Consider the following 55,103-nt stretch of genomic DNA (forward strand, 5'->3'; position numbering starts at 1 on the left):
GTCGCGCCCGGTCGACCCGCGCGATCCTGGACGCCGAAGCTGGGCTGGCCACGGCGGTCATGACGGGCCGTAGCGCCGGATCGCGTGGAGCCGCTGGACCATCGCGCCGATCGCCTCGGGTGGGTGGTGGCGGGTCCGCGGGGGCGTGGCCGTGGCGATCGTCAGGCCGGGCCGGTTCTGGCTTCGTGCAGGGCCCGGACCACGCTCGCGGTCGTGACGTTGCCGTTGTCGGGCAGGACGACGTCCGTGCCGTGGAAGCCGCCCGGCGCCACCATCTCCGCGCCGGCCGGGGCGCCCGTGTCCGCGCTCATCACGTCGATGAGGTACGACACCGACGCGGCCGGGGGCGGGCCGGTCAGCAGCAGCGTCCGCAGCGCCAACGCCGTGGTGAAGGGGTTGCCGGGCGTTCCGGCCAGGCGGGCGAGCACGGCGCGACGGGCGGCGGTGAACCGGTGTTCGTGCCGCCGGCGGCCCTGCGTCGCCAGGGCGGTGAGTGCGAGATGGGTCGGGTAGCCGAAGCCGTTCCACCAGTACGACTCCCAGAGGTCGTCGCGGGCGCTGCGGCCGATGTAGCGGCAGGCCTCGCCCGCGGCCCGGCCGTGCGCGGCCAGGGCCAGCACCGCGGACGAGGTCACGGACACCTCCGGCTCGAACCAGCCGGCCTGGTCGGCCGGGGTCAGCGCCGCCTTCGCCGCCGGCCCGTAGGTGACGAACCCGCCGCCGTCGCGCTGATGCCCGGCGATGTACGCCAGGCTGCGCTCGGCGAGGCCGGGTGGCAGGCCACACCCGGTCGCGGCCGCGCCCAGCAGCACCCACGCGGTCGAGTCGCAGTCCTCCGGCACATCCTCGCGGTAACCCCACCCGCCGGTGGGCCGCGCCTGCGCCACCAGGCGTTCGACGACCTGCCGGGCCAGGCCCCGGCCCTCCGGCACCGGCCCGAGCTGGGCCGCGATGAACGCGGACACGCACTCCGTCGAGCCGGTGCTCACCGGCGGCAGCGCGAAGTCCCGCCACAGCCCGGCCGCTTCAGTACCCAGTCGGTGCCGCAGGAACCGCACCCCGGCGGTGATGGCGGCGTCCAGCCCGGTCATGTCGTCGCCCGGCTGCGGGCTTCGACGTCGGCCAGTTCGGTGGTGGTGTCGCGCAGTTGGAGGTCGAGGGCGGTGCGCGGCACCTCGGCGGCGATGGCGGCGTCCAGTGCGGTCATGTCGTTGCCCGGCTGCGGGCTACGACGTCGGCCAGTTCGGCGGTGGTATCGCGCAGTTGGAGGTCGAGGGCAGTGCGCAGCAGATGCGGGCGGAGCCGCCGGATGCTCGCCCCGGCGCCGCGGACGAGGGGCGTGATGACGGCGAGGGTGTCGCGGAGCGGCTCGTGCACCCACATGTTCCAGTGCGCCCGGGCCAGGTCCTCCTCCCGGTCGTGCCAGTCGTCGATGATCTGCAGACACGAGTGCACGAGCACGATCGCCGCCAGGGCCGCGTCGTAGTCGGCCCGCCGGTCGGTCTCCGCCAGGATCGCCTCGGTGCCCGTGGCGAGCAGCACGGTCCACGGCCGGCACTTCGCGGCGAACCGGGCGTCGAACGGCGTCGCGGGGCCGGCCCCGAGGCGGCACCCGTCGTAGGCGCCGGCGAGGGGGCCGGGTTCGGCGTCGAAGGGCCGCTCGGGGTCGAGCAGGTGGTGGCGCAGCACGCAGCCGCCGACGAACGCCTCGGTGTCGAGCAGCACGGCCCGGCGCGACGCGCCCAGGTAGCCGCCCACCAGGACCGGCACGCACCAGTACGACGGGTATCGCCGGGGATCGTAGACCGTCGCGTCGAAGGATGGCCGCACCCGCAGCCGCGCCGCGACGGACCGCTGGATCGCGGCCCAGTCGACGGCGTAGTGCTCCTCGGCGAAGTCGATGAACCGGTCCGCCAGCGTCATGACCGCACGCCCGGTGCGGCCGGCGATCCGAGCCGGCGCAGGTCGTGGAAGACCGCGTCGGTCGTGGCGTCGGCGTAGTCGGGCGAGCGGCACACGAACACGAAGCCGACCTCCGCCCGGCACATGATCCGTCGCACCGCCGACCGCCCCTCGACACAGTGGATCCGCGGCAGCAGTGACTGGCGGCCGGCGGCGAACGCCGACGAGTACGCCAGCGCGGCCGCGCGGCGACGCCCCGGCGGGTGGGCCCAGACGTACCGCTCGGTCAGCCCGTCGGCCAGCAGCGTCTCGAACACCGACGCGTTGACCGGGGGCCTTCTCGCCGGCGCGCCGTGCAGGAACTCGAGGCGCAGGTCCATGTGATGGTCGAGGTTGACGATGAAGTCCACCGGCCGCGTCACGAGTTCCACGAGGTCGACGTGATCGTCGCGAAACACGACGCGGGCCCCGTCGCGAACCGCCCGGGCGAACCACTCCCGCAGCGGCGCCACGAGGTGCGGGTCGCCGCCGTGCATGAAGTAGTCGACGTCGATGGAGACCAGGCCGGTCCGGCCGCGGACCCAGTCGTCCACGCCTGTGTGGCCGGGCGGTGCCGGCGTCACCACCGGGTCAGGCCGGGCTCGGGCGGCGTCGGCGGGTGGCTGGTCCCGGCGTCCCCGGTGCCCCCGTCGGTGGTCACAGTGCCCGCGTCGCCCACACCGGCGTCCCCGGCGCCGGCGTCGGCGGCCAACTCCTTGAACGTCTCGTGGTTGCCGGCGTCGCGAAGCACGGCGACCAGCGCATCGGCGTCGAGCGGCCCGCCGTCGGCCAGGCCCTCGCGCAACAACCGCCGCTGGTCGTCGCTCAGTGTGTAGGCCAGCTCCCGAAGCTTGTCCGGATTCACCGTCATCGCCATCACCTCTCTGTGGGTTACCAGACAGATCGAGGCGGGCGCGGTTTGATACAACCGAAGTCCGGGTTTCTTCGCGGTGCCGTAGGTCGACTTCGGTGGAGTCGCTCGAACGAGCCGCCGCACCCACGGGCCGTGCCGGGCCGATGTCCCTGCGGGTGGTGCCGTGCCGCCGCATCCACGGGCGGTGCCGGGCCGACGTCCCTGTGGATGGTGCCGCGGCGCCGCATCCACGGGTGGTGCCGGGCCGCCGCACCTGCGGGTGGTGTCATGCTGACGTTCCCGCGGGCGGTGCCGGGCTGACGTCCCCGCCGGAGGTCAGACGTGGCGAGACTCGGCGTCGAGACCCCGGCCGGGCCAGGGCGTCGCCGAGCCGACGGAGGTGCAGAGCAAGGCCCCGGGCGCGAGACGTGGGTGACCGGCCGGTGCCGAACGTCGTCCCTCGAGACCCCTGGCCCGGGCCAGGGCGTCGCCGAGCCGACGGAGCGCATACCAAGGCCCCGAGCGCGAGACGTGAGTGATCGGCCGGGGCCGGATGTCGTCCTGGTGTCAGGCGACGCCGGCGGGGCGGAACTGGACTGAGACTCGGGGGCCTACGGGGCGGGCGGTTTTCGGGATGCTGTGTTCCCACGTGCGCTGGCAGGAGCCGCCCATCACGATCAGGTCGCCGTGGCCCAGGGGGAAGCGGACGCTGTCGCCGCCGCGGGGGCGTAGGAGCAGGGCTCGGGGGGAGCCGAAGGAGACGATGGCGACCATGGTGTCGAAGCGGGCGCCGCGGCCGATGGTGTCGCCGTGCCAGGCCACACTGTCGCGGCCGTCGCGGTAGAGGCACATGCCGGCGGTCATGAAGGGCTCGCGCAGCTCTTCGATGTAGTGGGCGGTGAGGCGGCGCCTCGCTTCGGTGAGCAGCGGGTGGGGGAGGGTCTCCTCAGCCGGGTACCACCGCAGTAGTCTCGGCACGTCGACCACGTCGTCGTACATCTTGCGGCGTTCGGCCCGCCACTCGACGTCCTGCAGCAGCGTCTGCAGCACGGCGTCGGAGCCGAGGACCCAGCCGGGCAGGTGATCGACCCACGCGCCCCGGGTGAGGTGGTGCCGGGTGATCTGCCCGGTGAGCGAGCCGAGCGAGGGGCCGGCGACGTCGAACATCGACGGCTGATACGCGAGGTCAATCATGCCCCCAAGCCTACCCGATTTCGAACACCCGTACGAGCGCAACCCGCCGGTTCAGCCGAGAGCGTGAGACCCCGGAAGTCGGAAGCGTGAGGCCCGGGAAGCCCAGGGGTTTAGGCCCGGGAGGCCGAGAGCGTGAGGCCGGGAAGTCGAGAGCGTGAGGCCCGGGAAGCCCAGGGCGTGAGGCTCGGGAGGCCGAGAGTGCGCGGGCCGGGAAGCCGAGAGTGTGCGGGCCGAGAAGCTCGGCGAATCCCTCGTTCGGGTGCGAACGAATCGGTCGAGATCGCTCGCCGGGATGACGTGGGCAGCGATTGGCCGTATCGTGAGACCGGCTCGGAGTTTGGAAGGTGTTGAGCCACATGAGTCCCGCCGATCGTTTCGCCGTGTTCCCCGAATTCAACGTCACTGTCGAGCCGCTCCCCGGCCAGGCGCTGCGCGTCCGCGTCGCCGGCGAGGTCACCATGGAGAACGTCAGCGAGCTGCGCAGCGTGCTGTTCCGGGCCATCGACGACGTGCGGGCCCGCGCGGTCGAGGTCGACCTGAGTCTCGTGACGTTCATCGACTCGACCGGCATCGGCAAGCTCGTCTCGGCCCGTGCGCACGCCATCACCAACGGCAGTGACCTGTGGATCGTCAACCCCAGCCCGGGCGTCCGCCGCGTCCTGAGCCTCCTCGGCCTGCTGGAGATCCTCAGCACACCGACCGGCAACAGTGGCTGGGCGCCGCCCAAGTCGGCGTGACCGTCAACCGGCAACAGCGGCTGGGCGCCGCCAAGAGGCGGCGTGACCGTCAACCGAGCCGCGCCTCGATGAGCCGGGCGACGGTCCGTAGTGCGTGCGCGGCCTTCGGCACGCCGACCGGCAACAGTGGCTGGGCGCCGCCCAAGTCGGCGTGACCGTCAACCGAGCCGCGCCTCGATGAGCCGGGCGACGGTCCGTAGTGCGTGCGCGGCCTTCGGCACGTCGAGCGCCTCGGTGGGGCCGGCCAGGGTGATCGCGGCCAGCGGCCGCCCGGAGCCCCGCACCGGCGCCGCGACGCCCGTCATCCCCGTCTGGAACTCGGCCCGGTCGACGGCGTAGCCCCGGCGCCGGGTCGCGCGCAGGTCGGCCAGGAGCCGCGCCCGGTCGGTGATCGTCGCGGCCGTGCGGGCGGCCAGCGGCGAACGGTCCAGCACGGCGTCGGCGACCTCCGGCGACCCGAACGCCAGCAGCGCCTTGCCGGCCCCGGTGCAGTGCGCCGGGAACCGCCCCGCCACCCGCGTCTCCAGGCGCCGCTGCCGCTGCGAGCCGACCTTCAACAGGTACACCACCGACGCCCCGTCCAGCACCGCCAGCTGCGCCGTGCAGCCGAACGCCGCGTGCAGATCCACGAGGTACGGCCCGGCGACATCCAGCAATGTGACGCCCGCCTGCCCGGCCGTGGTGCCGAGCTCGAACAGCCGCAGGCCCAGGCGCAGGCCGTCCGGGTCCTCGGCCAGGAGGCGTTCGGCGAGCAGTGAAGCGACGATCCGGTTGACGGTCGCCGCCGGCAGACCCGTCGTGGCGGCCAGGTCGCGGCGGCCGACCGGGCCGGCGGCGGCGACCGCGTCCAGCAGTGCCAGCACGCGGCCGAGCATCGAGACGGGAGCAGTCTGACTCACTCAATGATTCTGCCCCTCGCCGCGGCGGCCCGGCGTCGGGAAAGATCAAGGGCATGCGGAGCAGCGAAGGCGTGTACGTCATCACCGGTGGCACCCGGGGCATCGGGGCCGGCGTGGCCCGCCGCCTGGCCGGGGTGCCGGGCCGGGCCCTGGTCCTCGGATACCGCGGCGACCACGACCGCGCCCGCGCGCTCGTCGAGGAGCTCGACCGGCCGGACAGTCCGGTGCGCGCGGTCGCGTGCGACGTCGGCGACCCCGACCGGATCCCGGACCTGTTCGCGGCGGCCGACGCGCTCGGGCCGCTCGCCGGTCTCGTCAACAGCGCCGGGGTGCTCGAACGGCAGAGCACCTTCGACGGCATCGACGCCGCCCGCTGGACCCGGATCCTCGCCGTCAACGTCGTCGGGCTGGCCGGCTGCTGCCGGGAGGCGGTCGCGCGGATGCGCGGCAGTGACCGGCCGGACCGGGTCATCGTCAACCTGTCGTCGAAGGCCGCGGACCTGGGCGCGCCCGGCGAGTACGTCGACTACGCCGCGAGCAAGGCCGCCGTCGACACGTTGACGCGAGGGCTGGCGCTCGAGGTCGCGCAGTACAACATCCGGGTCGTCAGCGTGCGCCCCGGGATCATCGACACGGAGATCCACGGCACCGGCGGCGACCCGGACCGCGCCCACCGCCTCGGCCCGCAGCAGCCGCTCGGCCGGGCCGGCACCGTCGACGACGTCGCCGCCACCGTCACGTGGCTGCTGTCACCGGACGCCGCCTTCATCACCGGCACCACCATCGATGTCACGGGCGGCCGCTGACACGCCCTCGATGCGTGCGGTCCAAAGGGCAACCGCATGTGCAAGAGCGGTTTCGCCGGTACCGTCAAGCTCGAGCACCAGCCGCGCGCCGTGCCCGGTCCCGGGGCGAAACGTCAGCCGCTCGGCATCGGCGTCGAGGAGCTTGCGGGCCGTGTCGGCCGGGCACGTCAGCTGCCGCTCGAACCGCACCCGCCAGCCGTCGCCGTCGCGGGTCACCCGTGGCCGGTCCAGCCCGAACCGGCGCACCAGTTCCTCGTGCCGCGCGACACCGCGGTCCGGTGCCGGCGGTGGCGTGCCGTCCAGCGCCGCCGTGAGCGCGCGCAGGCACGACTCCCAGCCGGTAGCGAAGCTCGCGGCGCCCGGGCGGTCGTCGAAGTGGTGCACCAGTGTGAACGCGGTGGCAGTACCCCCGATGGAACTCAAATGAAACTCGAAACGCTGGTCGCCCCAGAGGAAGTCGAGGCGGTGCGGTGGGTCGACCGCGAGGACCTCGCCCTCGGAGCCGCCGTCGCCCAGGTCGCCGAAGCGGATCCGGCCGCCGGGGACCAGGTCCAGCTCGACGCCGGTGGGGAACCACTGGGCCAGGTGCTCGGGCGTGGTCACCGCCCGCCAGACCCGCTCGATCGGATGGTCGTAGGTCCGCACGACCCTGATCGCGGGCCGCGGGCCGTCGATGAACTCCGGATCGGTCATGGCGTCGAGTCCTTCCCCATGGTGTCGAGGTGATCGCCGAGGAGGTCGAGGCGGCTTTCCCACATCCAGCGGTACGGCTCCAGCCACCGCGCGACGGCGACGAGCGGTTCGGGGCGCAGCTCGTACCAGCGCCGTTGCGCGTCCGCGCGCACGCTGACGAACCCGGCGTCGCGCAGCACCCGCAGGTGCTTCGACATGATCGGCTGGCTGACCCCGAGCGCCTCGGCCAGCTCGCTCACCGCCTTCGGCCCGCCGCGCAGCAGCTCGATGACGTCGCGCCGGGCGGGCAGCGCGAGCACCTCGAAGATCGTCAGCACGGCTCTGAACATACCCTGTGCGGTATATACCGTCAACGGCAGGTAGCGCTATCCGCGCGCGCATCAACGACGGCCGCGGCCGCGCGGTCGAGACCCGCTAGAGTGCATCCGTGCTTTGGCGCCGCGCGGCCGTCCTCGGGCTGGCCATCCTGGTATTGACGCTCGGTGGCAGCGGTGTGGCGTCGCCACCGCGGACGACGGCGGTCGTATCGGTGCCGTTGACGGCGGTCCGGCAGGAGACACCGGCGACATCTCCGGCGACCTCTTCGGGGCCGAGCGCCAGTCCGTCGGCTTCGGCCCCGGCGCCGGTCGTGACCACCGGCACCGGCCCGGCCGGGTCGCTGCGCACCACCGGGTCCGACGCGGTCGCGCTGACCTTCGACGACGGCCCGTGGGACGACACTCCCGCGGTGCTGGATCTGCTCGCGCAGTACCACGTGAAGGCGACGTTCTGCATGGTCGGCCATCAGGTCGCCGCGCACGCCGCGCTGGTGCGGCGGATGGTCGCCGAGGGGCACACGCTGTGCAACCACACGTGGAGCCACGACGAGCAGCTGCCGTCCCGCGCCGCCGACCGGATGCGGTCCGAGCTGCAACGCACCAACGACGCGATCCACGCGGTCGTCCCTGGCGCGGCGATCCCCTACTACCGGGCCCCGGGCGGCAACTTCGCGCCGAACGTCGTGACGATGGCCGCGGGCATGGGCATGACCTCGATCTACTGGACCGTCGACCCGCAGGACTGGCGCGGCCCCGGCGTCCAGTCGATCATCCACAATGTCCTGACGCACACGCACCCGGGCTCGATCGTGCTCCTGCACGACGGCGCCGGCCCGCAGACCGTCACCGCGCTGCGCACGATCCTGCCCGACCTGGCCGGCCGGTTCACGCTGATCGCCCTGCCGGTCCCCGACTCCCACGGCACCGCCTGACAGCGCCCGGCGGGGCACGCCGCTCGCATCGCAGATGTGGGGCCCGAGATCAAGGCGGCGCCGGGACTGTTAGCGCTCTCCTGCTGAGCTACGCCCCGATGAGTCGGGACGGCGGGAGTTGCACCCGCGACCTCTCTATCCCAAATAGAAGTATCCGATGCCTGCGCACCGGGCACCCAGCTGCACCGACGACGGTACCAGCGCCCGGATCGGCCGTCGCCCGAATATCCGTGCCCCATCGGGCAGACTGGACGGCGTGGACGATCAGGGCCGGCCGACGTTCGTGCTCCACGAGCACCACAAACCCCGCCACCACTTCGACCTGCGCCTCGAAGAGGACGGCGTCCTGCGCTCGTGGGCGGTGCCGCGCGGCCTGCCGGACGACCCGAAACGCAACCGCCTGGCCGTCGCCGTCCCGGACCACGCCCTGGAGCACCTGACCTACACCGACGCCGACAAGGCGATCGCCGACACCGGCTGGTGGCACGAGGTGGACCGCAACGAGAAGCGCATCGTCTTCACCCTCCACGGCCGCGGCACTCCCCGCACCTACGCGCTGATCCGGACCGACTCGGACTGGCTGCTGCACCTGATGCAGGAGTAGCCCCGCGGTGTTCCGTTATACCTTCGCAGCCGATATATTGGCCGCGTGGAGACGCCCCTGCGGGAACCAACGTTCTTGATGCTCACCGCCCTGGCCGGCGAGCCGATGCACGGCTACGGCCTGATCGCCGAGGTGGCCCGGCTGTCCGACGGCCGGATCTCGCTGCGGCCCGGCACGCTCTACGGCGCATTGGACCGGCTCGTCGACGCGGGCCTGGTCGACGTCGATCACGAGGAGATCGTCGACGGCCGGCTACGCCGCTACTACCGGCTCACCGAGCCGGGCGTCGAGGTCCTCGCGGCCGAGACCGAACGCATGCGCCGCAACGTCCGAGCCGCGACCGCCCGGCTGCGCGCCGCCAAGGCCGCGCCCCGCCTGAGCCGAGGACTCGCATGACTTCACCGCCGAACCGTCCGGACGGGCACGCCCATGAGCGCCCGGCGCCGACCGACCTCGAACGGCGCTACACGCGCTGGATGAGGCTGTTCTACCCGGCCGACGACCGGCGCGAGCGGGGCTCGGAACTGGTCGACACCTACCTGGCCCTGGCCGCGCCCGGTCGCCGCCGCCCCTCGCCCGCCGACATCGCCGACCTCGCGGCCGGTGGGCTGCGCCGGCGCCTGCGGACCGCGCCCGGCGCCGGCTTCCGGCTCGCCGGCCTGCTCGCGCTGATCACCACCAGCGCGTTCGCGAGCTGGTGGGCGGTCCTCGAGGTGCTGGCCCCCAGAGCGCCCTGGTACACCCAGTCCGGGCCGTTCCTGTCCCTCGGGGTGGCGGCGTGGGCACTGTGGCTGCTGGCCGCCGTCGTGCACGCCGCCGCACCCGGCCGGTGGCCCCGCCGCGCGGCACTCGTCGCCGTGCTGGTCACCGCGGGCCTCCCGCCGGCCGCGACGCTGACCGGCGGCTTCCGCCCGCCGCTGAGCGTGCTGGTGCCCCAGATCGTGCTCGGCCTCGTCGCGCTCGGCGCCCCCGCACACTCCCGCCGGTGGGCCCGCCTCACACCGCTCGTCGCCGCGGCGCTGACCGTGCCGGTCGCCCTGGCCATCGAACCGCGCCTGGGCTTCAACGGCGACTACTACCCATCCGCTGTAGTGGCATTGCCGGCCGCCGCGGTGACGCTGCTCATCGGCGCGACCCTGCTCGCGCTCGGCTGGGCCGCCCGCCACGACTCCCGCGGCGCCTGGGCGCTGCTGATCCTGCTCACGCCGATCGGCCTCCTGGCCCTCAACCCGATCGGCGCGATGCTCGATACCAACCTGGGCCGCCCGATCGTCCCGGCCTGGTCATCCATGGCCGCCGCGGGCGTGCTGGTCGCCGTCACCGGACCGGCACTGCTCCTCCTGGCCCTCGCCGCGACGGGCCGGCGCCGGGCTCGCGGCGCCCCGTCGAACCCCGCCGGGGGTTGAGAGCAGTGCCCGCCGCGGCCCGGCTGGTCGTCAGGCCGGCCGGGTGCCGAGCCAGTCCAGGTCCACGTTCTCGTTTTCGACGACACCGTCGAAGATGCGCTCGAGGTCGGCCCGGGGCAGCACCTCGGGGCCAGGGCCGGTGACGCTCCAGACCACCGGGCCCACCACGGCGCGCTGCGTGAGGGTCTGGCCGTCGGCGGTGCGGAGGTAGGTCGCCGGCCGGGCCTGGCGGGCGGTCACCTCGCCGCCGTCCGGGATCGTGGCGCCGGCGACCGCGGCGACGCGCACCGTGCGCTGCGGGTCCGCTGGGTCCGTGGCGGTCAGGACGCCCATCCAGGCCCGGAAGGGCTCGCCGACCGGGATGCGCGAGTCGCCGGCGGTGTAGGTGATGACGGTCAGCCCGGCCGGTAGCCAATCGGTGGTGAAGGCCGGCCGCAGCGTCGCCGGGTCCGACCGCACCGACTCCGCGATCCGCCGGGCCGTGCTCGCCGGTGGCTTGCTCACCCGGGCGGTCAGCACGATGCGGTGGCCGTCGACCCGCCACTCGAGGCGGCCCGGGTCGCCGGCGGCCGACGGCCAGTCCAGCCGGGCCGGACCACCGAGGACTTCAGCATTGGGCCCGGTCACCGCGCCCGCGTCGCCCACCAGGTCGACGGCGATCTCGAGCTCCTGGCCCGCACCGCGCCACGTGCGCACCGCCCGGACGATCTGAGCGTCGCGCAGTTCGAAGGAGCGCGAATCCTCACCCAGGCCCGGCGGCATCCAGGTCGGCCCGTAGTGCATCGGCTGCGAGCCGGTCGGGACGGGCACCGGCTTCGGCGCCTGTGACTGTGCCGGTGTCGGCGGCGGTTCGTCGGCGGGCCGGGGCGGAGCCTGTCCCGCGCGCACCGCGATCCCCACCGATACGGCGACGGCCAGCACGACCGCCGCTGCGATCGTCACCGCGCGCCACCGGGTGGTCGGGGCGGCCGGGCGCGTGACCCGATGCCGTAGCCCCTCCAGCGGCACCGTGTTGGCCCCGCGCCATTCCTGCGCCTGCCGCACGAGGTCTTCCAGCTGATCACTCATGCCCGCTCCTCCAACTCGAGCGCCCGGCGCGACGGCAGCGCGACCCGCAGCGCCGCCATCGCCCGCATCAGGTGGGTGCGCACGGTCACCGGTCGGCACTGCATCAGCTCGGCGATCTCGGCGATCTCGAGCTCTTCGTAGAACCGCAGCGCCACGACCGCCCGCTGCCGGCGCGGCAACGCCCCGATCAGCCGGATCATCGTGTCCCGTTCGTCGAACCGGCCGCTCGGGTCGGGCTCGGGCGCCATCAGCGGGTCCAGCACCTCGGTCGGCCGGCTGACCTGCCGCGAGGACGGGCGCCGCCGCCAGGACAGGAACTCGTTGACCACCATGCGCCGCACATAGCGCTCCGGCGCTTCCAGCCCACCGATGTGCCCCCACCTCGACTGCAACCGCAGCAGCACGTTCTGGACCACGTCCTCAGCGAGGTACGGGTCCCAGCACACCACGGTGGCGTAGCGCACCAGGGCGCCGAGCCGAGCGGAGACGAACTCCTCGAACGTCACACCAGAGCAACGCGGCCCGGTACCCCACCCGTTGACAATCAGCTGGAGACTCTGTGGGCGGCGGTGGCGACGGTCGTGTACTTGACGGTGAAGGTCGCCGGGACGGCGGCCCGGATGTCGGCCATGACCTGGTTGAGGGTGGGCGGTGGGAGGCGGTTGACGAAGCCGGACGTGGAGATCTGCTCCGCCCACTCGTCGCGGGTGTACGGGCGCTCCCACGGGAACATCCACAGCTCCGGCTCGCTGAACGCGCCCGTCGGTCGCAGGGCCGCGGCGGCCTTCTCGGCCAGCGGAGCGTAGGCGGTGCCGCCGAACGAGAACGACTTCCGGCCGGGCAGGTCGGGGAACACGTGCCGCAGCGCCTCGCCGGTGGCCGCACCGACCTCCGGTGGGGGCTCCACGCCGTTCCAGAACAGCGCCACCAGGCCTCCGGGGCGCACCAGGCGGGCGGCCGCGGCGGCGCCCAGTGCCGGGTCGACCCAGTGCCACGTCTGGCCGGCGACCAGGGCGTCGAAGGCGCGGCCGGCCGGGTCCCACTCCTCGATCTTCGCCACCTCGACGTCCAGGCCGTGGCGGCGGGCCACCTCGGCCATCCGCGGGTCCGGGTCCAGGCCCAGCACCGTCGCGCCCGCGGCCCGCAGCCGGCGGCCGACGATGCCGGTGCCGCAGCCGACGTCGAGCACGTCCCGGCCCGGGCTGGCCGCGAGGATGCGCTCGATCAGGGCATCCGGATAGCTGGGGCGGGCGCGGTCGTAGCGCTCCGCGTCGGCGCCGAAGGACTCCGCCACCGTCCGTGCCTCGTGGGACTCGCCTGATACAGTGGGCATGCGCCCACTCTAGTGGGCAGTTGCCCACTCGGCAATCACGGCTGCCCGCCCGGAAGCAGGGAATGGGTCGCGCGCGCCGGAAACGAGAGGGTGCCGCGTGCCTACTGGGGTTGCCATTCGCGATGTCCGCGAGCAGTTGTTCGACGCCGCGGATCGGATCCTGCTGCGCGACGGGCCCGGCGGGCTGACCAGCCGGGCCGTCACCACCGAGGCCGGGGTCGCGAAAGGCGTGCTGCACAAGCATTTCGCCGACTTCGACGACTTCCTGGCCGCGTTCGTGCTCGATCGGGCCGAAAGGATGGCACCGCAGGCACTGGCGCTGCGGGAGGCGGCGGGTCACGGTACCGTCGCCGGCAATGTGACCGAAGCACTCGTCGCCGTCTTCGGGTCCGTCGCCGTGGCCATCGTCGCGCTTGTCACCTTCCGTGACGAACTGCGGGCGCGGCTGCGTGACACCTGGCCGGCCGGAGTGCCGGTGCTGACCGAGGCCGCGCGGATGCTTGGCGCCTACCTGGCCGCCGAGCGCGGACTGGGACGGGTCACCGGCGGGGCCGACCCGGACTCGCTGGGGGCCATGCTCATCGGCACCGCGCACCTGCTCTTCGCCGACCGGACCGGGCCGCCGCCGACCCGTGAGGCCGTCGAACGAGCCGTCGCCAACGTGCTCCGGCCCGTGGTGCGGCAATAGCGCGACGGGTTAGGTCCGGGCGCGTAGGCGGCGGAGCATGCGGGCGTCCTCGAAGCCGGCGGCGTGGGCGGCGGCCTCGACCGTGGCGCCGTGGCCGATCAGGTGCTCGGCCCGCTCCAGGCGGAGCAGCTGCTGGTATCGCAGCGGGGTCAGGCCGGTCGCCTCGCCGAACGCGCGGGTCAGGGTCCGTTCGCTCACCCCGCCGGCGACGGCGAGGTCGCGCAGGGGGAGGCGTTCGGCGAACCGGTCGTCGATGACGTCCTGGACGCGGTGGACGACGTCGCTGAGGTGGTCGCGGTGCCGGAGCATCGCGCTGTGCTGCGGTGCGTCGCCGTTGCGGCGGGCGTAGACGACCATCTCGCGGGCGACCTGGGCGGCGACGGCGGGGCCGTGCCGGGCGGCCACCAGGTGCAACGCGAGGTCGATGCCGCTGGCGATGCCCGCCGAGGTGACGACCCGCTCGTCGACGACGTAGAGGACGTCGCGGACCACCCGGGCCTGCGGGTATCTGCGGGCCAGATACTCCTGCAGGCCGTGGTGGGTGGTGCAGCGGCGGCCGTCGAGCAGGCCGGCCTGGCCGAGGGCGTCCGCGCCGGCGCAGACGCTGGCGACTGTCCCACCGGCGGCGTGGTGGGCGGCGATCCGGGCCCGGGTCGATCCGGTCAGCGTGCCGTGGCGCTCGCCGAAGGTCGACGAGCGCCAGCCGGGCACGAGGACGAGGTCGTCGCGGGTGAGCCGGGGCCAGGCCACCTCGGCCCGCAGCGGCAGGCCCTGCGCGGTGGGCACCTCCTCCTGCTCGGCCACGTAGTGCAGCTCATATCCCAGACTCCGGTCGCGCACGGTGGAGAACACCTGCGCGGGGCCGGCCAGGTCGAGCAGGTGCAACTGCGGGACGAGCAGGAAGACAACTTTCACCGGGCGAGGACCTCCTTGACGGTGGCGATGGTGGCGAAGCGGCCGGCCAGAGCATATTCCGTGCGCGCGATGACGTCGGCCGGCTGCAGGGTGCGCGGGCTGGCCAGGATCTCCTCGTAGGGGCGGTCGCGCTCGTCGCGGTGCGCGATCGGGAACGTGGCCGTCGCCTCGGTGACGTAGGTGACGTCGTAGCCGAGGTCGCCGGCCACCCGGGTGGTCGTCTCGCAGCACAGCTCGGTCTGGATGCCGGTGACGATGAGGTGCCGGATGCCCTCGGTGGTGAGCAGCTGCTGCAGGCCGGTGGTGGTGAAGCAGTTGGCGGAGGTCTTGACCAGCTGCGGCTCGCCGTCGCGCGGTTCGAGGCCCTCGATGTATCGCACAAAATCACAAGCCGCGGGGTCGAAGACGTTGCCGGTGCCGGGCTCGGTGTGCAGGACCCACACGATTAGGTCGCCGCGGGCCCGGGCGTCGTCGATGAGCGGGTTGACGGTCGCGACGATGTCCGGGTTGGAGACCGCGGCCCAGCTGGGACGCTGCCGGAACGACTCCTGGATGTCGATGATGAGCAGGGCGCTTCGCATGCTTCGATCGTGCGCGCCCGCCCGGTCGCGCACCAGGACCCGGCCAGCCACGGACCGGACCGATCCGGTCATACGCCATCTCATAATGCAGGAACAGCTTTCCGAACTATGAGACGAGAATACTACTGTCTGAGACATGCCGAAGAACGTGTACACCCACGGCCACCACGAATCCGTGCTGCGCTCCCACCGCTGGCGCACCGCCGAGAACTCCGCCGCCTACCTGCTGCCGGTGCTCACCGACAAGATGGTCGTCCTGGACGTGGGCGCCGGACCGGCGACCATCACCCGCGACCTCGCCGCCCGCGCCGCCAACGTCGTCGCCCTCGAGGTCACCGACGAGGCCGTCGCCGTCGCCCGCGAAGGCCTGGCCGGGGTGGCCAACGCCGCCGTCACCCGCGGCGACGTGCACGCCCTGCCCTTCCCCGACGACACGTTCTGCGTCGTACACGCCCACCAGGTGCTGCAGCACGTCGCCGACCCCGTCCTGGCCCTGCGCGAGATGCGCCGCGTCTGCAAACCCGGCGGCTACGTCGCCGCCCGCGACAGTGACTACACAGCCTTCACGTGGTACCCGCAGCTGCCCGAACTCGACGACTGGATGGCCCTGTACCAGCGCATGGCCCGGGCCAACGGCGGCGAACCGGACGCCGGCCGCCGCCTCCTCGCCTGGGCCAACGCGGCCGGGTTCAGCGCGGTGACCGCCACGTCGAGCACCTGGTGCTTCGCCGACGACGAGGACCGCGCCTGGTGGGGCGGCATGTGGGCGGACCGCGTCCGGGAGTCGGCGATGGCCCGTCAAGCGCTGGCTTCGGGGGTACCGCAGCAGGACCTCGACCGCATTTCGTCCGCCTGGCGCACGTGGGCCGCGGACGGTGACGGCTGGCTGTCCATCCTGCACGGCGAGATCCTGGCCCGGCCGTAACATGGCCGCGTGAGCCTCCCTGCGGACCTGCACGCGCACACCGAGTTCTCGTGGGACACCCGGACCGGGGACATGGAGGGCTCGTGCGCGCGGGCCGTGCAACTCGGCCTCCCGGCGATCGCGTTCACCGAGCACACCGACTTCGTGTCGTGGACCGTCGACGCGGCGTCGGTGCCCGAACGGTGGACGCCGCACATGAGCGACCCGGCGCACCTGACCCCGCCACCGCTGGACGTCGACGGCTACCTCGAGGCCATCGACCGGTGCCGGGCGAAGTACCCGTCGCTGCGCATCATCACCGGCGTCGAACTCGGCGAACCGCACTGGTACGCCGCCGAGGCGGCCGCGCTGCTCGCCAGTGCACCGTTCGAGCGCGTGATCGGTTCACTGCACTCGCTGCGCGTGGACGGGTTGAACCTGCTCGTCGAGGGCGAGTACACCCAAAGGCCCGTCCCGGAAGTCATGCGCGACTACTTCGCCGAGGTCGTCCGCATGGTCGAGGCGCCCGGCGAGTTCTCGACCCTCACGCACCTGGACTACCCGGCCCGCTACCTGCCGGCCGGACAGGTCTTCCGCATCGAGGACTACGAAGAAGAGGTACGGCAGGTGCTGCGCTCCCTCGCCGGGACGTCCCGCGCGCTGGAGCTCAACACCCGCCGTACCCTCGAACCCGCACTGGTGCGCTGGTGGCGGGAGGCCGGTGGCGCCGCCGTCAGCTTCGGCAGCGACGCGCACCGGCCCGAGGCCGTCGCGACGAACTTCGCCGCGGCCGCCGCCCTAGCCGAGTCGGAAGGGTTCCGGCCCGGCCGGCACCCCTACGACCACTGGATCATTGGGCGGTACAGCTGAGCGTCGGGACACTGTTGGTCCCCGTCCAGCTGCCGTTGAACCCGAAGCTCGTACTCTGCCCCGCGCTCAGCTTCCCGTTGTACGACGCGTTGACGGCCGTGACCGCGGAGCCGCTCGACGTTATCGTCGCGTTCCAGAAGCTGGTCACGGTCTGCCCGTTGGCGAACGTCCACTTGACCGTCCACGAACTGATCCCCGCGGAGCCCGCGGTGACCGTCACGTTCGCGCCGAAGCCACCGGCCCACTCCGACGACTTCGTGTAGGTGGCCGAGCAGCCACCGGGCTGCTGCGACGTCGGCGCCGACGGCGAGGTCGACCGCGACGGCGACGTGCTCACCGACCGGCTCGCGGACGGCGAGACGCTGGCCGAGCGCGACGGCGACGGTGACGTGGACCGCGACGGCGACGGCGAACCGGTGCTGCCGCCCTGGCCGGTGAAGATCACGTCACTGCACAGGTAGTACGACTGGTCGAGGTGGCTCGCCTGCCAGATCGTGTAGATGACGTGCCGGCCGGTGCGGGTGCCGGCGTCGACCTGGGCCTGGTACTGCGGGGCGGGCGCGTACCGGGCCGTACGCTGGATGAGCTCCAGGCTGTCCCAGGTCAATGGCTGCGTGGCCGGGTCGAAGCCCTGCTTCGTGATGTAGATCAGCAGGTAGTCCGCGCCGTGCTGGGCCTGGTCGGTCAGCGTCAGCGTGAACTTGTTGGGCTTCGTGGCGGCCGTCCACGCCCCGACCGTGTCCAGCGAGGCGTAGAACCCGTTCTGGGTCCGGCCGCCGCTGCACAGTTGCCCGTCCGGGATGGCGGCCTGATGGTTGCCGGCGACGCCCTCGCGGTAGAGGCCGTTCCAGTTCCACATCGTGTTGGGGTTGGCCTGCCACGCCTGCCAGCACATCGGGTCGATCGTGGCCATGTTCGGGTTCTGGAAGTCGGAGCCCCACCGTTCCCAGCAGCCGTAGTTGCGCGACGGCGGGTCGGTGAGGGAGCCGTGCGCGGACGCGGGCTGCGAGAGCACGGCCACGCCGAGGGCGGCGGTCAGCACGACCAGGGCTCCGACCGCGAGACGCCGCGCGATCGATGAAAGTTGCATCGGTACTCCTCGGGGGTGCGCAGCCGCCGAAGCGCTTCGACAGCACGACGACGACGCGGCTGACTTGGAACTGACGAAGTCAACGCGCGCGGCTCCCGCCGGGGAGGGTAGCCGGTAAAACGAGGAATGTGAATATCGCAACGGGACGGTACGCCGGCCGCCCCGATGAGGCCGGCCGCGGCTACTGCCCGCCGGCCACCCCGCCGCGCCGGTCCGGGGCCGTGGTGGGCCGGACCTCGAGGATGGCCGAGTCGAGGCGGCGGATCCGGTCGCGGAGGGCCTCGCGGGCGGCGGTCCGGGCGGCGCGGTGGTCGCCGCGCTCGGGATCGGCGAGCGAAGCGAACGAGCGGATGTCGGCGGCGTGCGCGTCGAGCTGGGCGGTGCGAAGCTCCACCGCCTCGGCCAGCGCGGCCGTCAGTGCGTCACGCAGGCCGGCGTACCAGCGCCCGATCTCCTCCGCGAGCACGTCACCGGCCTCGGCGAGGGTGGCGTCGGCAGCGGCGCCGGGCGCGGGGTGGAGGTTGATGCCGGGAACGGTCAGGTCGATCGACGGCCGGGTCCGCACGATGCGGGTGGCCGCGGGGGACATGACGACCAGGTCGCCCTCGGCCCGGCGGGGGCGACCCGTCAAGGCGGCGCGGAGGCGGGCGTTGATCGGGCGGGCCAGGCGGAAGCTGGCCCGCGGGTCGAGCACGCTCGGTATCACCTGCTCGACGACCCGGCCGGAGCGGAACTCGGTCGACCGGTTGAAGCGGTGGGCCAGATTGGCCAGGGTCAGCGCCAGGTCGTCGATCGGCTGGTCGCGCAGCGACACCATGTGCTGGTGCAGTTGCTCGGTGGCGATGCTCCGGGCCCGCTCGGCCTCGGTGGCCAGGGTGCCGGGCCAGTCGGAGGTGGCCAGCCGGGAGCGCTCCCGATCGGCCGGATCGACCGCGGCCGGGCCGGCGGCGCCGGTGGCCAGGATGGCGTCACCGAGCTCGTCGTCGATGCGGATGCACGCTGATCGGATCCCGCGCAGGGTGTCGGCGTGGCGGTGGAGGCGGGTGATCGCGGCCACGTCGGCGACCGCTTGCCGCAGTTCGGCGGTCTGCGGCGGCACCTCGTACCACGGGCTGTCCTTGTACCGCGGTGCGTGGGTGTGCAGCCAGCCCCGGTGCTCGCGGCCCGGATTCGTGGTGACGAAGAGGGCGAACCGGACGTACTTCGTGGCCTCGATGAGCAGGATCGTCTCCGGCTCGGTGGGTGGTGTGTCGGTGTCGGTGTCGGTGACGAAGACAAGACCGGCGGTGTCCTCGAGGCGGTGTACGGCTGCCTCGAGACGCGCCGCGCCCGGGCCGACCGGCGCCGGGTGGATCGTCACGTCCGCGGCACCCGATAGGAGGGCGGCGACCGCGTCCGGCGCGCGGCCCGCCACCACGATCGACGGGCGGGGGTCGTCGGGCCGGCGCTCGACGTCGGCGGCCGCCTCCGGGTCGAGGCCGCGCAGGTACGCCAGGCCGGCCTCGATCAACGCCTGCGGATCTGCGGGCACCGGCTCAGCGTGCGCCGGGTCACCGCGAGAAACAAGCGGTGAGCAACCAGCGGTGCGTGCCAACGGAGCTCAGAGGAGGCGGAGCCCGGCGATCGCGCGGCGGCCCGGGACGGCCGGGCGGGCCCGCCAGTGGAGCACGGCGATCGCGCCGGCCGCCGCGGCCGGGACGAGGCCGCAGACGGCCATGCCCCAGCGGGCGCCGAAGTGGTCGGTCAGGGCGCCGATGATCGGGGCGCCGAGCGGGGTCCCGCCGGTGAAGACCAGCATGTAGAGGCCCATCACCCGGCCCCGCACATCCGGGTCGACCCAGAGCTGGACGGAGGCGTTGGCCAGGGCCTGGAAGGCGAGGTTCACGAAGCCGAGCGCGGCCAGCAGCGGCAGGAACGAAGGCAGACCGGGTGCCAGCGCGGCGAGCGCCTGCACGGCCCCGAACAGGCCGCCGAGCAGGATGATCCGGTGCAGCCGGGTCGAGGTCAGCGAGCCCGCCAGCAGGGCACCGGCCGCGGAGCCGACGGCCAGGACGATGTTGAACAGGCCGTACAGGGAGGCCGAGCCGCCGAACGTGTCGCTGGCCAGGGCGGTCAGCACGATCGGGAAGTTCAGGCCGAACGTGCCGATGACACCGACGAGCACGATCGTCCAGAAGACCGGTGGGTGGCGCCACACGTAGCGGCCGGCGGTGCGGAACGCGTGGCGTTCGCGCGGGGCCCGCGGCGGCACCGGCGTGGGCGCCAGGCGGAGCAGCGCGACCGTCGGGCCGGTGAAGCACAGGGCCTGCAGCGCGAAGACCCAGCCGGTGCCGGCGGTGGCGATCAGCACGGCGGCGATGGCCGGGCCGATCAGCCGGGTGGCCTGGAAGACGGCGGCGTTGAGGGCGACCGCGGCGCGCAGGTGGTCGGGCGGCACGACCTCGGCCGCGAAGACCTGGCGGGTCGGCGCGTCGACGACGAAGACCAGGCCGGTCAGCAGGGCGAAGGCGAACACGTGCTGGATGCGCACGGCGCCCGCGATCGTCAGGACGGCCAGGGCGGTGGTGAGCGCGGCGTTGACGGACTGGGTCAGCAGCAGGAGCGTGCGTTTGCGGTACCGGTCCGCCAGTGCCCCGCCGTGCACCCCGAACAGGAGGATGGGCAGGAACTGCAGGGCCATCGCGATGCCGACGGCGGCCGGGCGGTCCGTCAGGCGCAGGGCCAGCCAGTCGAGGGTGACGCTGCCCATCCAGGTGCCGGTGTTGTTGAGGGATTGTCCGATCAGGTAGGTGCGGTAGCCGCGGTTACGCACGGCGGCGAAGATCACGTCCCTTATCCTTGCCGGACCGGCGGCTCATATAGAAGACCGATAAGCCGACTCACAGTTATAGCGATCGCCTATGAGCGCGATGATCCTGTGCACAGTTATAGGGTTCGGCCATGACCACGGCGTATGACCCCCAGCTGCTCGCCACGCTCCTGGCCGTCGAGCAGACCGGGAGCTTCACCCAGGCCGCGGCCCGGCTGCGGATCCGCCAGCCGACCGTGAGTCAGCACATTCGCCGGCTGGAGGAGCAGGTGGGGCGGGCCCTGGTGCACCGCACGACGCACTCGCTGGCGCTGACCGCCGACGGGGAGGCCATGATCGGCTTCGCCCGGACCATCCTCGCCGCGCACGAACAGGCGGCGGCGTACTTCTCCGGCTCCCGCCCGCGCGGCCGGCTGCGCATCGGCATGTCCGACGACCTGGCGCTCACCCGGCTGCCGCAGATCCTGCGCGAGTTCCGCCGGGACAACCCGATGGTGGACTTCTACCTGACCGTCGAGCAGAGCCGGGTGCTGCACGAGTGGATGGTCAACGACAAGCTCGACGTGCTCGTCGGCAAGCGCCCGCCGGGCGACGAGCGCGGGCAGCTGGTGAAGCGCGACCGGCTCGTCTGGGTCGGCACGCCGGCGACGAAGGTGGACCTCTCCAAGCCGGTACCGCTGGTGGTCTACGCCGCGCCCAGCATCTCCCGCGATGAGATGCGCAAGGCGCTCAACCGGGCCGGGGTCCCCTATCGCAGCGCGTGCGTCTGCCGCGGCGTCAACGGCCTGATCGCCGGCGTCGCCGCCGGGATCGGGATATCGGCCCTGGCCGCGAGCCTGGTGCCGGCCCAGCTGACCACCCTGGGCCCGGCCCACCGGCTGCCCGAGCTCGGCCACATGGACCTGGTGCTGCTGGCCAACCCGCGGGCCGCGGAGCGCCCGGCGGTGAAGGCCCTCATCGCGACGATCCTGGCCGGCGGGGCGAAGTCGCTGAGCGCTTCAGACCCGCGCTAGCGAGGTCAGGCAGACGGCGGTCGGGTCCTCGATCATGCGCTCCACCACCACGCCCGCGCCGCCCCGGGCGGCCGCGGTGAAGCCCAGGTGGGACGCGACGAAGTGGCAGCGGGCGGCGGTCGAGGCCACGGCCAGGCGGGCCAGGTTGGCCTGGGCCGACGGGATCAGGTAGTCGGCCAGTTCGGCGAAGTATCCGCCCAGGACGATCACCCGCGGGTTGAACAGGTTGACCAGGATCGCGCCGCCGTGCCCGAGCCAGCGGCCGACCTCCTCGACCGCCTCCGTCGCGGCCCGGTCCGAGCGCTGCAGGCGGCGGCTGATCTCGGCGACGCGCTCCTGGGGGTCGGGGATGGTGGCGGGCTCGAGGCCGTAGGCGGCGTCGGGGGTCGCCTTGCGGACCAGCTCGGCCAGGCCCACCTTCGTCTCCCAGCAGCCGACCCGGCCGCAGCCGCACGGTGCGCCGTCCGGCTCGACCGGAAGGTGGCCGACCTCGCCGGAGAAGCCGTCGGCGCCGCGCAGGAGGTGGCCGCTGACGATGACGCCGCCGCCCACGCCGACCTCGCCGGTCAGATACACCAGGTCGTCGGTGCCCGCGGCCACGCCGGAGGTGTACTCGGCCAGCGCGGCCAGGTTGGCGTCGTTGTCCACGCCGATCCACAGGCCCGGCGGCAGGCCGTGCATCAGGCGGGTCGCCACGGGGACGTCGCGCCAGCCCAGGTTCGGGGCGAGCACCACGACTCCGCGGGCGACGTCGACGAGTCCCGGTACCGCCACCGTCACGCCGACCGGCGTCACGCCCCGCCGCGTCAGCTCGGCCAGGGAGCGGCGGGCCGCCTCGGCGAGGTCCTCGAGGCAGCGTTCGACGTCGCGGTGCATGGCGTCGAAGCTGACCCGCTTCTCGATCACCGTGCGGCCGGTCAGGTCGGCGCCGTGGACGGCCAGGTAGTCGACGTTGATCTCGATGCCGACGGCGCCGACGTCGGGGCTCAGGGCGATGCCGCGGCCGGGGCGGCCGGCGGTGCCGGAGTGCTCCGGGCCGAGCTCGCGAACCAGGCGGCGGGTCAGCAGCTCGTCGACCAGGCTGGACACGGTGGCCTTGTGCAGGCCGGTGGCGGCGGCGATGGCGGCCCGGGAGCGGGGACCGTTGGTCCGCAGGTGGCGCAGGGTCCGGGTCAGGTTGGTGCGGCGCAGGGCCAGCTGGTCGGTGGGCTCCTCGGCGGATCCGGCCCCCGCGCGCTCCTTGCTAGCCATCTCGGGTCACCTCGGCATAGATCGGCGCACGCCACCGCGACCGCGGAGCGCGCCAAAGGACGACATGGACGGCCTTGCCGAAGGGCCCGGGCGGGACCGGAGTCGAGCGCATGGATTGACGCATTCGTCGGTCCGCCCGACGAATGAACCACGAAACGCCCCGCCCGCACCAGGCCTGGCGGCAACGAATCCGGAACGTTTCGAAACTCCTCGCATGTATCAACATGACTCGCTCAAGTTCGAACGCAAGAACCGAACGGGATGCCACAGAACCACCCGGGCCGCACGAACCGATCGAGACAGACCGTTGACTTGCCGGTAGCTTGTCTGCAACATTTGGCGCAACGTTGTGCAAGATTCCTACAACTGGTCGACAGAGTTACGTCACCTGTCCGCAACTCGATCGCAGGCTGCGCCGCCAACCGCGCCGTGATCGGTCCAGCGACGCCTCTCTCCACCGCCAACGGCAGAGGCGCACCACCACCCCGCCCGGACGCATGAGACACGAAGGATCCCCATGAGCAGAAAGCTCGTGACGCGCAGGGTGCTGGCGGCGTTCGCCGTGGCCGCCCTCGTCGCCGTGACGGCGCAGACGCTGCCGGCCCAAGCCGCCGGCGGCCCCAACCTCGCCAGCGGCCGTACTGCCACGTCAAGCAGTACCAATGGACAAAATGGCATCGGGAACATCAACGACGGCAACCAGGGCACCTACTGGGAGAGCGCCAACAACTCGTGGCCGCAGTGGGCCCAGATCGACCTGGGCAGCGCCAAGCCGATCGACCAGATCAAGCTGAAGCTGCCCAACGACGCCGCCTGGGCCACCCGCACCGAGACGCTGTCGGTCACCGCCAGCCCGGACGGGACGAGCTTCTCCACGATCGTCAGCTCGGCCGGGTACACCCTGAACCCCGCCAGCCAGAACACGGTCACCATCAGCTTCAACGCGACGACCACCCGCTATGTGCGGCTGAACTTCACCGCCAACACCGGCTGGCCCGCGGCGCAGGTGTCCGAGTTCGAGATCTACGGTGTGGCGACGACCGGCGGCAACCTGGCCGCCGGCAAGACGTTCACGTCGAGCAGCGTCAACCAGAACTACGTGGCCGGCAACGGTGGCGACGCCAACCAGGACACCTACTGGGAGAGCTCGGGCGCGTTCCCGCAGTGGCTGCAGGTCGACCTGGGCTCCGCGGTCCCGGTCAGCTCCGTGGTCCTGAAGCTGCCGGCCGCCTGGGGCGCGCGCAGCGAGACGCTCTCGGTGCAGGGCAGCACCACCGGCAGTTCGTTCGCGGACATCGTGGCCTCGAGCGCGTACAACTTCGCGCCCGGCGCCGCGAACACGGTGACGATCCCGTTCACGCAGACCACGACGCGGTACGTCCGGGTGAACATCACCGCGAACACCGGCTGGACCGCCGCGCAGGTGTCGGAGCTGGAGGTGTACGGCCCCACGACCGGCGACACCCAGGCGCCGACGGCGCCGGGCAGCCTCGCCTACACGATCCCGGGCAGCGGCCTGATCAAGCTGACCTGGACCGCGTCCACGGACAACAGCGGCTCGATCGCCGGCTACGACGTCTACGCCAACGGCACCCTGCGCACCAGCGTGGCCGGCAACGTGCTGACGTACACGGACAGCCAGCCGGACACGGCAACTGTTGCGTACTACGTCAAGGCCCGGGACGCCGCCGGCAACCAGTCGCCGAACTCCAACACGGTGACCCGCACCGGCACGAACCCGGACACCCAGGCGCCGACCGCGCCCGGGAGCCTGGCCTACACGTCTCCGGCCAGCGGCCAGATCAAGCTGACCTGGACCGCGTCGACCGACAACAGCGGCTCGATCGCCGGGTACGACGTCTACGCGAACAATTCGCTGCGCGGTTCTGTCGCCGGCAACGTACTGACGTACACGGACAGCCAGCCGGACACGGCGACGGTGTCGTACTACGTCAAGGCGCGTGACGCCGCCGGCAACGCCTCCGCGGCCAGCAACACGGTCACCCGCACCGGCACCGGCAACCCGACCGGGACGAACGTGGCCCTGGGCAAGACGATCGAGGCCAGCGGCTCGGTCTTCACGTTCGTGCCCGCCAACGCCAACGACAACAGCGTCACCACCTACTGGGAGGGCGCGGCCGGCTACCCGGCGACGCTCACCGTCAAGCTCGGTGCCAATCACGACATCAGCAAGCTGACGCTGAAGCTCGACCCGAGCAGCTCGTGGGCGACCCGCACACAAAACGTGCAGGTTCTCGGCCGTGAGCAGAGCGCGTCGGCGTTCACCCAGCTGGTCGGCGCGGCCAACTACACGTGGAACCCGGCGACCGGCAACTCGGTCGACATCACGGTCTCCGCGCGGGTCGCCGACGTGCGGCTGAGCTTCAACTCCAACACCGGCGCCCCGTCCGGCCAGCTCGCCGAGTTCCAGGTCTTCGGCACCCCGGCGCCGAACCCGGACCTGCAGATCACCGGCATCACCCAGGCCCCGGCGGCCCCGGTCGAGACCGACTCGGTCAGCCTGACCGCCACGGTCAAGAACAGCGGCTCCGCCGCATCAAGTGCCACAAACGTCAATTTCTACCTTGGTACTGCCCAGGGCACGGTCCTCGCCGGGACGGCTTCGGTCGCCGGGCTCGCCGCGGGCGCGCAGGGCACCTTCACCGCGAACATCGGCCCGCGCACGGCCGGTACCTACACGGTGAGCGCGAAGGTCGACGAGAACAACTCGGTCGTCGAGACGAACGAGGCCAACAACGCCTTCACCAGCGGATCCAACCTCGTGGTGGCACCGGTGCAGAGTTCTGACCTGGTCGCCTCCCCGGTGGCCTGGTCGCCGTCGAACCCGTCGGCCGGCAACACCGTGACCTTCACCGTCGTCATCAAGAACCAGGGCACGCAGGCCTCCGGCAGCGGAGCGCACGGCGTGACGCTCACCCTGCAGGACGCGGCCGGCGCCACGGTCAAAACGCTCACCGGTTCGTACTCCGGCACGATCGCCGCGGGCGCGAGCTCCTCGGTGATCACGCTCGGCACCTGGACCGCGGTGAACGGCAAGTACACGGTGCACACCGTGCTCGCCGCGGACACGAACGAACTGTCCGTGAAGCAGGCGAACAACACGAGCGACAACCCGCTGTTCGTCGGGCGCGGCGCGAACATGCCCTACGACATGTACGAGGCCGAGGACGGCACCGTCAGCGGCGGGGCGACGGTCGTCGGGCCGAACCGCACCATCGGCGACCTCGCCGGTGAGGCGTCGGGCCGCAAGGCGGTCACGCTGAACGGCAACGGACAGTCCGTGCAGTGGACGACCCGGGCGAACACGAACACCGTGGTCGTGCGGTTCTCGATCCCGGACGGCACCACCTCGTCGATCAACGTGTACGTCAACGGCTCCTTCGCCAAGGCGATCCCGCTGACGTCGAAGTACTCGTGGCTGTACGGCAACGAGGCGACGCCGACCAACTCGCCCGGCACCGGCCCGCGGCACATCTACGACGAGGCCAGCATCCTGCTCGACAGCACCGTGAACGCCGGCAGCACGATCAAGCTGCAGAAGGACACGGCCAACAGCGGCAACATCGCGGTCGACTTCATCAACCTGGAGCAGGTCGCCCCGATCGCCAACCCGAACCCGGCCACGTACATCACCCCGGCCGGCTTCACCCAGCAGGACGTGCAGAACGCCATCAACACCGCGACGCAGAGCACCAGCGCGGTCGGCGTCTACCTGCCGGCCGGCACCTACGTCACCAACCAGAAGTTCCAGATCAACAGCAAGGCGATCCAGGTCGTCGGCGCGGGCCCGTGGTACACGAAGTTCACCACGCCGCAGGACCAGCAGAACACCGACGCCGGATTCGCCGTGCAGACGTCGGCCAACGGCTCGACCTTCAAGAACCTGGCGTTCTTCGGCAACTACGTCGAGCGCATCGACGGCCCCGGCAAGGTGTGGGGCGAGCTGAAGGACAACCAGAACCTGACGATCGACAACGTCTGGGTGGAGCACACCGTCTGCATGTACTGGGGCGTCCACAACAGCGGCATCAACATCAGCAACAGCCGGATCCGCGACACGTTCGCCGACGGCATCAACTTCACCAACGACACGACGAACACGCACCTGAACAACATCGACGCCCGCTCCACGGGTGACGACTCGTTCGCACTGTTCTCCGCGACCGACTCCGGCGGCTCCGTCGGCAACCACGACAACCTGTGGGAGAACCTGTCCGCGACGCTCACGTGGCGCGCGGCCGGCTTCGCGGTCTACGGCGGCTACAACAACACGTTCCGCAACATGTACATCGCGGACATGCTGTGCTACTCCGGCATCACGATCAGCTCGCTGGACTTCGGATATCCGTTCGTGGGCTTCGGCACCCAGCCGACCACCATCCAGAACGTGTCCCTGGTCCGCGACGGTGGGCACTTCTGGGGCCAGCAGGCGTTCGGCGCGATCTGGGCGTTCTCGGCCTCGAAGGAGTTCCGCGGCATCCGGGTGTCCGATGTGGACATCGTGGACCCGACCTACTCCGGCATCATGTTCCAGACGAAGTACAAGGACCCGAACACGCCGGAGTACATCTTCACGGACACCATCTTCACCAACATCAACATCAGCGGCGCCCGCCGCAGTGGTGACGCCTTCGACGCGAAGTCCGGCATCGGCATCTGGGCGAACGAGCTCCCGGAGGCCAACCAGGGCCCGGCCCGCGGCGCGGTCACGTTCAACCACCTGACGTTCTCGAACAACGCCGAGAACATCCGCAACACCACACCGCTCGTCATCACCGTCAACCCGTAACGCCACAGAACGAACGACCGTACGGCCGCCGGGCAACCTCCCCGGCGGCCGTACGCCGTTGCCGGGTCAGGTGAGCTCCTGGGGGTGCAGCACGACGCGCCCGTGGGTCTTGCGGTCGGCCAGGGCGCGGTAGGCGTCCCGCACCGCGGTGAGCGGGTAGGCCGCGGCGATGGGGATGTGCAGGTCACCGGCGGCGGCGAGGGCGGCCAGGCCGGCGAGCCCCGGTAGGCCGCCGGCATCGATCGTGCCGAGGGCTTTCACGCCCTTCTCCTTCGCGCCGCGATAGTCGACGACGGTGTCGATGCGGTCCAGGGGCACGCCGAGGCCGATGGCGAGGTCGATGTAGCCGGCGCCGACCGCGTCGATGAACGCGTCGACCCGGGCGGCCGCGGAGCGGACCCGGTCCCGTTCGCCGTCGCCGTATTCGACGGGCTCTATGCCGTACCCCCGCAGCAGTTCGAAATGTGCGGAGCTGGTCAGGCCGATCACCGTCGCACCGGCCCGGCGGGCGAGCTGCGCGGCGGTGAACCCGACCCCGCCGGACGCGCCCGAGATCACGACGGTCTCGCCCGGCCGGGGCTCCACCGCGCGGACGGCACCGAGGCCCGCCATCGGCGTGGTGTAGAGCGAGCCCGCCACGTCCCAGGGCAGCGCCGGCGGCTTGCGCACGAGCTGCGTCGCGGGGACGGCGACGACCTGGGCGTGGGCGTCCCAGCTCGACAGCCAGCCGAGCACCGCGGCACCGGGGGCGAAGCCGTCCACGTCGTCGCCGAGCCCGACGACTTCCCCGGCGAGGTCGCGGCCCGGCGTGTAGGAGCTGCCGTGCAGCGCCGGGAGCGCACCGGGGTTGAGGGCCGCGGCCTCGACCCGCACGAGCACCTCGCCCGGGCCGGCCACGGGCTCGGGTAGGTCGGCGAGGTAGACCCCGTCGATGCCGGTGAATCGGTCATAGCGCACTGCACGCATGGTCTTCTCCCAGAGGTTCACGAACGGCGCAGGAGCGGCCGGAGGATGTCGTCGACGAGGTGCGTGACGAAGGCGGCGTCGCAAGGCTCGCCCACGACCACGACGCGGTGCACGATCACCGCCGGCGCGACTTCGGCGAGCAGCGCCGCCGCCCCGGGCACCAGCGGCTCGGTCGCGCGGCGCACGAGCTCGTCGAACATCGCGGCCTCGTCCCGCCGCAGGATCCGGCGCATCTCCTGGGCCAGCCGGGGGTCGTTGCGCAGGCCGGTGAACAGCGCGCCGAGCAGTCCGACCGCCTGCCCGGCGACGCTCTGCGCGAGCCACCCCACGACGGCCAGGAGGTCAGCGCGGAGGTCCTTCCCGGCGGGCGGCGGCGGTGCGGCCGGCGGGCGGCCGTCGACCGCCGCGGCGACCAGGGCCGCCTTGTCGCGGTACCGGCGGTAGATCGTCGTCTTCGCCGCCCCGGAGCGCGCGGCCACGGCCTCGATCGACAGCTGCTCGTAGCCGGCCTCGGTCAGCAGCGATCGGGTCGCGTCCAGGATGGCCAGGTCGCGACCGGAGTCCCGGGGCCGCCCCATGGCCGGCGACCGGATCGTGTCGCCGGGCTCCGGGGTGCCTCTCGCTGGTGGCACGCCGCCTCCTTATTTTCGCTACGCTACGGTATCGTATCGAAAGTAGCTCGAGGTGGCGTGATCGCGCAAACCTCGCACGACCGGCTGGGGCCCTAGCCCTCCGCGATCGCCTGGGCCAGGCGGTGCACGCCCTCCTCGAGTAACGCCGGGGGAGCGGCGGCGAACGTGAGGCGGAGGTGGGGGGCGTCGGGCTCGGCGGCGTACCACGGGCGGCCCGGGAAGACGACCACGTTGCGCGCGGCCGCGGCCGTCGTCACCGCGACGTCGTCGGTGCCGTCGGGCAGGCGGAGCCAGGCGTGCAGACCTCCCCGCGGTACCAATGGCGGATCCTGGTTTGGCAAATGGCGGCGGATCGCGTCCAGGAGTGCGTCCCGGCGGGTGCGCAGGGCCGCGCGCAGCGCCCGCAGGTGACGGGGCCACGCGGGCGACGTGACGAAGTCGAGGGCGGCCTGCTGCAGGGGGCCGGCCACGAAGAAGTCGTCGAGGACGCGGGCCGCGCGGAGGCGGGCACCGGCGGGCCCGCGGGCGCCGATCGCCGCCACCCGCAGGCCGGGAGCGGCCGACTTCGTGAGCGAGCGCAGGTAGACCACGTGCCCGGCCGGGTCGGTGGCGACCAGCGGCGGCGCGGGGTCGGCGTCGATGGCCAGGTCGCGGGCGTAGTCGTCCTCGAGCAGGAACGCGCCCGCGGCCGCGACCTCGGCCAGGACCTCGGCCCGGCGCGCGGGCGCGAGCGTCGCCCCGTGCGGGTTGGCGAACAGCGGCTGGCAGTAGAACAGCCGGGACCCGGTGCGGCGCAACGCGGCCGCGAGGAGGTCGGGACGGACCCCGGCGTTATCGGCCGGCACCGGTACTACCCGCAGGCCCGCGGCCCGCGCGGCCGCGAGCGCCCCGAGGTAGGTCGGCGACTCGACCAGCACCGTGTCGCCGGGCGCGGCCAGGGCCCGCAACGCCGTCGACAGCGCCGCCTGCCCGCCCGGGCAGATGGTGAAGTCCTCGGCCCGCAGCCCGCCACCGGCGCCCCGGGCGAACCACGCCCGCAGGTCCTCGCGGCCCTCCACGGGCCCGCGCTGCCAGCTCGCCGGGTGCCGGGCGGCCCGCGCGAGCGCGGCCCCGAGCGCGGCCGCGGGCTGCAGGTCCTCGTCGAGGTACCCGCTGGACAGCGGGATCGCCCCCGGCCGCGGGACGGCCAGCAGCGCCGCCAGCGCGTCCTCGCCGGCCGGGCGCGGGCCGAGGGCGATCGACTGCCAGGCCAGGTCGGCGGACGCCCGCGCGGTCGGTGCGGGCGCCCGCGCGGCCACGAACGTGCCGCGGCCGGGCTGGGTGTCGAGGAGCCCCTCGGCGGCCAGGATCCGGATCGCCCGGCTGACCGTGATCGCCGACGCCTGGTGCCGGGTGGTGAGCTCGCGGACGGTCGGCAGCCGTGATCCGGGGCTAGCAGCCATCGCCGAGGCCCGCAGATCTTGGATAACGCGAGCCGATGCGTTATCGTCACTCATGAGAGGTAAGGATAACGTTACTCGGTCGGACGCGATAACGGGGGCCCTGCTCGGCGGGCTGGGCGTCCTCGGGTTCAGCCTGTCGCTGCCGATGACCCGGGTCGCCGTGGAGCACCTCGACCCGTGGTTCGTCGCGTTCGGCCGGGCCGTCGGCGCCGGCGCGCTCGCCCTGGCCTACCTCGCCGCCGTCCGCGCGCCCCGGCCCACCCCCGTCCAGTGGCGCCGGCTGGCCGTCGTCGCCCTCGGCGTCGTCGCCGGGTTCCCGATGTTCACCTCCCTCGCCCTGCAGACCAGCACGGCCGCGCACGGTGCCGTCGTCGTCGCGCTGCTGCCCGCCGTCACCGCCGGCTTCGCGGTCCTGCGCGCCCGGGAGCGGCCCACGCCGGCGTTCTGGCTCGCGGGCGGGGCCGGCCTCCTCGCCGTCCTCACGTTCGTGGCGCTCAGCGGCACCGTCTCCGGCGCGCTCGGCTGGGCCGACCTGTTCCTGCTGGCCGCCATCACCCTGTGCGGCCTCGGGTACGCCGAGGGCGGCGCCCTGGCCCGCGACCTCGGCGGCGCCCGGACCATCTGCTGGGCGCTCGTGCTGTCGCTGCCGGTCTCGGTCGCGGTGACCGGCTTCGCGGCCGTCCGCCACCCGCCGCACGCGCCGGTGGCCGCGTGGGCCGGGTTCGCGTACCTCACCGTGATCTCGATGTTCCTGGGGTTCGTCGCGTGGTACTCGGGTCTGGCCCGGGGTGGCGTGGCGCGGGTCGGGCAGATCCAGCTCGCGCAGCCCGTTCTGACCCTTGGGTGGTCGGCTTGGCTGTTGCATGAGCACGTTGCGGCGGTTGCTTTGGTGGCCGCGCTGTTCGTGCTTGCCTCGGTGGCGTTGACGCAGCGTTTGCGCGCTCCTGCTCCTGCTCCTGCACCCGCGCTGGACCCGGCCGCTGCTCTTGCGCCGGCTCTTGCGCCGGCTCCTGCGCCGGCTCCTGCGCCGGCTCCTGCGCCGGCCCCGGTGTCGCCCGAACCGATTGCCGGTTCGGTCGCTTGACCTTGACACTGTGGCAGGGGGGATTGTTGGGGGCGTGGAAGTGGGACTGGTCGGCATCGGGGATTTCGGACGGCTCTCGGGGCTCTCGCCGCGGGCGCTGCGGCTTTACGACGAGATGGGGCTCCTGCGGCCGGAGCGGGTCGATGCCCACTCCGGGTATCGGTGGTACGGGCCCGGTCAGGTGCGGCGGGCGCGGCTCATCGTCGCGCTCCGGCAGCTCGGGGTGCCGCTCGCCGAGGCCGGGGCGATCGTCGACCAAGACGCCGGGGCGGCGGCGGAGCGGGTCGCGGACTACTGGGCGCGGGCCGAGTTCGAGCATCACGGGCGGCGGGTGCTGGCCGGCTACCTGGTCGAGGAGCTGCGGGGGCGTCCGGGTCCACGGTTCGAGGTGCGGGTGCGGGCGGTACCGGAGCGACGGCTGGTGACCTTGCAACGGCACGTGACGCCGGACGAGCTGGTGCCGGTGGGCCGGGACTTCCTGATCGGTCGGATGCAAGCGGCGGGGGTAAGGCGTGCTACGGGCACGGCCGACGCGCCGTTCCTGATCTATCACGGCCTGGTCACCGCCGACAGCGACGGCCCGGTCGAATGGTGCCGGCCCCTGGACGACGCCGACGCCGATGCGGTCGCGGCGATGCACCCTGACCTGGTGGCCCGCGTCGACCCGGCGCACGAGGAGGCGTATGTCGGGCGGCCCTCGGCCCAGAGCGACCCCGAGTCTTGGCTGGTGATGGAGGCCTTGGCCGCGTGGGCGGTCGAGCACGGCCGGACGGCGGCCGGGCCGATCAGGATGAGCATCGTGCCGACCGCCGAACCGGGCACCGGACCGGCCGGCGACATCGCGATCCCCCTGGCGGCGTGATCGCCCTGGCGGCGTGATCGCCTTGGCGGCGCGAGCCCGTCGGCGCGTGCTGGCGTCGGCGGTGGGGCTCGTCGGCGGCGTGATCGCCCTGGCGGCGTGATCGCCTTGGCGGCGCGAGCCCGTCGGCGCGTGCTGGCGTCGGCGGTGGGGCTCGTCGGCGGCGCGATCCCCCTGGCGGCGCGATCCCCCTGGCGGTGTGAGCGTGGGCGGCGGTGGGTGGGGGATGGTGGGCGCATGACGGTCAAGGACCTCGCGACGCTGACCCCGAGCGGCTACCCGGCGGTCTCACTGCTCATGCCGACCCACCGGACCGCTCCGGCCAACCAACAGGACCCGATCCGGCTGCGCAACCTGCTCGCGGAGACGCGGCGGCGGCTGGAGACGGACGAGACGGTTCCGGGGGAGGTGGCGTCCCAGGTGTACCGCGAGCTCGCGGCCGCCGCCGACCAGGTCGACCTGCGGCACACCGGAGAAGGGCTGGCCGTGTTCGCGTCACCCGGCCAGGTGCACGTCCGGGTCCTCGACAGCCCGGTCCAGGAGCGGGTCGTCGTCGCCGACACCTACGAGGTGCGCGACGTCGTCGCCGATGCCGCCCGCCGCCACCGATACTGGGCCGTCGTGCTGTCCGAGCAGCCGACCCGGCTGTGGAGCGGCGACGGGGCCGAGCTCGTCGAGGTTACCTCGCACGGCTTCCCGTTCACCCACGACGAGGGGGCGGGGCTGCCGCGGGACTACGGGCAGGAGCCGAGCAAGCACGAGATCGAGCGGCACCGGCGGTTCTTCCGCGACATCGCCACCGCCCTGGCCGCGATCGACCGGCTCGACACGCGCCCGGTGTTCGTGCTCGGCGTCGACCGCTACCTGGCCTACTTCGCCGCCGAGTGGCCGCGACCCTTCGACGGCACCGTCCTGGGCAACTACGACCACGCCGGCCCGCACGACGTCTACGCGCTGCTCGCGCCGCGGCTGGCCGCCTACACGGCGATGGAGCGGGTGGCGGCCCTGGAGGCACTGGACGCGGCCCGCGGCGCCAACCGGTTCGCGGCCGGGCTGGCCGAGGTCTGGTCCCTCGCCCACCAGGGCCGCGGCGCCCACCTGCTGGTCGAGGAGGGCTACCACAGCCCGGCCCGCGTCCACGACGACCACCTCCACCCGGCCGGCGAGGACGCCTCCGGAGTCCTGCTCGACGACGCCGTCGACGACATCGTGGAGTGGGTCGCCCGCCAGAGCGGCGAGGTCACCTTCGTCGCCGACGGCAGCCTCGCCACCGACGGCCGGATCGCGCTTGTGCTCCGCTACTGAGTGCTCACAGCTTCAGCCCGGCCACGAACGCGGTGGCGGCCTTGTCGTCCGGGGTTGGGGCGGGGGCGAAGAACGTGACGAACGCGTGCTGGAAGCAGGCGCCCAGCAGCAGGCCCGCGAGGGCTTCCGGGTCGGCGTCGGCGGCGACGTTGCCCAGGGCCTGCTCCGCCCGCAGGTAGACGGCCAGGGCCTCGTTCGCGCGGTGCGGGCCCAGGTTCTGCGGGCGCAGGCGGTCGCGGTGGGCGGACAGCAGCGCCGGGTCGGCGAAGATCGAGGCGAACATCGGGAACCCGTCGCGGTAGAACGTGATGCACACGGTCGCCAGCTCGGTGAGGATGTCGCGGACCGGGGCCGTGCCCGCCCGGGCCGGCAGGGTCAGCAGCAGCGGGATGAACGACGGCGCGCGTTCGTGCAGCACGACGACCATCAGCTCGAGCTTGTCCCGGAAGTGCTTGTACAGCGTCGCCTCGGAGAACCCGGCCTCCCGCGCGATCTCCTTCGTGGTGGCGTTGGCCAAGCCGCGTTCGCGCAGCACCCGCGCCGCCGCGTCGAGGATCACATCCCGCGTGCTCGCCACCGGCACCCCTTCCCAATCCGCCGTACCCATGCCATTGTATTGGTTAGTAAGCACTCACTAACCAGCTGGGGAGGGTCGGCATGAAGCTGACCGTGTTCGGGGCGACCGGCGGGATCGGGACGCTGCTCATCAAGGAGGGCATCGCACGCGGGCACGAGATGACGGCGGTCGCGCGGCGGCCGGTGGACCTCGGCTGTGACGTGGTGGTCGCGGACTTCGGCGACGCCGAGGCCCTCGCGGCCGCGGTGGCCGGGCGGGACGCGGTGCTGTCGGCGCTGGGGATCCGGCCGGCCGAGATGAAGGCGCGCCGGGCGAAGGAGCCGGGTGCGCGCAGTACCGTGCAGGCCGACGGGGCCCGCGCACAGGTCGCCGCCATGCGGGCAACGGGGGTGCGGCGGATCGTGAGCGTGGACGCGTCGGGCCGGGTCGCCGACGGCGGCGACAGCGCGCTCATGCGCTACGTCGCCAAGCCGATCGTGCGGCGCATCCTCGGCGAGGGCTTCGCGGACCTGGCCGTGGCCGAGCAGGTGCTGCGCGACGGCGGGGTCGACTGGACGCTCATCGCGCCGCCGCGGCTGACGGACGGGCCCCGCCGTCCATATCGGACGGTGCTCGACGTGAACGTCCGCGGTGGCCGGACACTGTCCCGGGCCGACGTCGCCGACGCGATGTTCCGGGCCCTGGACGAGCCGAGCTGGATCCACCGGCGGGTCAGCGTGGCGTACTGAACACAGGGATGTGGCCGGCCGCTCCAAGGAGGAGAAGCGGCCGGCCGTTGTGACCGCGGCGCCTGAGAAGTCCCTCGTCAACCCCGACGCCGTTCAGCAGCGGTCAGCTCATGACACCCAGGCTGCCGAAGTCCACCTGCCCGTAGTACTGGGTGATGTAGACGTTCGTCAGCCGCGGGTTGCGGTAGTTCAGCGCCTTGTCGTAGGTGAACGGCATGTACGACGCCGACTCCGAGACCTTGGCGTTGATCTGCTTCCAGATGTCGGCGTTCTTCTGCGGGTCGGGCTCGGACGTGGCCTGGTCGATGAGTGCGTCGATCGCCGGGTCGTTGAGCTCCGCGTAGTTGTTGTTGCCCGACTCGTAGATCAGCCGGCTGTCGACGATGACCTGCAGGAAGCCGGCCGGCGTCGGGTAGTCCGCGCCCCAGCCCGCCATCATCAGGCCGTAGCCCTTGTTGTGCACGTTGCTCGGCGAGCCGATGATCGAGCGGAAGTACAGCGCCGCGTCCTGCGGGTCGAGCCGCGCGGTGATGCCGACCGCGGCCATCGACTGCTGCAGCGCCTCGGCGGTCTTCATCTCCTTACCGGTGTTGCGGGTCGCGATGACCGTCTCGAACCCGTTCGGCTTGCCGCAGGCGGCGAGCTCTTCCTTGGCCTTGTCGATCTGCGGCTTGCCGGACTTCGTGTTGAACACGTCGTCGGCGGGGTCGTGCCCGGCGATCGTCGGCGGCAGCATGTTTGTCGCGATCTCACCGCCGGCCTCCAGACCGCCGCGGGCCGTTTGCATCGCGGTCTTGTCCAGCGCGTACTGCACCGCCTTGCGGCAGTGGATGTTGTCGAACGGCGGCACCTTCGTGCTGATCGCCACGTACCGGATGAAGCCGGTGACCGGCGAGTCCGCGTTCTTCTTCTTGTCCGGGTTCAGCAGGATCTTCGGCTGCGAGCCCGGCTGCACACCGGTCTGGGCGATGTCGATGTCGACCTCGTCGGCCAGGAGCTGGTTGTCGATCTCCTCGACGGCGGTGCCGTAGACGACCTCGACCCGGTCCGGCAGTGCCTTGCGCACCGGGTCGGTCTTCGGGTCCCACTGGTCGTTGCGGACCAGGTTGAGCTTCTTGCCCTCGTCGTAGGACTCGAACTTGTACGGGCCGCTGGAGACCGGGTGCAGCGCGTACTGGCTGCCGGTGTCCTTCGCCTTCGGCAGCGGGGCCGAGACCGGCATCTGCAGCATGTACAGGAAGTCCGCGAACGGCTTGGCCAGGGTGAACACGATCGTGGAGTCGTCCGGGGTCTGGATCGACCGGAGGCCCATCTTGTCCGGGTCCGGGTCCTTGTAGACGCCCGGGTACTTCTGGCCCTGGTCGAGCAGGTCCACCAGGTAGGACGGTCCGGCCGTGATGACCTCGCGGGCGAAGATGCGCTCGATGCCGTACTTGATGTCCTTCGAGGTGATCGGCGAGCCGTCCTCGAACTTCACACCGGGCTTGAGCTTGAAGGTGTACTTCTTCCCGTCATCGGTCGGCTTGGGCACCTCGGTGGCGAGGTCCGGCACCAGCTTGAGCCCGTCCGCGCCCGGCTTGGTGTCGTTGGCCAGCAGGGTGCGCACGTAGAAGCTCTTCATGAGGTTCCACTCGCTCGCGTAGTACGCGATCTGCGGGTCCAGCGAGTCCGGGTTGTCGTGGATGGTCAGCTTCAGCGTCCCGCCCGGCTTGTCCGACGGGTTCACCACGCCGGTGACCGCCGCGTTGTAGCCGGACGCGCCTTTCTGGCCGTTGTCCTTGCTGGTATTGTCGCTGTTGGTGCCGCCTCCGCAGGCGGACAGCGCGAGCGTCGCGGTGAGGGCGCCGGCCATCACCGCACGTCGTTTGATATTCACGTGTAGGCCTTTCCGGGTGCCGCGGTGGTGTTGCCGCGGATCGGGGTCTCGCACGCGGGCAGCACGCATCGCCCGGCCACCGGCTCGTTGTTCACAGTGGACTGTCCACAGTGAACAGGGCGCGGGCATGCTCCACGCCCGACGAGTGGGGTCGGTTCTCTCTCACGTGCCACGTCGCGCGGACGGCGATGTGCGTCGCCGTTCACTGTCCAATGACCTCGGGCTCGCGCACCCGGTTGCGTTACCAAGTCTGTTGCCTGATAACGGATTGGTCACTACGCCGGAAATCGTCACCGACCAATCCGGTTGCCTGCGTTATCGATTCTTGTCCAAACGCTTCAGTGGTACTCGTCGAGCCCTTTCAACAACGCGATGTTCTCCGCCTCATCGGGATCGGCCGCGGGCGTCTCGAGAAACGCCCGCAGCACCTCGACCGCCACGTCCGGCGCCAGCCGCTTGAGACTCATGGCGAGCACATTGGCGTCGTTCCACAGCCGCGCACCGCGGGCCACCCACGGGTCCCAGGCGACCGCGGCCAGGACCCCCGGCACCTTGTTGGCCGCGATCGCCGTCCCCGTCCCGGTCCAGCACATCACGACCCCGAGCTCGGCCCGCCCCTCGACCACGGCCCGCCCCACACCGGCCCCGAGCTCCGGCCACGGCAAGGCATCGATCCGCACCACGTCATGCCCCGCGTCGGCGAGATGCGCGAGCACGGCGTCGGTGGTGGCATTGCGGTCATCGGCGGCAAAGGCGATACGCACACCCCCATTGTGCCGCCCACGCGTGAACGGCGACCGGGGCCGACCGCGCCGACTTCCGGACGTCGGCCGGCCGCTCCTCCAGCGCTCCGGTGCTTGGCCGGCCGGTCTTCCGCGTCCGCTGAGCATGACGGCCGCCGCACCGACTGCGGCGGGACGGCCGCGCGACGCGCTGCGCGACGGTGGCGGAACGGCCGCGAGGCGGGACGGCCGCGCGAACGGTCACCGTTTGGCCGGGGGCAGGGGTGCGCCGGGTGGCGGCGCGGCGACGCGAGGGCGTCCTCGGCCGGTCAGGCCAAGGCGCGGGACGCGGCGGTGTAGGCGCGCTCGGCGGTTTCGCGGACCTCAGCGCGTACCAGCGAAACGGGTTTGCCTTTTTGCAGGTCACGGCGGATCTGGGCGTGCAGGGTGCGGTCGATGCCGGACAGGATCGCCGCCGCCCACCAGGCGTCCGGCTCCGGGCGGCCGGACTCGATGAGGGCGGTGGCGACGGCCTCCTCGGCGGCCTCGCCGAGCAGCCGGAGCCGGGCCTGCAGGGCGGGGCTGTCCTCGACGACCTTCCAGAAGCGGGGGGAGTCCGGGTGCAGGCCCAGCGTCGGCTCGTCGCTGTCGAGCTCGGCCCGGAACAGGGCCAGGGCGGCGCGGGCGGGGTCGGTGGCGCCGCGGACCGCGCCGGCCAGGCGGGCGATCACCTCGTCCTGGCGGTCGAAGAACAGGTCCTCCTTCGTCGCGAAGTAGTTGAAGACCGTGTTCACCGAGACGCGGGCCGCCTCGCCGACCTCGGCCACCGTCACCTTGTCGAAGCCGCGGTCCATGAACAGCGCCGTCGCCGCGTGCGCGATCGCCGTGCGCGTCGCCGCCTTCTTCTCCGCCCGCAGAGCCATGGGGAAATCCTAGCGTCAAACCAAATTTGGTGTGACACCAAAATTCGGCTACGGTCGGCCCATGACGATGACATTCGGCATCTACGCGGGCGGGCTCGGCGCGGACCCCGACGGTTCACCGCTCCCCGGGCCGCCGGAAGACCCCGAGCGGACCGCCGGGCTGCTCGACGACCTCGGTGTGCAGATCGTGCGGGGGTACCTCCTCTACAGCGACGCACTCGGCGCGCACATCGAGGCGCCACCCGCGCCGTGGCAGCACGCGGTCAACGGGCGGAGACTCGACCTCGTCGTGTGCTTCCACGAGCCCGGCGACGACCTGCGCGGCTGGTGCGAGTTCCTGCGCACGCAGCTGCGCACCCACGGCGACCGGCTGGCCTCGCTGCAGGTCGCGGAGGAGGCCAACCACGACGGGCCGGGCGGCGACGCGGGCTACCCGGCGGTGCGCCGCGCGATCGTCGAGGGTGTCCTGGCCGCCAGGGCCGAGGCCGACCGGCTCGGGATCGACGTCGGCATCGGCGTCAACTCGACCCCGATCTTCGACCCGGAGCAGGAGTTCTGGGCCTCGCTCAAGGAGATCGGGCCGGTCATCGACTACGCCGGCCTCGACTTCTTCCCGGACGTGTTCCGGCCGCTGCCCGACCTGCGGGCCGGGGTCGAGGGCGTGCTGCGGGGGTTCCGGGAGGCGAGCCTGGCCGCGGCCGGGGTGCCCGCGACGACCCCGATGTGGATCACCGAGAACGGCTGGGGGACCGGGCCCGGCCGCTCGCCCGAGCGCCAGGCCGAGGTCGTCGACGAGGTCGTCCGCACCGTCGCGGCACAGTCGGCGGCGCTGAACATCACGGCCTACGAGCACTTCGCACTGCGCGACTGCGACAGCACCGTGCCGCGGCCGATGTCGCAGTTCGGCCTGGTCACTTCGGACTACCGGCGAAAACCGGCCTTCGAGACGTACCGCCGGCTGATTGTGGAATTTTCGTAGTTTCGTTTCTGCATCTCACAACGCAGCGGCCCGCGTCGTGGCGAACGCGGGCCGCTGCTGCGAAAGGGAACTTGCTGGTCTGGTTACGGCGCCTCGCCGAGGGTGACGGTCACGGTCTGGTCGGCGCCGTTGCGGTTGACGATGACCTGGACCTGGTCGCCGGCCTTGGCCCCCTGCACCGCGTTGATGAGCGACGTCGCGTCGGTGACCGCCGCCGAGCCGAACTTGGTCACCAGGTCGCCGGTCTTCAGGCCCGCCTTGTCGGCCGGCCCACCGGCGACCACGCCGCCGATCAGGGCGCCGTTGGTGCCGTCGGTGAGCTGCACCCCGAGGTACGGGTGGCTGACCTTCCCGCCCTTCGCGAGCTGATCGGCCGATGTCCGGGCCCGGTTCGCCGAGATTGCGAAGCCGACGCCGATGTTGCCGCTGTTCTCACCCGCGGTCGCGATCGCCGTGTTGATCCCGACGACCTCGCCCTTCAGGTTGACCAGGGCCCCGCCGGAGTTGCCGGGGTTGATGGCGGCGTCGGTCTGGATCGCGTCGGCGATGGACTTGCCGCCCTGCTCACCCTCGATCGTGCGGTGCAGCGCGCTGACGATCCCGGCCGTCACCGACCCCTGCAGCCCGAGCGGACTGCCGACGGCGAGCACGGTGTCGCCGACCCGCAGCGCGTCACTGTCACCGAACTTCGCCGGCGTGAGCCCGGAGACATTCTGAATCTTGATCACCGCGATGTCCCCGGCCGGGTCGGTGCCGACCACCGACGCCGACGCCGTCTTGCCGGTGCTGAACGTGACCGTGAGCTTCGTGGCCCCGGCGACCACGTGGTTGTTGGTGATGACCTGCCCGTCGGCGGTCATGATCACGCCGGACCCCTCGGCCTCGCCGGTGCTGATGTCGACGACACTGGGCAGTACCGCCTCGGCGACCCCGCCCACCGACGAGCGGTCGAGGTTCGGCGCCGCGTTCTGCGTCACGACCGTCGGCCCCGGCGCCGCCCCGGTCTTGTCGTCGGCGAGCTTGTTGGCGACCAGCCCACCACCGAACGCCGAGGCCAGCGCGAGCACGACCGCACCGACCGCGATCAGCGGGACGCGGCTGCCGCGCTGCTCACCGGGGTGGCCGACCTGGTGCGGCGGATACCCGGGCGGCGCTGCGTACGGGCTGCCGACCTGCGGGAACGCGCCGGTGTTCGGGCCGTACGCCGCGCCGGTGGAGATCGGGGTGGTGGCGTGGCCGGAGTAGCCGTTGGTGCCCGGCCGGCTCCACGGCGAGCCCGGAGCCCCGGACGCCGGGGCCGCGGGCTGCGGCACGGTCCGCTGCGGCACCGTGGGCCCGCCGAAGGGCGCATAGGTGGGCGGCTGCGGGGGAGCGACGGACGGCGGGGCCGACGCCGGGTATGACGCGGGGGGAGCGGAGGCCGGGTACGACCCCGGCGGGGCCGAGGCCGGGTACGACGACGACGCCGGTGGAGCCGACGCCGGGTAGGCCGGGCCGGCGGACGGCGGCGGCCAGGATCCGTGCGGCGGCGGCGCTGCGGCGGGCTCCTCGGGCTTCGAGGCGGAACCGGGCGTCGCGCCTGGCTCCGGGTTGCTCCACGGACGGTCCTGGTCACTCATGATGTCCACATTGCACCGCGCGCCTGCCACGAAACTGGATTCTCCCTGGGAGAAAGCCGAGAGCCGCAGACCGGGCAGACTTCGTGACATGGTGAAAAATCGTGATAAGTCCGAAAAATCCGGACTGCGGAGCGTCTGGATTTTTCATGGTGGGCTGGTTTCGTGAAGCGTCTGGATTTTTCGTGGGCCGGTGAGCGAGGGCCGTCACGGTGCGGGTGTATCGAACTCGGACGGATGCTGTGTCGGGCTGGTCGAAGATGGTGCGGACGAAGGTCGCGACCCAGGGCCGCGACCTTCACGAGCGTGACCGTCGATCATGACGAAGGGCGGTCGGCCGACGTGCTGCCGGCCGCCCCTGGTGCGGGAGGGCTCAGGCCGTCCAGTCGGGCCTCAGGGGGTACGACGAGACGCCGTCCTTCGTAGTTTTCGTGGCGAGGATCTGGTGCAGCTGGATCTCGTTGCGCTCGAACGCGAGCCGCGACCCGGCCATGTACAGGCCCCAGACGCGCGCGGTGCCCAGGCCGACCTCGGACACGCAGGCGTCCCAGTTCTCGACGAGGTTGCGGTTCCAGCCGGTCAGGGTGAGCGCGTAGTGCAGGCGCAGGTTCTCCTCGTGCTGCACCTCGAACGCCGCGTCGTGGGCCTCGGTGACCAGGCGGCCGGGGGCGGCCAGTTCGCCGTCGGGGAAGACGTAGCGGTCGATGAAGGCGTCCGGCTTGCGGGAGGTGCGGCTGTGCGCGCGGGTGATGCAGTGGTTCAGCAGGCGGCCACCGGGCTTGAGGCGGTCCCGCAGCGCGCGGAAGTATGCCGGGTAGTTGCGCAGGCCGATGTGTTCGGTGAGGCCGATGGAGCTGACCGCGTCGAAGTGCTCCAGGGGGGCGTCGCGGTAGTCGAGGTAGCGGACCTCGGCCAGGTGGGACAGGCCCTCGCGCTCGATCGCGGCCTGGGCCCACAGCGCCTGCTCCTTGGAGAGCGTGACGCCGAGGGCGCGGACGCCGTATTCGCGGGCCGCGTGCCGGACCATGCCGCCCCAGCCGCAGCCGACGTCGAGCAGCCGCTGGCCGGGCTTCAGCGCCAGCTTGCCGGCGACGAGGTCGTACTTGTTGGCCTGGGCCTGCTCCAACGAGTCGGCGGGCGAGCGGTAGACGGCGCAGGTGTACGTCATCGACGGGCCCAGCACCATCTCGTAGAACCGGTTCGAGACGTCGTAGTGGTGGTGGATCGCGTCGGCGTCGCGGCCCTTGGCGTGGCGCAGGCCGAGGCCGGCGAGGGTGCGCTTCCAGCCGGGCGTCGACTCCTGCGGCGGGGGCGGCGGCGGGCGGAGGCGCTCCCAGCCGAGGCCGCGGACCAGGCGCAGCGCCTCACCGGCGGAGGGCATGCGCAGCTGCAGGCCGCCGACGAGGGCGAGCAGCGCGTCGTACGGGTCGCCCGGGTGCACGCCCTGGACCTCGAGGTCGCCGGCGACGTAGGCGCGGGCCATGCCCAGGTCGCCGGGGGCGGTGAGCAGGTAGGACAGGCCGCGCTCGGAGGCGACGTGCAGGGTGATCGGGGCGTCGGCGGGGCCGATCGTGCTGCCGTCGTAGGCGGTGATGCGGACCTTCGGCTCGCCGGCGGTGACGGCCCGCACGATGTCGGCGACCTTGGGGACCGGGGGCCGGCGGCGCGGTCCGGGCACGGAGCCGGGGGTGTTGGTCGTTCGGTAGGTGCTGGTCATTTGCGCCCCACAACCTTGTCGTAGAGGTCGGTCAGTCGATGATCGGGGTCGTAGCGGTCCTTGGCGGCGCGGTAGGCGGCCCCGCCGTAGAGCCGGTCGAACGTCTCCCGGTCGTAGTAGGCGTCGGAGTAGAGGGATTTGTGGCCACCGAGCTCGAAGACCTTGTCCTCGATCAGCCGGTTGACGTCACCGTCGCAACGTCCGGGCTCGATTGGCACAGTGCCCCAGAACCCGACATTCACGTATTTCTGTCCGGCGTGCATCGGATACAGCGGCCACTCCCGATCCCGCAGTCGCAAAGGACAAAGCCACAGCGGCGCCATTGGTACTGCCTGTGCGAACCACGCCAGGAATTCGCCTGTGCGTTCAAGTGGCAGCTCGACGTCCTGGACGACCCGTTCCCGCTCGAGCTCACCGCGCCACCGGCCGATGCGGGCGGCGACGCCGTAGCGGTTCTCCCAGCGCACGATGCGGTGGTACACGTCGCTGCGGCGATACTGCCGGGGCCAGACCCGCCGCACGGCCGGGACCTGGGCCCCGAACGCGGACGAGCACCAGAACCAGTCGGTGTCCCAGCGCCACAGATAGTCGTAGGCGGACAGGCGGTCGGTGGCCTTGGCCCGCAGCGACCGGTAGTAGATGTCCTGCCCGGTGTAGTCGCTGGTGGGGCCGGCCGCGGCGGCCTCGTCGGAGAAGGTGCCGAGCACGAGGTAGGACTCGCCGGGGCGGAACACGACGCCGTCCATGACGTCGACGTGGCGGCCCTGGTGCTCCCCGGTGTCCATCACCGTGCCGACGAGTTCGAGCAGATCGTCGATCCGGTCGAAGCGCACGTTGGTGGTCCGGACCTCGGCCGCGATCGGCATCAGCTCGATGCGCAGGCGCGTGGCGTACCCCAGGCTGCCCAAGGAGTTTGGAAATGCTTCGAAGAGCTCGGCGTGCTCGCCGTCCGGGCGCGCCGTGACGATGTCCCCGGTGCCGGTGAGAATGTCCAGCTCCAGCACCGACTCGTGCGGCAGGCCGTGGCGGAATGAGGTCGCCTCGATGCCGAGCCCGGTCACCGCCCCGCCGAGGGTGATCGTGCGCAGCTGCGGGACGACGAGCGGCATGAGCCCGTGCGGCAGCGTCGCGTCGACGAGGTCCTCGTAGGTGCACATGCCCTGCACCTCGGCGGTCCGCGCCTGCGGGTCGACCGCGATGACCCCGCCGAGCCCGCTCACGTCGAGCCCGTGGCCGATCTCGGCGCGGGGCCGGAACAGGTTGGAGGTCTTCTTCGCGAGCCGCACCGTGTCGCCGGGCGGGATCGCGGCGTAGGACTGCTGGAGGGTCTGCACGGCCTGGTGGTGCGCCGCCCAGCCGACCGGTTGACTTCGAGTCACGCAACCACCTCGCCGTTCGTGCGACTTCCCCGTCGGCGCGGCCCGAGCTGAAGCCGAAGCGGAGGCGCGCCTCAGCCCAAACTTGCACACTCCGCAAGATCAGCCAACGGCTGGTGACTGAACTCACGCTGCCCAGGTGCATCCGGCCGAACCAGCGATGCGAGGGTGCATTTGTGGAGCATCTGATCGAGCGTTACTTCGCCATGTGGAACACCGGCGATGCCTCGGCCGTGTCCGACATCCTCGCCCCGGTGTGGCTGGATCACAGTCACCCGGAGGTGGCGACGCCCGCCGCCGTCGCCGAGTCCGTCACCCGGATTCGGGCCGCCCGCCCGGCGATGCGCTTCGCCCTCGACTCCGTCACCGGGCCGGTGGCCGTGGGCCGGGCCGAGAACCCGCCGGCCGCGCCCAGCCTGCTGGCGTGGGTGTTCACGTCCGACGGGACGCACCTGACCTCGGTCCGCACCTACAAGGCGATGTGAGCAGAATGTCGGCATGGACGATCAGCAGTACTGCCGCCTGCGGGTGATCGGCGAGAACCTCGACCTGGCCGGGTCGCCGGCGGGGCTGCGGGCCCTCGCGTCGACGCTTCGCGAGGGCGGCGCGGCGGTGACAGTACCGATGCGAAATGGGTCTGTGCGGCAGGAGCGCGGGGACGGGGCACTGGTGATCGAGCTGCGGCCGGCGCCGACGCTCTATCTGCGCGGCTCGGATTCGGCCCTCGAGGAGGTCTGGGCGGCGCTCGAGGCGGTGGCCGGCGCGATCCCCGAGGAGGGCGCGGCCGCACCGCATCGGCACGTCGAGCCGGCCGGCAGCCGGGGCCTCGTCGTCACCCTCGACTCAGCGGACCCGCTCGCGGAGCTGGGGCTCTAGAACCGGGCCCAGGTTCAGGTCCGCTCCGCGACGCCGACGAGGGTGGCGAATACGGCCGGGTCCTCGGCCGGGTCGGTGTCCGGCTCCGGGTGCCACCGCGGGCTGCGGACCAGGCCCGGCTCGACCGGGCGCCAGCCCTCGAGGAGCTCGGCCAGCTCCGTCTCGTCGCGCATGACGACCGACAGGCCGGTGCGGCTGTAGAGGTCGGTGAGCTCCTTGATCGCGTTCGTGGCGTGCGAGACGGCCACGAGGCTGCCGGGGGCCAGGGCGTCGTGGTAGGTGCGCAGGGCGGCCCGCAGGTCCGGCGTGTCCGGCACGAAGTGCAGCATCGCCACCAGCAGCAGGCACACCGGCTCGGTCAGGTCGAGCAGCGACTTCACCTGCGGGTCGCCCAGGATCTGGCCGGCCTGGTGCAGATCGGCCTGCACGACGGCGGTGAGCGGGTCGCCGTCGAGGATCTGGCGGGCGTGCACGACCGCCGTCGGGTCGATGTCGACGTACACCACCCGCGCCCGCGGATCGATCGAGCGCGCGACCTCGTGGACGTTGCCCTCCGTCGGGATTCCGGAGCCGATGTCCAGGAACTGGCGCACCCCGCGGCCCAGCGCGTAGCGGATCGCGCGGCGCAGGAACGCGCGGTTGGCCCCGACGATGTGCGGGATCGCCGGCACGAGCTCGATCGCCCGCCGCGCCAGGGCCCGGTCCACCGCGAAGTTGTGGTGCCCGCCCAGGTAGCAGTCGTAGATGCGGGCGGCGCTCGGGCGGTTGGGGTCGACGCTCATGTACTACATAATTCCGAAATGTCGGATCTGTGAAACGCAAAGTCACGATCGTTCTACTGTTAGTGAGGTGCGGTGGACGGTGCGGCTGGCCGAGGGGCTGCTGGAGGTGGCGCCCGACGCGTTCGTGGTCACCGGCCGGCACGGCCGGATCCTGCTGGCCAACGCCGCCGCCCGGGAGCTGTTCGGGTGGGACGACCTGCAGGGGCGCAGCGTCGACATCCTGGTGCCGGCCGACGGGCCGTCGATGGTGCCGCGGCTGGCGGCGTACATGGACGGTGTGCACCCCGTCCGGCGCACGGGGCAGCCGCTGACCATGGTCCGCGCGGACGGCGTGCAGTTCCTGGCCGACATCGCGCTGTCCGTCGTCGACGGGGACGAGGAGTCGCTGCTCGTCGCGACCATCCGCGACACCGGCGCCGACGGGTTCGACCCCGCGCAGTCGCTGCTCGCCTCGATCGTGCAGTCCTCGCACGACGCGATCGTCACCACCGACCTCGACGGCCTGGTGCTGTCGTGGAACCCGGGGGCGGAGCGTCTCTACGGGTACGCCGCCGGGGAGATGGTCGGCCGCTCGAAGGACATCATCATCCCGGCCGATCGGCGCCCGGATGAGGCCGAGGTCCGGGCGATCGTCGGCGCGGGCGGCCGGGTCGACCGCCACCGCACGACCCGGCTGCGACGAGACGGCACCGAGCTCGCCGTCTCGATGCTCGTCTCCCCGCTGACCGGACCGGACGGGCGCACGGTCGGTGTCACCACCATCACGCGCGACATGAGCGAACGCGAGCGGGCCGAGGCGCGGATGCAGGTCGTGCTCGACGCGGCCCCCGACCCGCTGCTCGGCGTCGGGGACGACGGCCGGATCGTCCTCGCCAACGCGGCCGCGGAGCGGCTGTTCGGCTTCCCGCTGCTCGATCTGGCCGGGATGCGGGTGCAGCGGCTGCTGCCCGGCGGCATGCGCGCGGAGGCCGGCGCGATCGCGATTGCCCGCCGCCGTGACGGGGACGAACTGCCGGTCGACATCACGCTGAGCACGCTCGAGGGCGAGGACGGCGTAATCACCCTGGCCGCGGTGCGGGACATGAGCGAGCGGCTGGCCGTCCTGGCCGAGCAGGAGCGGCTGCGGGCCGAGGCCGAGCGGCAGAAGGACGAGGTCCGCCAGCAGCGCACCCAGCGCCTGGAGAGCCTCGGCCAGCTCGCCGGCGGGATCGCCCACGACTTCAACAACCTGCTCGCGGTCATCCTCAACTACGCCGAGTTCATCGTCGAGGACGGTGCCGACACGCCGTTCGCGATCGACGCCGAGCAGATCCTGCGGGCCGGCCGCCGCGGCAGCGAGCTGACCCACCAGCTGCTCGCGTTCGCCCGGCGCGAGGTGGTACGGCCCAAGCCCCTCGACGTGAACCGGGTCATCGGCGAGGTGCAGCAGATGCTCAACCGCTCCCTCGGCGAGCACATTTCGCTCGTCACCGACCTCACCGACCCGCTGCCGACCGTCGTCGCCGACGCCGGGCAGCTGGAGCAGGTGCTGGTCAACCTCGCGGTGAACGCCCGCGACGCGATGCCGGCCGGTGGCCAGCTCACCATCGACACCGGGCTCGTGCACATCGACGAGGGGCATCCGGCGGTGCGCGACGGTCTCGGCCCCGGCGGGTACGTGCGGATCCGGGTCTCCGACACCGGCACCGGCATGCCGCGCGAGGTCATCGAGCAGGCCTTCGAGCCGTTCTTCACGACCAAGCCCAGCGGCGAGGGCACCGGCCTGGGCCTGGCCACCGTCTACGGCATCGTCGTGCAGGCCGGTGGCAGCGTCCAGATCTACTCCGAGCCGGGCGTCGGCACCACGATCTCGGTCCTGCTGCCGGGCAGCGACGCCGAGGTCACCGCCGAGGACACCACCCGGGCCGCCCGCCCGCCCGGCCGCGGGCAGACGGTGCTGGTCGCCGAGGACGAGCCGGCGCTGCGCGAGGTCACCACCCGGATCCTGCGGCGGGGCGGCTACACGGTGCTGTCGGCCGCGGACGGGGTGGCGGCGCTGCACCTGGCCTCGGAGCACGGCGGCCAGATCGACCTGCTGCTCACCGACGTGGTGATGCCCGGCATGCTGGGCCGGGTCCTGGCCGAGCGGCTCCTGCAGCTGCGCCCGGCGACCCGCGTGCTGTTCATGTCCGGCTACGCCCAGCCGGTCCTCACCAGCAACGGCATCCTGGACCCGGGCGTGCACCTGCTGGAGAAGCCGTTCACCGGCACCGACCTCCTCAACGCGGTGGCCGATCAGCTGCTCCCGGCCTTGTGAAAATGGACGTTCATTCATTATTCTGCGGGTATGCGAGGCAGTAGTCGCTCCGCGGAGCATGTGGCGCTCTTCCGCGCCCTCGAGCACAGCCGCCGGCACGACCGGCTCTTCGACGACCGGCTCGCGGCCCGGATGCTGCCGCAGCGCTACCGGGCCGTGGTCGCCGCGTCGCGGGTCCCGGCCGTGCACCGGTGGATCGTGCGGTACATCGACACGCACTACGCCGGCGGCCCGCGCGCCTCGGCGGTGGTGCGCACCCGCCTGATCGACGACCGGGTCGAGGCCGCGCTCCGGGCCGATGCCGTGCAGCTGGTACTGCTGGGCGCCGGCTTCGACAACCGCGCCTACCGCATCGCCGCCCCGGTGGCGTTCGAGGTCGACCACCCCGCGACGCAGGCCACGAAGCGCCGCCGGGTCCCCGCCGCGCAGGCGGCCACCGTCCGGTTCGTCCCCGTCGACCTGTCCCGGGACGCCCTGGCGCCGGCCCTGCTGGCGGCCGGCTTCACCGCTTCGGAGCCGGCGGTCGTCGTCTGGGAGGGCGTCACCAACTACCTGACCGCCGAGGCCGTCGACGGCGCGTTCCGGGCCCTGGCCGCCCTGCTGGCCCCCGGAAGCACGATCATCTTCACGTACGTCGACCGGGCCGCCCTGGACGGCACCGGCGACTTCCACGGCGTCGCCGAGTGGCACGAAGCGGTCCAGCGCGGCGGCGAGCCGTGGACGTTCGGCTTCGACCCGGCCGGGCTCCCGGCGTACCTGTCCGAGCGCGGCCTGCGCCTGACCGCGGATCTGTCCACACGGGACGCCGCCGCGAGTTACCTGGACCCGCTGGGCCGCACCGGCGAGCCGACGGCGCAGTTCTACCGGATCGCGGTGGCTAGTGCCTAAAGTGGACGACGCCTACTTCGCCGCCAGGCGCCGCCAGATCCTGGACGCCGCCGCGGCCTGCTTCGCCCGGGAGGGCTTCCACCGCACGTCGATGCAGGACATCGTCCGGGAGTCAGGAATCAGTGCAGGCCTGATCTATCGGTACTTCCTGGGCAAGGACGACATGATCGCCGCCATCGTCACCGAGTGGCACGAGCGGCGCACCACGATGCTCGGCGACGCCGACCCGGCCGAAGGCTATCTCAACGTCCTGCGGGCCGTCGGCGACCCGGCCGCCCGGCCCGAGCTGCAGCTGGCCGTGCAGGTGTGGGCGGAGACGGTCCGCAACCCGGCGATCCGCGAAGCGTCCCGCGCCAACGTGGACCGCCCGATCGAGGCAGTGGCCCCGTTACTGGCCGGCCTCACCGACGACCCGACGTCCCTGGCCCGCGTCTTCATCGCCATCTACCAGGGCCTGGTCCTGCAGACGCTGTGGGACGACACCGTCGACCACGAGGCGTTCATCCGGGCGGTGGCCACGCTGCTTCCGGCGCCGGCGAATCCACGGCAGGGCCCCGACCAGTAGCAGGATCGCGGTCAGCGGCACCTTCCACAGTGGACCGATGACGCTGGGCGGCGGACCCGGGCCGGCTTCGGCGGTGTGCGCCTCGGCTTCGGCGGTGGGTGCCCGGACTTCGGCGGTGGGTGCCTCGGCTTCGGCGGTGTGCGCCTGGACTTCGGCGGTGTGCGCCCAGACCAGAAACGCGTCCCCGATCGGCAGCAGCCCGAGCCCGTAACGCTTGGTCGAGAACGTGTCGACGGGCACCCCGGCGACCTCCCCGAAGTGCTCCATGCCGTCGGCCAGCGAACGATCCCCATTCACCCGGGCGGCCCCGACGGCAACGACGGTGGCCGAGAGCGAAACCCCGAACGGCAACGGCCCGCTGTCGACGTCCCCGGCCCCGTCCGTCCCCTTCGGATACTCCCGGACCGCCGGCCCGAGCCCGAGCGCCCGGACAACGAACCGATCCCGAAACCCCAGATACTGCTCCCGGGCGAACACCGGGTCCACCATGGGCAGGAACCGCAGGATGACGCTCTGAGAACTCCCGCGGGCCCCTTGCAGTGCCGCACCGGAGGCGGGGTCGACAACGTGCGGCAACAACCCGGTAGCCGAATCGAGCCGCTGCCTCGCCGCCCCGAGCCACCGCTGCACGGTAGTGTCATGAGCCGGCCCGAGCACCATGTCATGCAGGCGAAGCGAAGCGATCCCGACAACGGAGTCGACCGGCCACGCCGACCCGGGGTAGGCCTGCAGAAACGGCGACGCGGAAGCATCGAACGCGGCCGCGATCTCCCGCGAAGCCTCGTCGAACCGCCGCGCTTCCCCCCGCGTCCGGTCGCGACGCACAATCTCCCCGAGCAGGACGTTGCGCCACCCCGCGTAGAAGATCCCGTACCGCGGCGCCAGCCCGGCACTGAACGGCGCCGTCCCGCCCGGTCCGTCGAGTCTGGACAGTGCCCACCGGGCATCATCGACGTGCCCGGTGTCGGCACTCGCCAGCCCATACAGCACGTGCAGAAAGAAGTACCCTTCGGGGAACAGCCGCTGAGCCTCTTCCCCGGCCCCGTGCTCGAGCCGCTCCCGCAGATACGCCAGCTGCCGCTCGTTCCCGGAGACCGGCACGTAGAGGCGCAGCAACCCACTGAGCGCAACTCCCGCAACCAATGCGGCGAAGGCAACCCGCAAGATCCGCCCCATGCGCGCGACGGTAGCGCACGGGGCAAAGGACTTTCACGGCCGCACAACACTGGGCGGCGGGGAACGTGAGGTCAGACGGTTTCCTGCCGCAGCAGCCGAGCCGCCTCGAGCAGCAACTCCCGCGGGATCTCGACGACCTGCTCACCATCGCCGACGGTCATACCGGTGGCCACCGCACCCTGAACGAGCACAGTGTCGTGGCGGGTGCGGTAGACGGTAGGGCAGGTACCGCTACCGCACAGCGTCGTCACCAGTTGCGGGACGGTTTCCGGGGTGGCCGGCGGGACGTCCTCATGGTTCGTCATGTTCCAACGTTAGGAATGAGCGCGACCGTGTACAAGCATCAGAATCTGCTAGTTTGCGTCGCGCCCGGCAGCAGCATGCGTGCGTAGTGAGCCTGGTACTGGTTGAGAAGATCATCGATGGAAGCCACCGCCGAGCGCTCGAGGACGTCGAAGATGCGGCGGTACGGGCGGACCGCCGCGCGGTTGTGTGACTTCAGGGAGCTACTGAAGAGGTCCACGAGGAGCCATCGGTCGTCGACGAGCTCGAACCCGTGGAACGGCGCGATCCGCAACAGCGCATTGTCCGGAATGATCTTCAGCTCAACATTGGGATAGGTGGCGACTTCGCGCAGGCGGTTGATCTGTGCCAGCATGTCTGCCACCCCGCAGACGCGGTTGTGCAGCACCTGCTCCGTGATCAGGAAGTGAAACTTCCGGCCGGGCTGACGGAGCACCTGGTTGCGGTGCATGCGAGCATTGACAGCCTCGGAAACCGCGACCTCCGAATCGACGAGCCGGTCGTCGGCCATCTCATTCTTGACGCTGGCCATGATCGCCCGGGCGTATTCGCTGGTTTGGAGCAGTCCCGGGGCCACCGTGGGCTGGAACACCCGGAGTTCCTTCGCGCTCGCCTCGATCCGGTTGATCTCGCGCTGAAACGCGGCGTTGTCGTGCGGCGGAATCGCCCACTCGGGGAATGGCTGCTCGGACTGCTCGACCAAGCGCTCGATCGCGTCGGGAGGCAGCTCAAGGGCCTCGGCGATCCGCCTCACGTCGGCCGGTTCGGCCGTGCTCGTCCCGGTCTCCAGGCGTGAGATCTTCGCCTGGCTCATGCCGACGCGGCTGGCGAGGGCCTGTCCCGTGATCCCGGCTCGCTTGCGCCAGCGGGCCAGAACGGCGCCGACCGGCTCCACGGGATCGTCTGCGGAGAGGGGCAAGTCGGACATGGCAACTCGCCCCCTTTCCGAACACCCGGCGAGAATACCTAGTTGCCGGCTTGCATAGCCGCGGCCAGGAGCTCCGCGGGAATCTCCACGAGCTGCTCGCCAGCCGGAAGATCAATGGAGACTTGGTCGGCCCGGATGGTGTAACCCTGCACTACCAGAGTGCCGCGGTCGGTCCGGTAGACGGTCGGGCATGTGCCGTTGCCGCACAGTGAAGTGACTAAGTCCAGCTTTGGCGTACCGCCGCCGAGGGCGGCGTCCCTGACGCCCGTATTGTCGGAGTTCACATGCGCACCTTAGTCTGGCCCGCGGGTCCCGATTATTCGGGGGTATGCACTGAAGTCGAGCTCGCGTTGCACCCACTCAACCATATGTTCCACCGAAGGCAATCCCCGCTTCGGGCACAATGCTCACAGTCCGACATCAGAGGGAGTGGCTCTGTACACGGACCGTTGCGAAGAGTGATGAAGGAAATTCATTCACGCGGATGATGATTGCTACAGCGTGCATAGCGGTGCATATTCAAGGGAGAGGGTCACGGAGCCGTAACAAAATCCGCTAGCTGGGTGAACCGGCGGTGACGGGTGATCTCCGTAGCCCAGGTCATGGCCCTCTCCGGTGGATTATGCGTGGCGATGCCGCGTAGCCACCAGGATAGGAGGTCGCCGCTATGTCCTTCCTCGACTCCGCTTCCCCGGCGCTCACGTACCTGGCCGCCGGCGCGGTCTGCCTGGTTGTCGCCCTGCGGTACCTCCGGCGGGCGGTGTTCCTCGGCGGGTCGCCGGTCGGGGCGGCCGCCGCCGCGGCCGTTGTCGCCATCGCGATCGTCGCCGCGCTCGCGATGGTGGTGCTTGCGGCCTTCACTGTCGTGCGTTGAGAAGGAGGGGTACGCATGACTGTCTATGCCGTGATCATTGCGGGGGTTGCGGTCCTGGCGCTCATCGTTACCGAGCTCGTCGCGGCCGCGCTGCCGGTGCTGATCGTCATCACGTTCGTGCCGCCGGAGGAGCGGGAGGCGCTGGCGCGGCTGCTGGCCGCCGTGGACAGTTCGCGGCGGTTCCGGCTCTGGTCGGCGCTCCGGCTGGCGGTGCGGGAGCGGCGGCGGGAGGCGGCACGGGCTCACCAGTGGCAATGGGAGACCGGGCGGGAGCACGCCGGGCAGCGGCGTTAGCCATGGTCCTAGGCGTCGCGGATGACGGCGAGTGCGGCGTGGACGACGCCGCCGGTGTGGTCCAACGCTTGCCGGGCGGCCGAGGGGGACGTCTGGGCAAGCAGGGCCACCAGGGCCACCTTCGGCTCGCCGTCGGCGGCGGCCAGGGCGGTCGTGCAGGCGGCGCTGTCCAGGCCCGTCGCCTGCGTGAGCAGGCGCACCTGGCGGGCGCGGAGCTTGGTGTTGCTGGCGACCATGTCGGTCATCAGGTTCGAGTAGGTGCGGCCGAGGCGGATCATCACCGCGGTCGACAGTGCGTTCAGGACCAGTTTCTGGGCGGTGCCGGCCTTCATGCGGGTCGAGCCGGTGATCGCCTCCGGGCCCGTGTCGACGGCGATGTGCACGTCGGCCAGGTCGGCGAGGGGGGCGGACGGGTTGGCTGAGATCAGGACCGTGCCGGCGCCGGCGGTGCGGGCGGCTCCGAGGGCGCCGGCCACGTATGGGGTGGTGCCGCTCGCGGTCGCGCCGATCGCGATGTCGCCGGGGCGGACCTCGTGGGCGGCGGCGCGGCCCAGCGCCACGTCGTCCTCGGCGCCCTCGGCCGCGGTGAGCAGGGCGGGGGAGCCGCCGGCGATGTGGGCGGCGACGAGGTCGGGGCCGGCGCCGTAGGTGGGGCGGAGCTCGGCGGCGTCCAGGACGGCGAGGCGGCCGGACGTGCCCGCGCCGAAGTAGTGCATCCGGTGACCCGCGCGCAGGGCGGTGACGGCCAGGTCCACGGCCTCGGCGACCTGTGGGAGTACCGCCAAAACCGCTGGTGCCACTTTGTGGTCCTCGGTGTTGATCAGTCGGAGCACGTCCAGCGTGGGGAGGCGGTCGATGTCGGTCGTGGCCGGGTTCCGGTGCTCGGTGGGGGAGAGGCTCACCCGCGGCCTCGTTCGGCCTTGGCGCGCCGGCCGCGGACCGCCTCGCGGGTCGCCTCGAGAGCGGTGCGGGTGCGGTCGTACGTCCGCTGCGCGACCCCGACGAACACGCAGTCCACGACGGTCAGCTGGGCCAGGCGGCTCGCGGTGGCGCCGGAGCGGAACGTGGTCTCCCGGGCGGCCGTGGTCAGCACCAGCGACGCGGCCCGGGCGATGGGTGACTTGGGGAAGTTGGTCAGCGCGACGGTTGTCGCGCCCCGCCGGCCGGCTTCGGTGAACGCCTCCATGGTGTCCATCGTGGTCCCCGTGTGCGAGATGCCGACCGCCACGTCTCCCGGGCCGAGCAGGGCCGCGCTGGTCAGGGCCACGTGCACGTCCGACCACGCGTAGGCGGTGAGGCCGATGCGGTGCAGCTTCTGCTGGAAGTCCTGGGCCACGAACGCGCTGGCCCCGACGCCGTAGATGTCGATGCGCCGCGCCTGCGCGATCGCCGCGATGACCCGCTCCAGGGCGTCGAGGTCGAGCTGGGCCGCGGTGTCCTCGACGGCCCGGGCGTCGGCGTACGCGATGGTCTTCACCACCTGGGCGAGGTCGTCGGACGGGTTGATGTCGCTGCCGACGGCGGTGTGCGCCCGGTCGTCCTGCTGGACCCGGCCGGCCTCGGCCGCCAGGCGCAGCCGTAACTCGGGGTATCCGGAGAGGCCGA

At 72.0% G+C, this 55,103-nt stretch carries 56 protein-coding genes (1 of these 56 cut by a window edge); 23 read left to right on the top strand and 33 right to left on the bottom strand.

Going from position 1 to position 55,103, the window contains the following annotated elements; all coding sequences use genetic code 11:
• Window positions 1–161: 161 nt before the first annotated feature.
• From ACIA8L_RS18455 to ACIA8L_RS18475, 5 genes are all read right to left on the bottom strand, one after another.
• Complete coding sequence (locus tag ACIA8L_RS18455) at window positions 162–1,091, bottom strand: prenyltransferase/squalene oxidase repeat-containing protein (protein ID WP_395905826.1); 930 nt, start codon at window positions 1,089–1,091, stop codon at window positions 162–164.
• Between the two features lie 112 nt (window positions 1,092–1,203).
• On the bottom strand, window positions 1,204–1,923 hold the full coding sequence (locus ACIA8L_RS18460; protein WP_395905828.1) for a hypothetical protein: 720 nt from the start codon (window positions 1,921–1,923) through the stop codon (window positions 1,204–1,206).
• Window positions 1,920–2,495, bottom strand: a complete 576-nt coding sequence (locus tag ACIA8L_RS18465; RefSeq protein WP_395905830.1) for a hypothetical protein — start codon at window positions 2,493–2,495, stop codon at window positions 1,920–1,922. Before ACIA8L_RS18465 ends, ACIA8L_RS18460 begins: the two co-directional genes overlap by 4 nt.
• A 26-nt stretch (window positions 2,496–2,521) precedes the next feature.
• On the bottom strand, window positions 2,522–2,812 hold the full coding sequence (locus ACIA8L_RS18470) for a hypothetical protein (protein ID WP_395905832.1): 291 nt from the start codon (window positions 2,810–2,812) through the stop codon (window positions 2,522–2,524).
• A 549-nt stretch (window positions 2,813–3,361) separates the two neighbouring features.
• On the bottom strand, window positions 3,362–3,988 hold the full coding sequence (locus tag ACIA8L_RS18475; protein ID WP_395905834.1) for an alpha-ketoglutarate-dependent dioxygenase AlkB: 627 nt from the start codon (window positions 3,986–3,988) through the stop codon (window positions 3,362–3,364).
• A 356-nt stretch (window positions 3,989–4,344) separates the two neighbouring features.
• Between ACIA8L_RS18475 and ACIA8L_RS18480 the strand changes: the two genes are divergently transcribed.
• A complete protein-coding gene (locus ACIA8L_RS18480; RefSeq protein WP_395905836.1) occupies window positions 4,345–4,725 on the top strand; it encodes an STAS domain-containing protein in 381 nt (126 codons plus the stop codon).
• Between the two features lie 158 nt (window positions 4,726–4,883).
• Here ACIA8L_RS18480 and ACIA8L_RS18485 read toward each other — a convergent pair whose 3' ends face one another.
• Window positions 4,884–5,624, bottom strand: a complete 741-nt coding sequence (locus tag ACIA8L_RS18485; protein WP_395905839.1) for an IclR family transcriptional regulator — start codon at window positions 5,622–5,624, stop codon at window positions 4,884–4,886.
• 53 nt (window positions 5,625–5,677) lie between these two features.
• Here ACIA8L_RS18485 and ACIA8L_RS18490 point away from each other — a divergent pair, with 53 nt between their 5' ends.
• Window positions 5,678–6,430 (top strand): SDR family oxidoreductase, encoded by a 753-nt coding sequence (locus ACIA8L_RS18490; RefSeq protein WP_395905841.1) that lies wholly within the window; start codon window positions 5,678–5,680, stop codon window positions 6,428–6,430.
• Here ACIA8L_RS18490 and ACIA8L_RS18495 read toward each other — a convergent pair.
• Together ACIA8L_RS18495 and ACIA8L_RS18500 are read right to left on the bottom strand one after the other, a co-directional pair.
• Window positions 6,374–7,123, bottom strand: coding sequence for an SRPBCC domain-containing protein (locus tag ACIA8L_RS18495; RefSeq protein WP_395905843.1), 750 nt, complete (start codon window positions 7,121–7,123; stop codon window positions 6,374–6,376). The genes ACIA8L_RS18490 and ACIA8L_RS18495 overlap by 57 nt on opposite strands.
• Window positions 7,120–7,440: an ArsR/SmtB family transcription factor gene (locus ACIA8L_RS18500; RefSeq protein WP_395905845.1), complete on the bottom strand. Its 321-nt coding sequence runs from the start codon at window positions 7,438–7,440 to the stop codon at window positions 7,120–7,122. Before ACIA8L_RS18500 ends, ACIA8L_RS18495 begins: the two co-directional genes overlap by 4 nt.
• Window positions 7,441–7,550: 110 nt before the next feature.
• On the opposite strand from ACIA8L_RS18500, the gene ACIA8L_RS18505 reads away from it, so the two are divergent.
• The 4 genes from ACIA8L_RS18505 to ACIA8L_RS18520 all read left to right on the top strand — a co-directional run bounded on the left by ACIA8L_RS18505 (window position 7,551) and on the right by ACIA8L_RS18520 (window position 10,382).
• A complete protein-coding gene (locus ACIA8L_RS18505; RefSeq protein ID WP_395905847.1) occupies window positions 7,551–8,372 on the top strand; it encodes a polysaccharide deacetylase family protein in 822 nt (273 codons plus the stop codon).
• Between the two features lie 256 nt (window positions 8,373–8,628).
• Window positions 8,629–8,976, top strand: a complete 348-nt coding sequence (locus ACIA8L_RS18510; protein WP_395905850.1) for a DNA polymerase ligase N-terminal domain-containing protein — start codon at window positions 8,629–8,631, stop codon at window positions 8,974–8,976.
• A gap of 45 nt (window positions 8,977–9,021) precedes the next feature.
• Entirely contained in the window at window positions 9,022–9,372 is a 351-nt protein-coding gene (locus tag ACIA8L_RS18515; protein WP_395905852.1) for a PadR family transcriptional regulator, read from the top strand.
• Window positions 9,373–9,452: 80 nt separating this feature from the next.
• Window positions 9,453–10,382: a hypothetical protein gene (locus ACIA8L_RS18520; protein ID WP_395905854.1), complete on the top strand. Its 930-nt coding sequence runs from the start codon at window positions 9,453–9,455 to the stop codon at window positions 10,380–10,382.
• A 30-nt stretch (window positions 10,383–10,412) separates the two neighbouring features.
• Here ACIA8L_RS18520 and ACIA8L_RS18525 read toward each other — a convergent pair whose 3' ends face one another.
• The 3 genes from ACIA8L_RS18525 to ACIA8L_RS18535 are packed head-to-tail and all read right to left on the bottom strand — an operon-like array spanning window position 10,413 to window position 12,783.
• Window positions 10,413–11,450, bottom strand: a complete 1,038-nt coding sequence (locus ACIA8L_RS18525; RefSeq protein WP_395905856.1) for a hypothetical protein — start codon at window positions 11,448–11,450, stop codon at window positions 10,413–10,415.
• Window positions 11,447–11,956: a sigma-70 family RNA polymerase sigma factor gene (locus ACIA8L_RS18530; RefSeq protein ID WP_395905858.1), complete on the bottom strand. Its 510-nt coding sequence runs from the start codon at window positions 11,954–11,956 to the stop codon at window positions 11,447–11,449. The genes ACIA8L_RS18525 and ACIA8L_RS18530 overlap by 4 nt, the downstream gene beginning before the upstream one ends.
• Window positions 11,957–11,994: 38 nt before the next feature.
• Complete coding sequence (locus tag ACIA8L_RS18535) at window positions 11,995–12,783, bottom strand: class I SAM-dependent methyltransferase (RefSeq protein WP_395905861.1); 789 nt, start codon at window positions 12,781–12,783, stop codon at window positions 11,995–11,997.
• A 97-nt stretch (window positions 12,784–12,880) separates the two neighbouring features.
• Here ACIA8L_RS18535 and ACIA8L_RS18540 point away from each other — a divergent pair, with 97 nt between their 5' ends.
• Window positions 12,881–13,471, top strand: a complete 591-nt coding sequence (locus ACIA8L_RS18540; protein WP_395905863.1) for a TetR/AcrR family transcriptional regulator — start codon at window positions 12,881–12,883, stop codon at window positions 13,469–13,471.
• A gap of 9 nt (window positions 13,472–13,480) precedes the next feature.
• On the opposite strand, the gene ACIA8L_RS18545 is transcribed toward ACIA8L_RS18540, so the two are convergent.
• Complete coding sequence (locus ACIA8L_RS18545; RefSeq protein WP_395905865.1) at window positions 13,481–14,386, bottom strand: GlxA family transcriptional regulator; 906 nt, start codon at window positions 14,384–14,386, stop codon at window positions 13,481–13,483.
• Entirely contained in the window at window positions 14,383–14,967 is a 585-nt protein-coding gene (locus ACIA8L_RS18550) for a cysteine hydrolase family protein (RefSeq protein WP_395905867.1), read from the bottom strand. Before ACIA8L_RS18550 ends, ACIA8L_RS18545 begins: the two co-directional genes overlap by 4 nt.
• Window positions 14,968–15,103: 136 nt before the next feature.
• Between ACIA8L_RS18550 and ACIA8L_RS18555 the strand changes: the two genes are divergently transcribed.
• On the top strand, window positions 15,104–15,892 hold the full coding sequence (locus ACIA8L_RS18555) for a class I SAM-dependent methyltransferase (protein WP_395905869.1): 789 nt from the start codon (window positions 15,104–15,106) through the stop codon (window positions 15,890–15,892).
• A gap of 9 nt (window positions 15,893–15,901) precedes the next feature.
• A complete protein-coding gene (locus tag ACIA8L_RS18560; protein WP_395905871.1) occupies window positions 15,902–16,741 on the top strand; it encodes a histidinol-phosphatase HisJ family protein in 840 nt (279 codons plus the stop codon).
• On the opposite strand, the gene ACIA8L_RS18565 is transcribed toward ACIA8L_RS18560, so the two are convergent.
• The 3 genes from ACIA8L_RS18565 to ACIA8L_RS18575 form a co-directional block, all read right to left on the bottom strand.
• Window positions 16,722–17,831 carry a lytic polysaccharide monooxygenase gene (locus ACIA8L_RS18565; RefSeq protein ID WP_395905875.1) on the bottom strand — a complete coding sequence of 370 codons (1,110 nt, stop codon included), beginning with the start codon at window positions 17,829–17,831 and terminating at the stop codon, window positions 16,722–16,724. The two genes, ACIA8L_RS18560 and ACIA8L_RS18565, sit on opposite strands and share 20 nt — an antisense overlap.
• Window positions 17,832–18,012: 181 nt before the next feature.
• Entirely contained in the window at window positions 18,013–19,362 is a 1,350-nt protein-coding gene (locus ACIA8L_RS18570) for a hypothetical protein (RefSeq protein ID WP_395905878.1), read from the bottom strand.
• 69 nt (window positions 19,363–19,431) lie between these two features.
• Window positions 19,432–20,658: an MFS transporter gene (locus ACIA8L_RS18575; RefSeq protein WP_395905881.1), complete on the bottom strand. Its 1,227-nt coding sequence runs from the start codon at window positions 20,656–20,658 to the stop codon at window positions 19,432–19,434.
• A 113-nt stretch (window positions 20,659–20,771) separates the two neighbouring features.
• Here ACIA8L_RS18575 and ACIA8L_RS18580 point away from each other — a divergent pair, with 113 nt between their 5' ends.
• A complete protein-coding gene (locus ACIA8L_RS18580) occupies window positions 20,772–21,653 on the top strand; it encodes a LysR family transcriptional regulator (protein ID WP_395905883.1) in 882 nt (293 codons plus the stop codon).
• On the opposite strand, the gene ACIA8L_RS18585 is transcribed toward ACIA8L_RS18580, so the two are convergent.
• Entirely contained in the window at window positions 21,639–22,904 is a 1,266-nt protein-coding gene (locus ACIA8L_RS18585; protein WP_395905886.1) for an ROK family protein, read from the bottom strand. The genes ACIA8L_RS18580 and ACIA8L_RS18585 overlap by 15 nt on opposite strands.
• A gap of 517 nt (window positions 22,905–23,421) precedes the next feature.
• On the opposite strand from ACIA8L_RS18585, the gene ACIA8L_RS18590 reads away from it, so the two are divergent.
• Window positions 23,422–27,714 carry a discoidin domain-containing protein gene (locus ACIA8L_RS18590; protein ID WP_395905888.1) on the top strand — a complete coding sequence of 1,431 codons (4,293 nt, stop codon included), beginning with the start codon at window positions 23,422–23,424 and terminating at the stop codon, window positions 27,712–27,714.
• A 66-nt stretch (window positions 27,715–27,780) separates the two neighbouring features.
• Here the strand turns inward: ACIA8L_RS18590 and ACIA8L_RS18595 are convergent, their stop codons facing one another.
• The 3 genes from ACIA8L_RS18595 to ACIA8L_RS18605 form a co-directional block, all read right to left on the bottom strand.
• The gene (locus tag ACIA8L_RS18595; protein WP_395905891.1) at window positions 27,781–28,671 is read right to left on the bottom strand and encodes an NADP-dependent oxidoreductase; all 891 of its coding nucleotides are present in this window, start codon (window positions 28,669–28,671) and stop codon (window positions 27,781–27,783) included.
• Window positions 28,672–28,697: 26 nt separating this feature from the next.
• Window positions 28,698–29,312, bottom strand: a complete 615-nt coding sequence (locus ACIA8L_RS18600; protein ID WP_395905894.1) for a TetR/AcrR family transcriptional regulator — start codon at window positions 29,310–29,312, stop codon at window positions 28,698–28,700.
• Between the two features lie 92 nt (window positions 29,313–29,404).
• On the bottom strand, window positions 29,405–30,808 hold the full coding sequence (locus ACIA8L_RS18605; RefSeq protein WP_395905896.1) for a PLP-dependent aminotransferase family protein: 1,404 nt from the start codon (window positions 30,806–30,808) through the stop codon (window positions 29,405–29,407).
• On the opposite strand from ACIA8L_RS18605, the gene ACIA8L_RS18610 reads away from it, so the two are divergent.
• The 3 genes from ACIA8L_RS18610 (at window position 30,807) to ACIA8L_RS18620 (ending at window position 34,002) form a co-directional block, all read left to right on the top strand.
• On the top strand, window positions 30,807–31,838 hold the full coding sequence (locus tag ACIA8L_RS18610; RefSeq protein ID WP_395905899.1) for a DMT family transporter: 1,032 nt from the start codon (window positions 30,807–30,809) through the stop codon (window positions 31,836–31,838). The two genes, ACIA8L_RS18605 and ACIA8L_RS18610, sit on opposite strands and share 2 nt — an antisense overlap.
• A 34-nt stretch (window positions 31,839–31,872) precedes the next feature.
• Window positions 31,873–32,700: a MerR family transcriptional regulator gene (locus tag ACIA8L_RS18615; RefSeq protein ID WP_395905901.1), complete on the top strand. Its 828-nt coding sequence runs from the start codon at window positions 31,873–31,875 to the stop codon at window positions 32,698–32,700.
• Between the two features lie 234 nt (window positions 32,701–32,934).
• Complete coding sequence (locus ACIA8L_RS18620; RefSeq protein ID WP_395905903.1) at window positions 32,935–34,002, top strand: hypothetical protein; 1,068 nt, start codon at window positions 32,935–32,937, stop codon at window positions 34,000–34,002.
• Between the two features lie 4 nt (window positions 34,003–34,006).
• Here the strand turns inward: ACIA8L_RS18620 and ACIA8L_RS18625 are convergent, their stop codons facing one another.
• Window positions 34,007–34,609, bottom strand: a complete 603-nt coding sequence (locus ACIA8L_RS18625; RefSeq protein ID WP_395905906.1) for a TetR/AcrR family transcriptional regulator — start codon at window positions 34,607–34,609, stop codon at window positions 34,007–34,009.
• A gap of 50 nt (window positions 34,610–34,659) precedes the next feature.
• Between ACIA8L_RS18625 and ACIA8L_RS18630 the strand changes: the two genes are divergently transcribed.
• A complete protein-coding gene (locus tag ACIA8L_RS18630) occupies window positions 34,660–35,307 on the top strand; it encodes an NAD(P)-dependent oxidoreductase (protein ID WP_395905907.1) in 648 nt (215 codons plus the stop codon).
• Between the two features lie 103 nt (window positions 35,308–35,410).
• Here the strand turns inward: ACIA8L_RS18630 and ACIA8L_RS18635 are convergent, their stop codons facing one another.
• The 3 genes from ACIA8L_RS18635 to ACIA8L_RS18645 form a co-directional block, all read right to left on the bottom strand.
• The gene (locus tag ACIA8L_RS18635) at window positions 35,411–37,159 is read right to left on the bottom strand and encodes an ABC transporter substrate-binding protein (RefSeq protein WP_395905910.1); all 1,749 of its coding nucleotides are present in this window, start codon (window positions 37,157–37,159) and stop codon (window positions 35,411–35,413) included.
• 362 nt (window positions 37,160–37,521) lie between these two features.
• On the bottom strand, window positions 37,522–37,947 hold the full coding sequence (locus ACIA8L_RS18640; protein ID WP_395905913.1) for an RpiB/LacA/LacB family sugar-phosphate isomerase: 426 nt from the start codon (window positions 37,945–37,947) through the stop codon (window positions 37,522–37,524).
• Window positions 37,948–38,234: 287 nt separating this feature from the next.
• Window positions 38,235–38,828 carry a TetR/AcrR family transcriptional regulator gene (locus ACIA8L_RS18645; protein ID WP_395905915.1) on the bottom strand — a complete coding sequence of 198 codons (594 nt, stop codon included), beginning with the start codon at window positions 38,826–38,828 and terminating at the stop codon, window positions 38,235–38,237.
• Between the two features lie 61 nt (window positions 38,829–38,889).
• Here ACIA8L_RS18645 and ACIA8L_RS18650 point away from each other — a divergent pair, with 61 nt between their 5' ends.
• A complete protein-coding gene (locus ACIA8L_RS18650) occupies window positions 38,890–39,807 on the top strand; it encodes a hypothetical protein (protein ID WP_395905916.1) in 918 nt (305 codons plus the stop codon).
• Between the two features lie 83 nt (window positions 39,808–39,890).
• On the opposite strand, the gene ACIA8L_RS18655 is transcribed toward ACIA8L_RS18650, so the two are convergent.
• The 3 genes from ACIA8L_RS18655 to ACIA8L_RS18665 all read right to left on the bottom strand — a co-directional run bounded on the left by ACIA8L_RS18655 (window position 39,891) and on the right by ACIA8L_RS18665 (window position 44,519).
• A complete protein-coding gene (locus tag ACIA8L_RS18655; RefSeq protein ID WP_395905919.1) occupies window positions 39,891–41,426 on the bottom strand; it encodes a S1C family serine protease in 1,536 nt (511 codons plus the stop codon).
• 370 nt (window positions 41,427–41,796) lie between these two features.
• Entirely contained in the window at window positions 41,797–43,140 is a 1,344-nt protein-coding gene (locus tag ACIA8L_RS18660; RefSeq protein WP_395905922.1) for a class I SAM-dependent methyltransferase, read from the bottom strand.
• Window positions 43,137–44,519: an FAD-binding oxidoreductase gene (locus ACIA8L_RS18665; protein ID WP_395905926.1), complete on the bottom strand. Its 1,383-nt coding sequence runs from the start codon at window positions 44,517–44,519 to the stop codon at window positions 43,137–43,139. The genes ACIA8L_RS18660 and ACIA8L_RS18665 overlap by 4 nt, the downstream gene beginning before the upstream one ends.
• A 173-nt stretch (window positions 44,520–44,692) precedes the next feature.
• Here ACIA8L_RS18665 and ACIA8L_RS18670 point away from each other — a divergent pair, with 173 nt between their 5' ends.
• Together ACIA8L_RS18670 and ACIA8L_RS18675 are read left to right on the top strand one after the other, a co-directional pair.
• On the top strand, window positions 44,693–45,001 hold the full coding sequence (locus tag ACIA8L_RS18670; protein WP_395905928.1) for a hypothetical protein: 309 nt from the start codon (window positions 44,693–44,695) through the stop codon (window positions 44,999–45,001).
• Between the two features lie 13 nt (window positions 45,002–45,014).
• A complete protein-coding gene (locus ACIA8L_RS18675) occupies window positions 45,015–45,392 on the top strand; it encodes a hypothetical protein (protein WP_395905930.1) in 378 nt (125 codons plus the stop codon).
• 14 nt (window positions 45,393–45,406) lie between these two features.
• Here the strand turns inward: ACIA8L_RS18675 and ACIA8L_RS18680 are convergent, their stop codons facing one another.
• Window positions 45,407–46,174: an SAM-dependent methyltransferase gene (locus tag ACIA8L_RS18680; protein ID WP_395905932.1), complete on the bottom strand. Its 768-nt coding sequence runs from the start codon at window positions 46,172–46,174 to the stop codon at window positions 45,407–45,409.
• Window positions 46,175–46,241: 67 nt separating this feature from the next.
• Here ACIA8L_RS18680 and ACIA8L_RS18685 point away from each other — a divergent pair, with 67 nt between their 5' ends.
• Genes ACIA8L_RS18685 through ACIA8L_RS18695 form a run of 3 tightly spaced genes read left to right on the top strand, consistent with a single transcriptional unit; the run spans window position 46,242 to window position 49,923 of the window.
• Window positions 46,242–48,470: a PAS domain S-box protein gene (locus tag ACIA8L_RS18685; protein ID WP_395905934.1), complete on the top strand. Its 2,229-nt coding sequence runs from the start codon at window positions 46,242–46,244 to the stop codon at window positions 48,468–48,470.
• Window positions 48,471–48,500: 30 nt separating this feature from the next.
• Window positions 48,501–49,358 (top strand): class I SAM-dependent methyltransferase, encoded by an 858-nt coding sequence (locus ACIA8L_RS18690; RefSeq protein WP_395905936.1) that lies wholly within the window; start codon window positions 48,501–48,503, stop codon window positions 49,356–49,358.
• The gene (locus ACIA8L_RS18695) at window positions 49,351–49,923 is read left to right on the top strand and encodes a TetR/AcrR family transcriptional regulator (protein ID WP_395905938.1); all 573 of its coding nucleotides are present in this window, start codon (window positions 49,351–49,353) and stop codon (window positions 49,921–49,923) included. Before ACIA8L_RS18690 ends, ACIA8L_RS18695 begins: the two co-directional genes overlap by 8 nt.
• A gap of 1,247 nt (window positions 49,924–51,170) precedes the next feature.
• Here the strand turns inward: ACIA8L_RS18695 and ACIA8L_RS18700 are convergent.
• Genes ACIA8L_RS18700 through ACIA8L_RS18710 form a run of 3 tightly spaced genes read right to left on the bottom strand, consistent with a single transcriptional unit; the run spans window position 51,171 to window position 52,614 of the window.
• Entirely contained in the window at window positions 51,171–51,404 is a 234-nt protein-coding gene (locus ACIA8L_RS18700; RefSeq protein ID WP_395905939.1) for a hypothetical protein, read from the bottom strand.
• A gap of 38 nt (window positions 51,405–51,442) precedes the next feature.
• Window positions 51,443–52,330: a helix-turn-helix domain-containing protein gene (locus tag ACIA8L_RS18705; RefSeq protein ID WP_395905941.1), complete on the bottom strand. Its 888-nt coding sequence runs from the start codon at window positions 52,328–52,330 to the stop codon at window positions 51,443–51,445.
• A gap of 38 nt (window positions 52,331–52,368) precedes the next feature.
• Complete coding sequence (locus ACIA8L_RS18710; RefSeq protein ID WP_395905943.1) at window positions 52,369–52,614, bottom strand: hypothetical protein; 246 nt, start codon at window positions 52,612–52,614, stop codon at window positions 52,369–52,371.
• A 383-nt stretch (window positions 52,615–52,997) separates the two neighbouring features.
• Here ACIA8L_RS18710 and ACIA8L_RS18715 point away from each other — a divergent pair, with 383 nt between their 5' ends.
• Both ACIA8L_RS18715 and ACIA8L_RS18720 read left to right on the top strand, forming a co-directional pair.
• Window positions 52,998–53,204 carry a hypothetical protein gene (locus tag ACIA8L_RS18715; RefSeq protein WP_395905946.1) on the top strand — a complete coding sequence of 69 codons (207 nt, stop codon included), beginning with the start codon at window positions 52,998–53,000 and terminating at the stop codon, window positions 53,202–53,204.
• 15 nt (window positions 53,205–53,219) lie between these two features.
• Entirely contained in the window at window positions 53,220–53,498 is a 279-nt protein-coding gene (locus ACIA8L_RS18720; protein ID WP_395905948.1) for a hypothetical protein, read from the top strand.
• Between the two features lie 8 nt (window positions 53,499–53,506).
• On the opposite strand, the gene murQ is transcribed toward ACIA8L_RS18720, so the two are convergent.
• Window positions 53,507–54,400, bottom strand: a complete 894-nt coding sequence (gene murQ, locus ACIA8L_RS18725; RefSeq protein ID WP_395905950.1) for an N-acetylmuramic acid 6-phosphate etherase — start codon at window positions 54,398–54,400, stop codon at window positions 53,507–53,509.
• Window positions 54,397–55,103, bottom strand: partial view of a MurR/RpiR family transcriptional regulator gene (locus tag ACIA8L_RS18730; protein WP_395905952.1) — the 3' portion only. The gene runs 169 nt beyond the window's last position; the window shows 707 of its 876 coding nt (coding positions 170–876); its start codon lies beyond the right edge, outside the window; its stop codon occupies window positions 54,397–54,399. Before ACIA8L_RS18730 ends, murQ begins: the two co-directional genes overlap by 4 nt.

Origin of the sequence: Dactylosporangium sp. NPDC051541, from assembly GCF_044454505.1 — a bacterium.
GTDB lineage: Bacteria > Actinomycetota > Actinomycetes > Mycobacteriales > Micromonosporaceae > Dactylosporangium.

Bases quoted from the DNA above. Each gene is read 5' to 3' on its own strand.
- ACIA8L_RS18620 (WP_395905903.1), top strand. From the start codon at position 32,935: ATGACGGTCAAGGACCTCGCGACGCTGACCCCGAGCGGCTACCCGGCG.
- ACIA8L_RS18470 (WP_395905832.1), bottom strand. From the start codon at position 2,812: ATGACGGTGAATCCGGACAAGCTTCGGGAGCTGGCCTACACACTGAGC.
- ACIA8L_RS18690 (WP_395905936.1), top strand. From the start codon at position 48,501: ATGCGAGGCAGTAGTCGCTCCGCGGAGCATGTGGCGCTCTTCCGCGCC.
- ACIA8L_RS18455 (WP_395905826.1), bottom strand. From the start codon at position 1,091: ATGACCGGGCTGGACGCCGCCATCACCGCCGGGGTGCGGTTCCTGCGG.
- ACIA8L_RS18525 (WP_395905856.1), bottom strand. From the start codon at position 11,450: ATGAGTGATCAGCTGGAAGACCTCGTGCGGCAGGCGCAGGAATGGCGC.
- ACIA8L_RS18585 (WP_395905886.1), bottom strand. From the start codon at position 22,904: ATGGCTAGCAAGGAGCGCGCGGGGGCCGGATCCGCCGAGGAGCCCACC.
- ACIA8L_RS18630 (WP_395905907.1), top strand. From the start codon at position 34,660: ATGAAGCTGACCGTGTTCGGGGCGACCGGCGGGATCGGGACGCTGCTC.
- ACIA8L_RS18715 (WP_395905946.1), top strand. From the start codon at position 52,998: ATGTCCTTCCTCGACTCCGCTTCCCCGGCGCTCACGTACCTGGCCGCC.
- ACIA8L_RS18650 (WP_395905916.1), top strand. From the start codon at position 38,890: ATGACGATGACATTCGGCATCTACGCGGGCGGGCTCGGCGCGGACCCC.
- ACIA8L_RS18610 (WP_395905899.1), top strand. From the start codon at position 30,807: ATGAGAGGTAAGGATAACGTTACTCGGTCGGACGCGATAACGGGGGCC.
- ACIA8L_RS18555 (WP_395905869.1), top strand. From the start codon at position 15,104: ATGCCGAAGAACGTGTACACCCACGGCCACCACGAATCCGTGCTGCGC.
- ACIA8L_RS18705 (WP_395905941.1), bottom strand. From the start codon at position 52,330: ATGTCCGACTTGCCCCTCTCCGCAGACGATCCCGTGGAGCCGGTCGGC.
- ACIA8L_RS18720 (WP_395905948.1), top strand. From the start codon at position 53,220: ATGACTGTCTATGCCGTGATCATTGCGGGGGTTGCGGTCCTGGCGCTC.
- ACIA8L_RS18480 (WP_395905836.1), top strand. From the start codon at position 4,345: ATGAGTCCCGCCGATCGTTTCGCCGTGTTCCCCGAATTCAACGTCACT.
- ACIA8L_RS18535 (WP_395905861.1), bottom strand. From the start codon at position 12,783: ATGCCCACTGTATCAGGCGAGTCCCACGAGGCACGGACGGTGGCGGAG.
- ACIA8L_RS18655 (WP_395905919.1), bottom strand. From the start codon at position 41,426: ATGAGTGACCAGGACCGTCCGTGGAGCAACCCGGAGCCAGGCGCGACG.
- ACIA8L_RS18590 (WP_395905888.1), top strand. From the start codon at position 23,422: ATGAGCAGAAAGCTCGTGACGCGCAGGGTGCTGGCGGCGTTCGCCGTG.
- ACIA8L_RS18605 (WP_395905896.1), bottom strand. From the start codon at position 30,808: ATGAGTGACGATAACGCATCGGCTCGCGTTATCCAAGATCTGCGGGCC.
- ACIA8L_RS18635 (WP_395905910.1), bottom strand. From the start codon at position 37,159: ATGGCCGGCGCCCTCACCGCGACGCTCGCGCTGTCCGCCTGCGGAGGC.
- ACIA8L_RS18660 (WP_395905922.1), bottom strand. From the start codon at position 43,140: ATGACCAGCACCTACCGAACGACCAACACCCCCGGCTCCGTGCCCGGA.
- ACIA8L_RS18520 (WP_395905854.1), top strand. From the start codon at position 9,453: ATGAGGCTGTTCTACCCGGCCGACGACCGGCGCGAGCGGGGCTCGGAA.
- ACIA8L_RS18625 (WP_395905906.1), bottom strand. From the start codon at position 34,609: ATGGGTACGGCGGATTGGGAAGGGGTGCCGGTGGCGAGCACGCGGGAT.
- ACIA8L_RS18475 (WP_395905834.1), bottom strand. From the start codon at position 3,988: ATGATTGACCTCGCGTATCAGCCGTCGATGTTCGACGTCGCCGGCCCC.
- ACIA8L_RS18580 (WP_395905883.1), top strand. From the start codon at position 20,772: ATGACCACGGCGTATGACCCCCAGCTGCTCGCCACGCTCCTGGCCGTC.
- ACIA8L_RS18675 (WP_395905930.1), top strand. From the start codon at position 45,015: ATGGACGATCAGCAGTACTGCCGCCTGCGGGTGATCGGCGAGAACCTC.
- ACIA8L_RS18490 (WP_395905841.1), top strand. From the start codon at position 5,678: ATGCGGAGCAGCGAAGGCGTGTACGTCATCACCGGTGGCACCCGGGGC.
- ACIA8L_RS18550 (WP_395905867.1), bottom strand. From the start codon at position 14,967: ATGCGAAGCGCCCTGCTCATCATCGACATCCAGGAGTCGTTCCGGCAG.
- ACIA8L_RS18680 (WP_395905932.1), bottom strand. From the start codon at position 46,174: ATGAGCGTCGACCCCAACCGCCCGAGCGCCGCCCGCATCTACGACTGC.
- ACIA8L_RS18565 (WP_395905875.1), bottom strand. From the start codon at position 17,831: ATGCAACTTTCATCGATCGCGCGGCGTCTCGCGGTCGGAGCCCTGGTC.
- ACIA8L_RS18495 (WP_395905843.1), bottom strand. From the start codon at position 7,123: ATGACCGATCCGGAGTTCATCGACGGCCCGCGGCCCGCGATCAGGGTC.
- ACIA8L_RS18700 (WP_395905939.1), bottom strand. From the start codon at position 51,404: ATGACGAACCATGAGGACGTCCCGCCGGCCACCCCGGAAACCGTCCCG.
- ACIA8L_RS18645 (WP_395905915.1), bottom strand. From the start codon at position 38,828: ATGGCTCTGCGGGCGGAGAAGAAGGCGGCGACGCGCACGGCGATCGCG.
- ACIA8L_RS18460 (WP_395905828.1), bottom strand. From the start codon at position 1,923: ATGACGCTGGCGGACCGGTTCATCGACTTCGCCGAGGAGCACTACGCC.